Origin of the sequence: Gracilibacillus lacisalsi DSM 19029 (genome assembly GCF_000377765.1) — a bacterium.
GTDB classification, from domain to species: Bacteria; Bacillota; Bacilli; order Bacillales; family Amphibacillaceae; genus Gracilibacillus; species Gracilibacillus lacisalsi.
The window spans coordinates 159,045-216,715 of record NZ_KB898664.1; the positions used below are offsets into that span (position 1 = coordinate 159,045).

At 37.4% G+C, this 57,671-nt stretch carries 58 protein-coding genes, 1 other RNA gene and 2 other annotated features (2 of these 61 cut by a window edge); of the genes, 48 read left to right on the forward strand and 11 right to left on the reverse strand.

The window, feature by feature from the left end:
- From nadC to D569_RS0105805, 5 genes are all read left to right on the forward strand, one after another.
- Nucleotides 1–345, forward strand: the 3' end of a protein-coding gene (gene nadC, locus D569_RS0105780) for a carboxylating nicotinate-nucleotide diphosphorylase (RefSeq protein ID WP_018931456.1). 501 nt of this gene lie to the left of the window's left edge; the window shows 345 of its 846 coding nt (coding positions 502–846); its start codon lies beyond the left edge, outside the window; it ends in the stop codon at nucleotides 343–345.
- On the forward strand, nucleotides 342–1,448 hold the full coding sequence (gene nadA / locus D569_RS0105785; RefSeq protein WP_018931457.1) for a quinolinate synthase NadA: 1,107 nt from the start codon (nucleotides 342–344) through the stop codon (nucleotides 1,446–1,448). Before nadC ends, nadA begins: the two co-directional genes overlap by 4 nt.
- 163 nt (nucleotides 1,449–1,611) lie before the next feature.
- Nucleotides 1,612–2,643 (forward strand): SafA/ExsA family spore coat assembly protein, encoded by a 1,032-nt coding sequence (safA, locus tag D569_RS24995; protein WP_018931458.1) that lies wholly within the window; start codon nucleotides 1,612–1,614, stop codon nucleotides 2,641–2,643.
- A gap of 319 nt (nucleotides 2,644–2,962) precedes the next feature.
- Nucleotides 2,963–3,712 (forward strand): YebC/PmpR family DNA-binding transcriptional regulator, encoded by a 750-nt coding sequence (locus D569_RS0105800; RefSeq protein ID WP_018931460.1) that lies wholly within the window; start codon nucleotides 2,963–2,965, stop codon nucleotides 3,710–3,712.
- A 288-nt stretch (nucleotides 3,713–4,000) separates the two neighbouring features.
- The gene (locus D569_RS0105805; protein ID WP_018931461.1) at nucleotides 4,001–4,543 is read left to right on the forward strand and encodes a BofC C-terminal domain-containing protein; all 543 of its coding nucleotides are present in this window, start codon (nucleotides 4,001–4,003) and stop codon (nucleotides 4,541–4,543) included.
- Between the two features lie 58 nt (nucleotides 4,544–4,601).
- Here D569_RS0105805 and D569_RS0105810 read toward each other — a convergent pair whose 3' ends face one another.
- Nucleotides 4,602–5,762 carry an MFS transporter gene (locus tag D569_RS0105810; protein ID WP_018931462.1) on the reverse strand — a complete coding sequence of 387 codons (1,161 nt, stop codon included), beginning with the start codon at nucleotides 5,760–5,762 and terminating at the stop codon, nucleotides 4,602–4,604.
- A 173-nt stretch (nucleotides 5,763–5,935) separates the two neighbouring features.
- On the opposite strand from D569_RS0105810, the gene ruvA reads away from it, so the two are divergent.
- From ruvA to yajC, 6 genes are read left to right on the forward strand one after another with little or no spacing between them, the layout of a single operon-like run.
- Nucleotides 5,936–6,538 carry a Holliday junction branch migration protein RuvA gene (ruvA, locus tag D569_RS0105815; protein WP_018931463.1) on the forward strand — a complete coding sequence of 201 codons (603 nt, stop codon included), beginning with the start codon at nucleotides 5,936–5,938 and terminating at the stop codon, nucleotides 6,536–6,538.
- Nucleotides 6,539–6,556: 18 nt separating this feature from the next.
- Nucleotides 6,557–7,558, forward strand: a complete 1,002-nt coding sequence (gene ruvB / locus D569_RS0105820; RefSeq protein ID WP_018931464.1) for a Holliday junction branch migration DNA helicase RuvB — start codon at nucleotides 6,557–6,559, stop codon at nucleotides 7,556–7,558.
- Entirely contained in the window at nucleotides 7,555–7,755 is a 201-nt protein-coding gene (locus tag D569_RS0105825) for a DUF2905 domain-containing protein (protein WP_018931465.1), read from the forward strand. The genes ruvB and D569_RS0105825 overlap by 4 nt, the downstream gene beginning before the upstream one ends.
- 13 nt (nucleotides 7,756–7,768) lie before the next feature.
- The gene (gene queA / locus D569_RS0105830) at nucleotides 7,769–8,797 is read left to right on the forward strand and encodes a tRNA preQ1(34) S-adenosylmethionine ribosyltransferase-isomerase QueA (protein WP_018931466.1); all 1,029 of its coding nucleotides are present in this window, start codon (nucleotides 7,769–7,771) and stop codon (nucleotides 8,795–8,797) included.
- 15 nt (nucleotides 8,798–8,812) lie between these two features.
- On the forward strand, nucleotides 8,813–9,952 hold the full coding sequence (gene tgt / locus D569_RS0105835; protein ID WP_018931467.1) for a tRNA guanosine(34) transglycosylase Tgt: 1,140 nt from the start codon (nucleotides 8,813–8,815) through the stop codon (nucleotides 9,950–9,952).
- A 16-nt stretch (nucleotides 9,953–9,968) separates the two neighbouring features.
- Nucleotides 9,969–10,232: a preprotein translocase subunit YajC gene (yajC, locus tag D569_RS0105840; RefSeq protein ID WP_018931468.1), complete on the forward strand. Its 264-nt coding sequence runs from the start codon at nucleotides 9,969–9,971 to the stop codon at nucleotides 10,230–10,232.
- 650 nt (nucleotides 10,233–10,882) lie between these two features.
- On the opposite strand, the gene D569_RS0105845 is transcribed toward yajC, so the two are convergent.
- On the reverse strand, nucleotides 10,883–11,260 hold the full coding sequence (locus D569_RS0105845; RefSeq protein ID WP_018931469.1) for a TIGR04086 family membrane protein: 378 nt from the start codon (nucleotides 11,258–11,260) through the stop codon (nucleotides 10,883–10,885).
- 154 nt (nucleotides 11,261–11,414) lie between these two features.
- Between D569_RS0105845 and D569_RS0105850 the strand changes: the two genes are divergently transcribed.
- A complete protein-coding gene (locus D569_RS0105850) occupies nucleotides 11,415–12,716 on the forward strand; it encodes an ArsB/NhaD family transporter (protein ID WP_018931470.1) in 1,302 nt (433 codons plus the stop codon).
- Between the two features lie 65 nt (nucleotides 12,717–12,781).
- Entirely contained in the window at nucleotides 12,782–13,450 is a 669-nt protein-coding gene (locus tag D569_RS0105855; RefSeq protein WP_026287232.1) for a DUF421 domain-containing protein, read from the forward strand.
- 19 nt (nucleotides 13,451–13,469) lie between these two features.
- On the opposite strand, the gene spoVB is transcribed toward D569_RS0105855, so the two are convergent.
- Entirely contained in the window at nucleotides 13,470–15,008 is a 1,539-nt protein-coding gene (gene spoVB / locus D569_RS0105860) for a stage V sporulation protein B (protein WP_018931472.1), read from the reverse strand.
- A 165-nt stretch (nucleotides 15,009–15,173) separates the two neighbouring features.
- On the opposite strand from spoVB, the gene D569_RS0105865 reads away from it, so the two are divergent.
- The 7 genes from D569_RS0105865 (at nucleotide 15,174) to dtd (ending at nucleotide 24,521) form a co-directional block, all read left to right on the forward strand.
- The gene (locus D569_RS0105865) at nucleotides 15,174–15,470 is read left to right on the forward strand and encodes a post-transcriptional regulator (protein ID WP_018931473.1); all 297 of its coding nucleotides are present in this window, start codon (nucleotides 15,174–15,176) and stop codon (nucleotides 15,468–15,470) included.
- 79 nt (nucleotides 15,471–15,549) lie between these two features.
- Nucleotides 15,550–17,811, forward strand: a complete 2,262-nt coding sequence (gene secDF / locus D569_RS0105870) for a protein translocase subunit SecDF (protein ID WP_018931474.1) — start codon at nucleotides 15,550–15,552, stop codon at nucleotides 17,809–17,811.
- Nucleotides 17,812–18,050: 239 nt separating this feature from the next.
- Nucleotides 18,051–18,380, forward strand: coding sequence for a LapA family protein (locus D569_RS0105875; protein WP_018931475.1), 330 nt, complete (start codon nucleotides 18,051–18,053; stop codon nucleotides 18,378–18,380).
- 56 nt (nucleotides 18,381–18,436) lie between these two features.
- Nucleotides 18,437–20,758 (forward strand): single-stranded-DNA-specific exonuclease RecJ, encoded by a 2,322-nt coding sequence (recJ, locus tag D569_RS0105880; RefSeq protein ID WP_018931476.1) that lies wholly within the window; start codon nucleotides 18,437–18,439, stop codon nucleotides 20,756–20,758.
- Nucleotides 20,748–21,260, forward strand: a complete 513-nt coding sequence (locus tag D569_RS0105885) for an adenine phosphoribosyltransferase (RefSeq protein ID WP_018931477.1) — start codon at nucleotides 20,748–20,750, stop codon at nucleotides 21,258–21,260. The genes recJ and D569_RS0105885 overlap by 11 nt, the downstream gene beginning before the upstream one ends.
- 588 nt (nucleotides 21,261–21,848) lie before the next feature.
- The gene (locus tag D569_RS0105890) at nucleotides 21,849–24,053 is read left to right on the forward strand and encodes a RelA/SpoT family protein (protein WP_018931478.1); all 2,205 of its coding nucleotides are present in this window, start codon (nucleotides 21,849–21,851) and stop codon (nucleotides 24,051–24,053) included.
- 21 nt (nucleotides 24,054–24,074) lie between these two features.
- Nucleotides 24,075–24,521 (forward strand): D-aminoacyl-tRNA deacylase, encoded by a 447-nt coding sequence (dtd, locus tag D569_RS0105895; RefSeq protein WP_018931479.1) that lies wholly within the window; start codon nucleotides 24,075–24,077, stop codon nucleotides 24,519–24,521.
- A 46-nt stretch (nucleotides 24,522–24,567) separates the two neighbouring features.
- Here the strand turns inward: dtd and D569_RS0105900 are convergent, their stop codons facing one another.
- Entirely contained in the window at nucleotides 24,568–25,494 is a 927-nt protein-coding gene (locus D569_RS0105900) for an N-acetylmuramoyl-L-alanine amidase family protein (RefSeq protein WP_018931480.1), read from the reverse strand.
- Nucleotides 25,495–25,576: 82 nt separating this feature from the next.
- Here D569_RS0105900 and D569_RS24305 point away from each other — a divergent pair, with 82 nt between their 5' ends.
- The 4 genes from D569_RS24305 (at nucleotide 25,577) to ssrS (ending at nucleotide 29,382) form a co-directional block, all read left to right on the forward strand.
- A complete protein-coding gene (locus tag D569_RS24305; RefSeq protein ID WP_018931481.1) occupies nucleotides 25,577–25,750 on the forward strand; it encodes a hypothetical protein in 174 nt (57 codons plus the stop codon).
- 46 nt (nucleotides 25,751–25,796) lie between these two features.
- Nucleotides 25,797–26,011, forward strand: a binding site (T-box leader).
- A gap of 59 nt (nucleotides 26,012–26,070) precedes the next feature.
- Entirely contained in the window at nucleotides 26,071–27,333 is a 1,263-nt protein-coding gene (hisS, locus tag D569_RS0105910) for a histidine--tRNA ligase (protein WP_018931482.1), read from the forward strand.
- Between the two features lie 11 nt (nucleotides 27,334–27,344).
- Entirely contained in the window at nucleotides 27,345–29,096 is a 1,752-nt protein-coding gene (aspS, locus tag D569_RS0105915; RefSeq protein WP_018931483.1) for an aspartate--tRNA ligase, read from the forward strand.
- Between the two features lie 88 nt (nucleotides 29,097–29,184).
- A non-coding RNA gene (gene ssrS / locus D569_RS23940) (6S RNA) lies at nucleotides 29,185–29,382 on the forward strand.
- Nucleotides 29,383–29,854: 472 nt separating this feature from the next.
- Here ssrS and D569_RS0105920 read toward each other — a convergent pair.
- Both D569_RS0105920 and D569_RS0105925 read right to left on the reverse strand, forming a co-directional pair.
- Nucleotides 29,855–30,574 carry an RsfA family transcriptional regulator gene (locus D569_RS0105920; protein ID WP_018931485.1) on the reverse strand — a complete coding sequence of 240 codons (720 nt, stop codon included), beginning with the start codon at nucleotides 30,572–30,574 and terminating at the stop codon, nucleotides 29,855–29,857.
- 334 nt (nucleotides 30,575–30,908) lie between these two features.
- Nucleotides 30,909–32,171: a replication-associated recombination protein A gene (locus D569_RS0105925; RefSeq protein WP_018931486.1), complete on the reverse strand. Its 1,263-nt coding sequence runs from the start codon at nucleotides 32,169–32,171 to the stop codon at nucleotides 30,909–30,911.
- Between the two features lie 227 nt (nucleotides 32,172–32,398).
- Between D569_RS0105925 and cymR the strand changes: the two genes are divergently transcribed.
- From cymR to greA, 22 genes are all read left to right on the forward strand, one after another.
- Nucleotides 32,399–32,818 (forward strand): cysteine metabolism transcriptional regulator CymR, encoded by a 420-nt coding sequence (gene cymR, locus D569_RS0105930; RefSeq protein ID WP_018931487.1) that lies wholly within the window; start codon nucleotides 32,399–32,401, stop codon nucleotides 32,816–32,818.
- 18 nt (nucleotides 32,819–32,836) lie between these two features.
- Nucleotides 32,837–33,979 (forward strand): cysteine desulfurase family protein, encoded by a 1,143-nt coding sequence (locus D569_RS0105935; protein WP_018931488.1) that lies wholly within the window; start codon nucleotides 32,837–32,839, stop codon nucleotides 33,977–33,979.
- A 13-nt stretch (nucleotides 33,980–33,992) separates the two neighbouring features.
- Nucleotides 33,993–35,102 (forward strand): tRNA 2-thiouridine(34) synthase MnmA, encoded by a 1,110-nt coding sequence (mnmA, locus tag D569_RS0105940; protein ID WP_018931489.1) that lies wholly within the window; start codon nucleotides 33,993–33,995, stop codon nucleotides 35,100–35,102.
- 301 nt (nucleotides 35,103–35,403) lie between these two features.
- Complete coding sequence (locus D569_RS0105945) at nucleotides 35,404–36,069, forward strand: tetratricopeptide repeat protein (protein WP_018931490.1); 666 nt, start codon at nucleotides 35,404–35,406, stop codon at nucleotides 36,067–36,069.
- Between the two features lie 18 nt (nucleotides 36,070–36,087).
- Nucleotides 36,088–38,457: an SF1B family DNA helicase RecD2 gene (gene recD2 / locus D569_RS22590; RefSeq protein WP_018931491.1), complete on the forward strand. Its 2,370-nt coding sequence runs from the start codon at nucleotides 36,088–36,090 to the stop codon at nucleotides 38,455–38,457.
- A 345-nt stretch (nucleotides 38,458–38,802) separates the two neighbouring features.
- Nucleotides 38,803–39,237: a YwqH-like family protein gene (locus D569_RS0105955; RefSeq protein WP_425401983.1), complete on the forward strand. Its 435-nt coding sequence runs from the start codon at nucleotides 38,803–38,805 to the stop codon at nucleotides 39,235–39,237.
- A complete protein-coding gene (locus tag D569_RS0105960; RefSeq protein WP_018931493.1) occupies nucleotides 39,237–39,530 on the forward strand; it encodes a YwqI/YxiC family protein in 294 nt (97 codons plus the stop codon). The genes D569_RS0105955 and D569_RS0105960 overlap by 1 nt, the downstream gene beginning before the upstream one ends.
- 24 nt (nucleotides 39,531–39,554) lie before the next feature.
- Nucleotides 39,555–41,531 (forward strand): ribonuclease YeeF family protein, encoded by a 1,977-nt coding sequence (locus tag D569_RS0105965; RefSeq protein WP_018931494.1) that lies wholly within the window; start codon nucleotides 39,555–39,557, stop codon nucleotides 41,529–41,531.
- 13 nt (nucleotides 41,532–41,544) lie between these two features.
- Nucleotides 41,545–42,057 carry an Imm6 family immunity protein gene (locus tag D569_RS0105970; RefSeq protein WP_018931495.1) on the forward strand — a complete coding sequence of 171 codons (513 nt, stop codon included), beginning with the start codon at nucleotides 41,545–41,547 and terminating at the stop codon, nucleotides 42,055–42,057.
- 214 nt (nucleotides 42,058–42,271) lie between these two features.
- Nucleotides 42,272–43,030 carry a DNA/RNA non-specific endonuclease gene (locus D569_RS22595; protein WP_018931496.1) on the forward strand — a complete coding sequence of 253 codons (759 nt, stop codon included), beginning with the start codon at nucleotides 42,272–42,274 and terminating at the stop codon, nucleotides 43,028–43,030.
- Nucleotides 43,031–43,033: 3 nt separating this feature from the next.
- Nucleotides 43,034–43,525 carry an immunity protein YezG family protein gene (locus D569_RS0105980; protein WP_018931497.1) on the forward strand — a complete coding sequence of 164 codons (492 nt, stop codon included), beginning with the start codon at nucleotides 43,034–43,036 and terminating at the stop codon, nucleotides 43,523–43,525.
- A 475-nt stretch (nucleotides 43,526–44,000) separates the two neighbouring features.
- Nucleotides 44,001–44,453, forward strand: a complete 453-nt coding sequence (locus tag D569_RS0105985; RefSeq protein WP_018931498.1) for a hypothetical protein — start codon at nucleotides 44,001–44,003, stop codon at nucleotides 44,451–44,453.
- 238 nt (nucleotides 44,454–44,691) lie between these two features.
- Nucleotides 44,692–44,886: a hypothetical protein gene (locus tag D569_RS0105990; protein WP_018931499.1), complete on the forward strand. Its 195-nt coding sequence runs from the start codon at nucleotides 44,692–44,694 to the stop codon at nucleotides 44,884–44,886.
- Complete coding sequence (locus tag D569_RS0105995) at nucleotides 44,886–45,959, forward strand: AI-2E family transporter (RefSeq protein ID WP_018931500.1); 1,074 nt, start codon at nucleotides 44,886–44,888, stop codon at nucleotides 45,957–45,959. The genes D569_RS0105990 and D569_RS0105995 overlap by 1 nt, the downstream gene beginning before the upstream one ends.
- A gap of 39 nt (nucleotides 45,960–45,998) precedes the next feature.
- Nucleotides 45,999–46,206, forward strand: a binding site (T-box leader).
- A gap of 63 nt (nucleotides 46,207–46,269) precedes the next feature.
- Nucleotides 46,270–48,906, forward strand: coding sequence for an alanine--tRNA ligase (gene alaS / locus D569_RS0106000; RefSeq protein WP_018931501.1), 2,637 nt, complete (start codon nucleotides 46,270–46,272; stop codon nucleotides 48,904–48,906).
- Between the two features lie 74 nt (nucleotides 48,907–48,980).
- The gene (locus tag D569_RS0106005) at nucleotides 48,981–49,247 is read left to right on the forward strand and encodes an IreB family regulatory phosphoprotein (protein ID WP_018931502.1); all 267 of its coding nucleotides are present in this window, start codon (nucleotides 48,981–48,983) and stop codon (nucleotides 49,245–49,247) included.
- Entirely contained in the window at nucleotides 49,244–49,663 is a 420-nt protein-coding gene (ruvX, locus tag D569_RS0106010; RefSeq protein WP_018931503.1) for a Holliday junction resolvase RuvX, read from the forward strand. The genes D569_RS0106005 and ruvX overlap by 4 nt, the downstream gene beginning before the upstream one ends.
- A 13-nt stretch (nucleotides 49,664–49,676) precedes the next feature.
- Nucleotides 49,677–49,961 carry a DUF1292 domain-containing protein gene (locus D569_RS0106015; RefSeq protein ID WP_018931504.1) on the forward strand — a complete coding sequence of 95 codons (285 nt, stop codon included), beginning with the start codon at nucleotides 49,677–49,679 and terminating at the stop codon, nucleotides 49,959–49,961.
- A gap of 875 nt (nucleotides 49,962–50,836) precedes the next feature.
- Nucleotides 50,837–52,000, forward strand: coding sequence for an endolytic transglycosylase MltG (gene mltG, locus D569_RS0106020; RefSeq protein ID WP_018931505.1), 1,164 nt, complete (start codon nucleotides 50,837–50,839; stop codon nucleotides 51,998–52,000).
- Nucleotides 52,001–52,059: 59 nt separating this feature from the next.
- Nucleotides 52,060–52,698, forward strand: coding sequence for an O-methyltransferase (locus D569_RS0106025; RefSeq protein WP_018931506.1), 639 nt, complete (start codon nucleotides 52,060–52,062; stop codon nucleotides 52,696–52,698).
- 17 nt (nucleotides 52,699–52,715) lie between these two features.
- Entirely contained in the window at nucleotides 52,716–53,345 is a 630-nt protein-coding gene (gene udk, locus D569_RS0106030; protein ID WP_018931507.1) for a uridine kinase, read from the forward strand.
- A gap of 221 nt (nucleotides 53,346–53,566) precedes the next feature.
- A complete protein-coding gene (gene greA / locus D569_RS0106035; protein ID WP_018931508.1) occupies nucleotides 53,567–54,043 on the forward strand; it encodes a transcription elongation factor GreA in 477 nt (158 codons plus the stop codon).
- 103 nt (nucleotides 54,044–54,146) lie between these two features.
- Here greA and D569_RS0106040 read toward each other — a convergent pair whose 3' ends face one another.
- The gene (locus tag D569_RS0106040; RefSeq protein WP_018931509.1) at nucleotides 54,147–54,374 is read right to left on the reverse strand and encodes a KTSC domain-containing protein; all 228 of its coding nucleotides are present in this window, start codon (nucleotides 54,372–54,374) and stop codon (nucleotides 54,147–54,149) included.
- 168 nt (nucleotides 54,375–54,542) lie between these two features.
- Between D569_RS0106040 and D569_RS22600 the strand changes: the two genes are divergently transcribed.
- Together D569_RS22600 and mtnN are read left to right on the forward strand one after the other, a co-directional pair.
- On the forward strand, nucleotides 54,543–55,265 hold the full coding sequence (locus D569_RS22600; protein WP_018931510.1) for a YrrS family protein: 723 nt from the start codon (nucleotides 54,543–54,545) through the stop codon (nucleotides 55,263–55,265).
- Nucleotides 55,266–55,276: 11 nt separating this feature from the next.
- Nucleotides 55,277–55,975, forward strand: a complete 699-nt coding sequence (gene mtnN / locus D569_RS0106050) for a 5'-methylthioadenosine/S-adenosylhomocysteine nucleosidase (protein WP_018931511.1) — start codon at nucleotides 55,277–55,279, stop codon at nucleotides 55,973–55,975.
- Nucleotides 55,976–55,993: 18 nt separating this feature from the next.
- Here mtnN and sigK read toward each other — a convergent pair whose 3' ends face one another.
- The 4 genes from sigK to D569_RS0106070 form a co-directional block, all read right to left on the reverse strand.
- Nucleotides 55,994–56,692 carry an RNA polymerase sporulation sigma factor SigK gene (gene sigK, locus D569_RS0106055; protein ID WP_018931512.1) on the reverse strand — a complete coding sequence of 233 codons (699 nt, stop codon included), beginning with the start codon at nucleotides 56,690–56,692 and terminating at the stop codon, nucleotides 55,994–55,996.
- A 188-nt stretch (nucleotides 56,693–56,880) separates the two neighbouring features.
- Nucleotides 56,881–57,249: a monovalent cation/H(+) antiporter subunit G gene (gene mnhG, locus D569_RS0106060; protein ID WP_018931513.1), complete on the reverse strand. Its 369-nt coding sequence runs from the start codon at nucleotides 57,247–57,249 to the stop codon at nucleotides 56,881–56,883.
- Entirely contained in the window at nucleotides 57,230–57,520 is a 291-nt protein-coding gene (locus D569_RS0106065; protein ID WP_018931514.1) for a Na(+)/H(+) antiporter subunit F1, read from the reverse strand. The genes mnhG and D569_RS0106065 overlap by 20 nt, the downstream gene beginning before the upstream one ends.
- On the reverse strand, nucleotides 57,517–57,671 hold the 3' end of the coding sequence (locus D569_RS0106070; protein ID WP_018931515.1) for a Na+/H+ antiporter subunit E. The gene runs 322 nt beyond the window's last position; the window shows 155 of its 477 coding nt (coding positions 323–477); its start codon lies beyond the right edge, outside the window; the stop codon is at nucleotides 57,517–57,519. The genes D569_RS0106065 and D569_RS0106070 overlap by 4 nt, the downstream gene beginning before the upstream one ends.

The following is a 57,671-nucleotide window of genomic DNA, read 5'->3' on the forward strand; positions in this document are numbered from 1 at the left end:
CACATTGCGGCAGTGGGTTCGATTACTAAAGCTGTCGAAAAAATAAGAACCTCGACAGGTCACATGATCAAGATCGAAGTAGAAATCGAAAACAAGGAGCAGTTGGAAGAAGCGATTGCAGCAGGCGTAGATGTGATCATGTTTGATAATATGTCGCCAGAACAAATAAGAGAGCTGATTGAACTAGTGCCAAAAGATATCATGACAGAAGCTTCAGGTAATATCACTGTCGATAATATTCACCTATATAAGGATACGAGAGTGGACATGATTTCACTTGGGTTTATTACCCACTCAGCACAAGCTTTAGATATCAGCTTTAACATTACGGGGGGAGTAAAATGAATCTGGCAACACTATTTACCACACATCAACAGTTACCAGAAAAGTATCAACACATGAGTCATGAAGAAATGATAGAAAGAATCACAAAGATAAAAAAAGACATGGGAGAAGACTTATTTATTCCAGGACATCACTATCAGAAGGATGAAGTGATCCAATTTGCTGATGCAAGTGGAGATTCATTGCAACTAGCCCAAGTTTCCGCACAACAAAAGGCGAAATATATTGTTTTTTGTGGTGTTCATTTTATGGCGGAAACAGCTGATATTTTAACAAATGCTGATCAAAAGGTAATACTACCGGATATGCGTGCCGGTTGTTCGATGGCAGATATGGCAGATAATAAGCAGACTGAAGAAGCTTGGAGAGAATTAACGGCCTTGTTCGGTGATACGCTTTTGCCTTTAACCTATGTCAATTCTACAGCTGCGATTAAAGCATTTGTGGGGCAACATGGCGGTGCTACGGTTACCTCATCTAATGCGAAACAAATGGTTCAATGGGCATTTAAGCAAAAACAACGGCTGTTATTCTTGCCTGATCAGCATTTAGGTAGGAATACCGCAGTAGAGTTAGGGGTTCCGTTAGATCAGATGGCAGTATGGGATCCGCTTGCAAGCAAATTGGAATTTGCAGGTGATTCAGTTAAGGATATCCGTGTTATTTTATGGAAAGGTCATTGTTCCGTACATGAAAATTTTACTACGAAAAATATTGAGCAAGTTCGTAAAAATCATCCCGAAATGACGATTATCGTTCATCCGGAATGTAAGTATGAAGTTGTGCAACAAGCAGACCTTGCTGGTTCCACGAAATATATTATTGAAACTATCAAGAAAGCACCTGCTGGAAGTGAATGGGCAATCGGTACAGAAATGAATTTAGTTAACCGTTTAATAAACAGCCATCAAGATAAAAAAATCATTTCCTTAAACCCATTTATGTGTCCCTGTTTAACAATGAATCGTATTGATTTGCCACATTTAACATGGGCCTTAGAAGAAGTAAGGGAAGGAAAGTATACGAATCGAATCAGTGTTCCAAGTGAAATAGCTCAACATGCCAAACTAGCTCTAAACCGAATGCTGAAAGGAAGCCTATAATGTGACAAGCTTGTATTTAAGTTGATCGAAGGATATCTATAAAAAAAGATATCCTTCTTTTTTTATTCAACATTTTAGGCAATTTGCATATGTTGTTAAAGAAGATGGATTAGACCGAGACAAATGCCCTTCCATACTTATCATTCAGAAAGGAGAAATTGCTTTGAAAATTCATATTGTGCAAAAAGATGAAACACTTTGGAAAATTGCGCAAAAATATGGTGTTAATGTAAATGAAGTGATAGCAGCGAACCCGCAAATTTCAAATCCTGATATGATTATGCCAGGAATGAAGATAAAGATTCCAACTGCATCTGACAATAAACAGCAACCAGCACCATCTGATAAGAAACAACAAGTCCAACCTGGTACAACGGACAAAAAAGACAAACAGGAGGTAAAACCAGAGGCTCCAAATCAAATTTTACCTGCGATTGAAGAGGATGAAGACAAAAAATGGGAACCATTGAAAAAAGAAATGCCTTCATTACCAATTCATTTTAATAAGCAACCACCACAACCTGTACAACCAGCACCATCTCAGGCATCACAAGACTTAAAGTGGACACAGCTAACCAATAATTTCGAAACCCATATTCATCCAACGCAAATGCCTGAAGAAGATGACCACGTAGCAGGAGTGGAGGATCATAAGAAACCAAAACACAAACCGATGGCACCACCACATCATCATCCACAACCAATGCCAATGCACGCACCTTGTTATTCAAAAGAAGGTATCCCTTATGGCTATGGACACACGGGACATACAGGGCATATGCCACAATATCCGTTTCCAGAAGGCTTTCAGCCACAAGTAATGGGGGAACAATCGCAACCACAACAAACTGGTCCATCTACCCAGCCGCATCAAGGATGGTATCAAGCACAAATGCCATCAGATAACCAAGGACAGCAAATGCCATGGGGACCATCACAAATGCCCCAAAATCAAATGATGCCAAATCAACAACAACCAATGCAACAAATGCCGATGCAGCAACAACCAAATATGCCAGTACCGATGCCAGGAGAACCAATGATCCCACAACCTGGCGCACCGAATTATCCATTAATGCCAATGCCATATGGAATGCAAGGCCAACAACAAATGCCATATCAGCCATATCCTCAACAAGGAATGCCTTACGGGCAACCGAATAAAAAGGATTGTGGATGTGGAGGAAATCGATAATAATCATAAATGCAAAGGCTGCTGAGAAAGTTTTTTCTCTACAGCCTTTTTTTAATTTCGCAATAAACGAGCATGATTTCGCAATAAACGAAGGCAATTTCGCAATAAAGGTGCACGATTTCGCAATAAACGAAGGCAATTTCGCAATAAAGGAGCTCGGTTTCGCAATAAATGAAGGTGAATTTGCAATAAAAGAGATTGATTTCACAATAAAAAACTCGCATCCGATGAATCTGTTTTGCATCGTTATTTTCAATTTCTGTTAGTTGTGATAAAGTAAGTAATGGAGACTGAGATAGATTATGAGAGGTGAGAAAGCATGGCAGGACATTCTAAGTGGAAAAATATCCAAAGAAGAAAAAATGCACAAGATGCAAAACGTGGTAAAATTTTCATGAAACATGCAAAGGATATTTATATAGCTGCTAAACAAGGTGGCGGCGACCCAGAAATGAATGCAAGCTTACGTCTTGCAGTAGAAAAAGCAAAGTCTGACAACATGCCGAATGAGAACATAGATCGAGCGATTAAAAAAGCAACTGGGGACTTAGACGGAGCTAATTATGAAGAATTAACGTATGAAGGGTATGGTCCTGGTGGAACCGCTGTAATGGTGGAAGTATTAACAGATAATAAAAATCGGACCGCATCTGAAGTACGACATGCGTTTAGTAAAAATGGAGGTAATCTTGGTGAGAATGGTTGTGTAGCCTTCATGTTTAATCGTAAAGGTTACCTGGTAATTGATCAAAGTAAAACAGATGCAGATGAAGATACTGTAATGTTAGAAGCAATCGAAGCTGGTGCAGAAGAAATGGAAACCGTGGAAGGTGCTTATGAAATCTACACTGATCCGGAAGATTTTCAGAATGTAAAATCAACATTAGAAGAAAGTGGTTTTACATTGGAAACAGCAGAAATCACCATGATACCTCAAACACTTTCACAAGTGGATGAAAGTGACGGTAACAAAATGGTCAAGCTGGTTCACATGCTCGAAGATATGGAAGATGTCCAAGAAGTCCACCATAACATGGACGCAGATGAAGCAATAATGGAACAAATATAATAAACAATAGGCTGCCCATAGGAGGCAGTCTTTTTGTTTGTATAAATAAACCTTCATTCTTAAGTTCAAAACTAGTCGAGCAAAGGATCCGTTAGTCATGGTTGACTTGCTACTACAAATGTTTAAGCATTTCGCCTGCTATAAGCACGAATAACAGTCTTCAAATCTTGCTTCGTATTACCGCATACAATGATTTAAACAATCTGTCCTTTTCCTTTATATTGTGGTTATATTTTCTAAAATTGGACACCCTAATAATAACAAAGCTCGATTGGAGGGTCATTCATTATGGGCAAACTATGGTTATTATTAAATGGTGTCGTTGTCTTAATAATTGGGGTCATTAGTTTTCAATCATTCTTTGAGCAAGAAGAAACTGAAGAACTACAGGAAGAAGTAATGGTCATGTCACAAGACCCACTAACAATTGAACTAACCTTAGAGAAACAATATATAGATGGACATATTGAAACAGAGAATGTCCAAGAAACCATCGCTTCTATGCAAGATTTCTGGTCTGAATACCAAGAGTGGCAAGTGATGGAGCAGAGGGATGGTTTTATTCGATTTCGAAAAGAAGTGGATGATATTTCACCATACCTGAAAGCAAATGGATACTTTGGTATTAAGGATGGACAATTGACAATCTTTGAAGGTGTTCCAGTACATGAAGCAGCTGTGCAATCCTTTTATCAAATAGATACCGAAGAATTAGAATCACACTTGTATGAAGAATTACAAGAAGGTATTAAAATTAATTCTAAGAAAGACTATTTAGAAGTGCTAGAAACATTTCGATCTTATCAAGACGTGGAAGCAGTAAATAGTTGAACGATGCTCAATCATCGTTCAACTATTTTTTGATATGCCCCACAACATTAACTATTATTCATCCTTCCACTGATGATTGTTTCAATTTATAGGAAGTAAAAATACCAATCATCGCTAAAAAAGTCATAGCTGCCATTAATTGATACATGGTTTGAGAACCAAAGTTGTCTAGGATAGCTCCCCCAGCAGTTCCTCCAACTGCACCACCTAATCCAAAACACGTCGACATTAATAATGCTTGGCCCGTACTACGCAAATGGTTGGGGACAAAGCTCACGGCAGTTTGTAAGGCAACGAGCCAGAACAAACCAAATGTGAGTCCTTGTGATATTTGGAAAAACACAATCCATTCAGCAGATTGAATAAAAGCATATAATAACCAACGAATTGTAAAAAACATGGCAACAATGCCAAGTAGAAATAAATGGTGAAATTGCAAGACCTTCTGTGTTAAGAAATAAAAGACAGGTACTTCACTAAATGCAGCAAGCGCCCATGCAGCACCGACTAAAAAAGTAGTAGCTCCTAAATCTTCTAAGTGAAGAACAAGCATGGTATCGTTCATTCGGTGCGGAATCATAACGAGAAAGCACAAAAACAAAAAGATTATAAATCCTTTATTCGTTAATACTTCTTTTACACCTTGTAAAGAGACAGGATCTGCCGAATGATTATTATCTTTTAAAAATAATGTTAACGAAATTAAAAGCAGAATCAGAATCCAAAACAAAATATAAATATTACGAATCCCGATAAAGCCTAGGATTGGACCAGAAACTACTGCAGTAAACGCAAATCCGACAGATCCCCAAAGGCGAATTTTACCGTACTGATCTCGTTTTTTCGAACCTAAGCTTTTGATGGCCATACTATCCAGTAATGGGCCTGCAGGTGACATCACAAAGTGAAAGGCGACAAAAGAAATAAAAACAATAATAAATGAAGTGCTGAAAAAAATACTGAAACTAATAGCGATGACTGCAAAATATAAAAATAATAGTAATCCTTTAATCGTCTTATACTTATCACTGATGTAACCAAAAAAAGGTTGTGCTACAATACTTACCATAGGAGCAATCCCTAAAATGGTTCCAATCTCAACAGAAGAAAAACCTCTAAAACTCAAAAACAAAGGTAAAAATGGTAAGATAAGTCCTTTGTGACTGGCGTTAACAAGCGTTAACGCTTTCAGAAATAACATTTGACGTTTGTTTGACATAGTAGTCCATCCTTTTATGATAAAGTCATTCTCTTACTTTATCATACTTAAACAAGCGCTTTCATTTATTTTGCTCCTGCTTACCTTGATAAACGACCTAAGATAAGCTAAGATTAATACGAACGTATGATTGTAAATTATAAATAGAATTGGATCAAAGAGGAGTTCATGATATGATTGCATATATAAACGGGGAAGTAGCGGAAATAACGGAGCAAGCTATTATATTAGATACGAACGGTATTGGATATGAAGTGATATGTCCGAATCCTTATCGTTTTCAAGCACAAGTTGGTCAAAGGCAAAAGGTGTATACGTATCATTATGTAAGAGAAGATGCTCAAATATTATATGGGTTTCAAAATCAGGAAGAAAAGACTTTGTTCGCACAAATACTTAATGTTTCCGGAATCGGACCAAAAGGCGCATTAGCTGTTCTTGCCACAACTTCCGTACAGGACTTTGTTGTTGCGATCGAACAAGAAGATGAAAAGTTTTTAACAAGTTTTCCAGGTGTCGGAAAGAAAACAGCTCGACAGATGATTCTTGATCTGAAAGGTAAGCTACCTTTTGACTATCAAGCTGAAGATATGGCGCAACAACAAAAAGATGGAACACCTGAAAGTAATCAGGCATTAACAGAGGCAATTGAAGCGCTAAAAGCACTAGGCTATTCGGAAAAGGAAATTAATCATATTAAACCGGTATTAACGAAAGAACAGAGTGATACTGCGGATACATATATACGAAAAGGGTTAGCATTATTAATGAAATAAGGAGAAAGGAGCTTCTTAATGGAAGAGCGGATCATTTCAGGTGAAATTCAAGAAGAAGATATAACAGAAGAGCTCAGTCTCCGGCCAAAAGTTTTAAAACAATATATTGGGCAACATAAAGCAAAAGAAAACTTGTCGATCTTTATCGAAGCAGCTAAAATGCGGAATGAAGCCTTAGATCACGTCTTATTATATGGACCTCCCGGGCTAGGAAAAACTACAATGGCGCAGATAATCGCAAATGAAATGGGAGTACAGTTTAAACAGACGTCAGGGCCTGCAATTGAACGGTCAGGGGATTTGGCAGCTATTTTGTCTTCATTGGAAGTTGGCGATGTCCTTTTTATCGATGAAATTCATCGTTTACCTCGAGCGGTAGAAGAAATTCTATATCCGGCAATGGAAGACTTTTGTTTAGATATCGTCATTGGGCAAGGACCAAGTGCACGTTCTGTTCAATTAGATCTACCTCCTTTTACTTTGGTAGGGGCAACAACTCGTGCTGGGTTACTGTCGGCACCATTGCGTGATCGTTTTGGTGTGCTGTCACGATTAGAATTTTATGAAGTGGTGGACCTTTGTGCCATCGTCGAACGAACTGCCGATATTTTTCAGGTGGAAATTGATAAAGCTGCGGCGTTAGAGGTAGCGAGGAGATCCCGTGGTACACCACGTATTGCCAATCGATTATTAAAGAGAGTTCGCGATATTTCACAAGTTAAAGGAGAGGCTAGTATATCAATAGAGACTACACAGAAGGCTCTGCAAATGTTACAAGTCGATCAAGAAGGTCTTGACCATATTGATCATAAGTTGTTATTAGCGATGATGGATGGTTTTAAAGGTGGTCCTGTTGGATTAGATACGATCGCGGCATCCATCGGTGAGGAATCGCAAACAATTGAAGACGTCTATGAACCATACTTATTACAACAAGGCTTTATCCAGCGAACACCAAGAGGAAGATTAGTGACACCAAAAGCATATGCGCATTTTGAGCGGGAGGTGCCTGAAGCTTGACGGATTTTGGCAAAATCTTTATTGTAATAGGGGTTGTCTTTATTATTGTTGGTCTGTTATGGGGAATGATTGGGAAGTTACCAGGAGATATCAGCTTTAAAAAAGGAAACTTTTCTTTCCATTTCCCAATTATGACTTCGATTGTGATCAGTATTATTTTAACGGTGATTTTTGCTATTATCGGACGATTCAAATAGAAGGAGAAGAAAAATGGAAATAGAAGATTTTGATTTTGACTTACCAGAAGAACTAATTGCTCAGACTCCATTAGAGGATCGTGCAAGTTCGCGCTTGATGGTTTTAAATCGAGAAAATCGTTCAATTACCCACCATCATTTTTACGATATCTTGGGTTTTTTAAAACCAGGTGACTGTTTAGTATTAAATAATACAAAAGTATTACCTGCAAGATTGTATGGTGTGAAGGAAGATACAGGTGCAAAAGTAGAAGTCTTATTATTAACCCAATTGGAAGGTAATAATTGGGAAGTGCTCGTCAAGCCAGCAAAAAAGGTGAAAGTAGGTACTACCATTAGTTTTGGTGAAGGGAAACTTACTGCAACGTGTGTTGATACGAAAGAACATGGTGGAAGAGTCTTTCGTTTTCAATATGAAGGTATTTTTTACGAAGTATTGGATGAATTAGGAGAAATGCCACTCCCGCCTTATATTAAGGAACAATTAGATGAGCTTGATCGCTATCAAACCGTTTATGCAAAAGAGAAAGGTTCAGCAGCTGCACCGACTGCAGGGTTGCATTTCACTGAAGAATTATTAGAGCAAATCAAGCAAAAAGGTGTGGAAATTGCTTTTATTACGTTACATGTAGGTTTGGGGACATTTCGTCCAGTAAGTGTAGATAATATCGAAGAACATGAAATGCACGCAGAATTTTATCAAATGACTCAAGAGACTGCTGAGCAATTAAATGCAGTAAAGAGAAGAGGAGATCGAATTATCTCCGTTGGAACAACTTCCACAAGAACGTTAGAAACAATTGCTCGGGATACTGGTGGAAATTTTGAGGAAAGAAATGGTTGGACCGATATTTTCATTTATCCTCCATATCAATTTAAAGCGATTGATGGCTTAATCACGAATTTCCACTTACCGAAGTCAACTTTGATTATGTTAGTAAGCGCGTTAGCTGACCGCGATTTTATTTTAGAAGCTTACAACAAAGCAGTAGCTGAACGTTACCGATTTTTCAGTTTTGGTGACGCCATGCTAATTTTGTAAGGAAAGGAAACCACTATGACAGCTATAAGATATGAACATATTAAAACGTGTAAACAAACAGGTGCTCGACTTGGAAAAGTGCACACGCCACACGGAACATTTGAAACACCCGTTTTTATGCCTGTTGGTACTTTGGCGACAGTGAAAACAATGAGTCCAGAGGAATTAGAGGAGATGGGTGCGAATATTATTTTATCTAACACTTATCACTTATGGTTACGACCAGGAGAAGATATTGTGAAAGAAGCTGGTGGGCTACACCAATTTATGAACTGGGATGGTGCCATTCTCACTGATTCTGGTGGATTTCAAGTCTTCAGTTTAAGCGATTTACGTAAAATTGAAGAGGAAGGGGTTCATTTTAGAAATCATTTAAGTGGTGAGAAATTGTTCTTATCACCGGAGAAAGCGATGCAGATCCAAAATGCATTAGGTTCGGATATTATGATGGCTTTTGATGAATGTCCGCCATATCCGGCAGAACATGACTATATGAAAAAGTCTGTTGAACGAACTAGCCGTTGGGCAGAGCGTTGCCTAGCAGCACATGAGCGAAAAGATGTCCAAGGATTATTCGGTATTGTCCAAGGTGGAGAATATGAGGATCTACGTCGATTAAGTGCTCAAGACTTAACATCCTTAGATTTTCCTGGTTATGCAATCGGCGGTTTATCAGTAGGAGAGCCGAAAGATGTGATGAATCGAGTGCTTGAATTTACAACACCACTATTACCATCAGACAAGCCTCGCTACTTAATGGGGGTAGGATCACCTGATTCGTTAATTGATGGTGCGATTCGTGGTGTAGATATGTTTGACTGTGTGTTACCGACAAGGATTGCTCGTAATGGAACATGTATGACATCTGAGGGGCGATTGGTCGTTAGAAATGCGAAATTTGCTCGAGATTTTTCACCATTAGATCCTAATTGTGAATGTCACGTATGTAAAAATTACACTAGGGCTTACATTCGACACCTAGTCAAAGCAAATGAAACGTTTGGTTTTAGACTTACTACTTATCATAATCTATATTTTCTGTTAAAATTAATGGAGCAAGTCCGTGAAGCGATTAAGCAAGACCGACTTGGTGATTTTAAAGAGGAATTCTTTGAACAATATGGTTTTAACAAGCCAAACGCAAAGAACTTCTAGAAAGGGGGCGAAGTGAGTGGAAATTTTAGCAACTTTTGGACCACTGATTTTAATGGTTGTGATTTTTTATTTCTTATTAATCAGACCGCAACAGAAAAAACAAAAGCAGGTCCGACAAATGCAACAAGAATTGAAAAAAGGTGACAAGATCGTCACGATTGGTGGATTCCATGCAACTGTACACGCACTGGATGAAGATCAGATCGTACTTCTAGCTGGGGATGGAACGAAACTTACATACGATCGTTCGGCAGTAAGAGAAGTAGTAGAACAAAGCTAAAAATAAGGAAAAATACCATGGCCACTAAAACTGTCATGGTATTTTTTATTCTACCAAACTAAAATATTGCACAAAATTTATATACTGTGAAATAACTTGGACATGTATTTGCTCTCTCCGATCTGTTATTTTGAGAAGTGTTGTCATTCGCTACGGCAGAATACTGCGCTTTCCGTGGGCTCGGCTTCAGCTAACTTTGCAAAGGAAACCACTTAGCAAAGTGGATCTTCAGCTTTCGTGAGTCCCACAGGAGTCTCCGTATTCTGCCTACGCTATTTTTGTTCTCTGATTATAAAAAGAAGTGAACTTATGGAACTAAACTTTTTTGTTTTACTACAGTTCTAATCGGCTGTAATTTTGCTGCATATGGTGGTGTAATTGATTGGTTGATTTCGGATTAGTGTTGTGGAGCATTTCTTAACGAAGGCCGCCCACTTTCACTCCTGTGGGAATTGTTTGACCTGAAGATCCACTTTTTCGAGCGGTTTCTGCTCGAAAAAGTTAGCTGAAGGGCAAACCCCACGGAAAGGGAAGTGGGCAGCCGAAGTGGGAGTTATCATCACGATATATTTCAAAATTATCTCTTAGGTGACCCGCACATCTAATTACCACATTACTTCGCAGTTTATATCTACTACGAATGAATCTTTTTAGGCTGATTCTTCATCGGAAGATAGGTTGACACCAATAATTGCCCCTATTATCGCTAACAATAAATATGCACTATGGTTTACTAGTTCGACAACGGAAAAACCCGCCTGTAAGCCAAGGAAACGATAACAAAAGACGACAAACGTAAACAATAGACTTGTAATCGTACCGATAAGAATTCCTTTATGCTTTGCTTTTAATCCTGCGATTAACCCACCTGTAAACAACGCAATAAAACTGATGAATAACGTAGCCATTTCGAGTGTAGATTCACCTAAAGAAGTGAAACGTAGCAATAGTGTAAGAATTACACTGGCAAGTACCATTACTACAAAAATTCCGATCCAGCCATACAAGACGCCAACAACTGTTTTCATCGATCACACCTCCTGATTATTTAAAAGTCCTCTTTAATTATGTATGCATGTCCCTCAAAAATAGAAGAACTGCTTTTTTGAATAGTTCCAAAAATTAAGAATATAGATGGTAATATAACTTGTCTTACGATGAAGATTAGAGAGGGGACATTTCATGTCAGTTACCATCGCAGTTGCTGTTTTTATTATTAGTTATATATTTATAATGTCAGAAAAAATAAATAGAGCGTTAGTCGCACTAGCTGGTGGTGTACTGTTACTATTAACAGGTGTTTATGGCTGGGAAGATGCTGTTACATCCTATATAGATTGGCATACGGTGGCGCTACTTTTTGCAATGATGGTATTAGTAGCGATAACGAAAAAAACAGGTGTATTCACGTATATTGCCATCTGGTTAGCAAAAGTAGTAAAAGGTAAGCCGATTCCTTTGATGGTAGGGATTGGGTTCTTAACAGCAGTAGGTTCGGCTTTACTTGATAATGTGACAACTGTGTTATTATTTGTTCCGGTCATATTAACACTGACAAATTTACTTCAATTACCGTCTTTACCATATTTAATCACCATTATATTAACAGCAAATATAGGTGGAACAGCTACGTTAATCGGTGATCCGCCAAATATTATGATTGGTCAAGCTGTTCCTCACTTAACCTTTATTTCATTTATACAGCATACAGCACCGATTGCGGCTCTTTTGTTTGTCTTAGTTATGACTATTCTTAGCTTTCTGTTCCGTAAGCAATTGAAGAATATAGATGAGAATCGAATACAAGAGCTAATGAATATGAAAGAATCAAGTTATTTAATAAAATCCCCGTTACTATATCAATCAATATCAATATTAACGCTGACTATTATAGGATTTTTATTACATCCAGTTTTTCATATTGATTTAACAATTATCGCCTTATCTGGTGCCATTCTTCTCTTAATAATTAGTGAAAAAGAGGTGGAGGCAGAAACGGTTTTTCAACAAGTTGAATGGGTCACATTATTTTTCTTTATCGGTTTATTTATGCTTGTTGGAGGATTAGAAGAAGTGGGGGTTATTGACGAACTTGCAAGATCAATTATGTGGTTAACGGAAGGAGATATGACCTATACAGCTTTATTACTTTTGTGGGTTTCAGGAATCTTCTCAGGGATCGTGGATAACATTCCATTTGTTGCCGCTATGATTCCAGTCATTAAAGAGTTTGAAACATATGGAATGGCAAATTTAGATCCATTATGGTGGTCATTGGCACTTGGTGCGTGTCTTGGTGGCAATGGTACATTAATTGGTGCGTCTGCCAATGTTGTGGTTGCAGGGCTTGCTGATGCACAGAATAAGCCGATTGCATTTCTCAAATTTATGCTGTACGGGATTCCGGTTGTTATCCTGTCTTTGGTCATTGCAACAATCTATATTTACTTTCGTTATTTGATACCATTTCAGCAACCGTTGTAAGTATATTACGATGAGCATTGGGAAAACTAGCCACATCGCTTGTAAAGGGTGTGGCTAGTTTGTCTATGGAAGAAATTTTTACTATTATCTTTCGTACATTGCTATATTATTTTAGTATTGTGCTGATTTTTCGATTAATGGGAAAGCGTGAGGTAGGTGAATTGAGCCTTTTAGATATTGTAGTCTTTATCATGATAGCCGAAATCGCAGTTTTGACAATAGAAGATTTAGAATTATTTTTTGGTTATGGTTTAATTCCAATGGTTATTTTACTTATCATTCAGCGTTTAACTGCATGGATTTCGTTAAAAAGTCCCCTATTTCGGCAATGGTTTGAAGGGAAACCAGCCATTATTATTACGAAGGGAAAAATTGATGAATATGCGATGAAGAAAAATCGCTTTAATTTTGATGACCTTATGCAACAACTTCGCGAAAACGGAACAGAAAGTATTAAAGATGTATCGTATGCTATTCTGGAGCCGTCCGGTAAGCTCTCGATCATTGAAAAAAAAGACTTTGCTAATGTACGGAATAAGATAAATGGGCTTGTATTACCATTAATCGTAGATGGTAGAATACAAGAGAAAGCCTTAGATCAATTAGGGGAAAGTGAGAGCTGGTTACATCAGCAATTGGAGAAAAGAGGCTTTAACGACGTAAAGCAGGTATCCTTCTGTTCGATTGATGTGAATGATGAATGGTATATTGATGAAAAGAATGAGAAAAAATAACACATCACTGAGCGATGTGTTATTTTTTTCGTAATTGTTGTAATTCATCTTTACTAATAAATTGTAAGCAGAATAGAAAGAAAAGGTAACTAACAATTAATAGAATGAAAATAATGAAAAAGTTAAACATATCAGCTATTTGAAAGGAAAATATTTGGATTAATAATTTACCCATCCAGAAGGTTAAACCAGTTAATACGATCATCTTCCCTATCATTTTAAGCGGTATATAAAAACGTATGGCTCGGAATAAGGTTATCAAATGAAATACCGTACCTATGATGACGCCAACACACATGGCAATAGCAGCACCATAAATCCCAAATTGTGGATTGGTGGCAAGGCTGATTAAAATAATAAATTTGATTACCGTTGACGCAATATTATTCCACATCGCTTGTTTTGCTAGATCTAAAGCTTGTAAAGACGCATTCAGTGGGAACTGAATATACATAAACAAGAAACATGGCGCCATTATTTTTAGAAAAAGGCTAGCGCTATTTGTTCCGTACATATATTGCAATATGGCATCGGCAAAAAGCGTTAATAAAACGGTAGCGATAGCTCCAGATGCGAAGGAAAGCCGAATGGCCTGGTGTATTCTGTAGTGAATCAATTTAGTATGCTGTTTAGCTTCTGCCTCGCTAATGTTAGGTACTAGAGCAACCGCGAGTGAATGTGTGATAAAGGTAGGCAGAAATAAAAGTGGTAAAGCATAGCCAGTAAGTGCTCCATATTGTTTGGTAGCTACAGTTGCTTGAAAACCAGCTAAGGCAAGGCTTTGCGCAACCAATATGGGTTCCAGGAAGTTAGCAATTGAATTGACCAACCGGCTTGCTGTACTAGGGATTGCTATCGAAAACAATTGCTGTAGTGTTTCTTTACCTGTTTTCAAGTATTGATAGATATTTTTGCGTAATTTAATCCGTTTCTTGATCTGGAACATTTTTAGCATGAACAGTAAGGAAACAGCTTCCCCAATAATAACAGCTATCATCGCACCAGATGCTGCTAATTCTACTCCATAGGGAACCAACCAGCTTACCAATAGTAAGACAAACCCAATCCTCACGATTTGTTCTAAGACTTGGGCGTAGCTCTGAGGCTTCATGTTTTGACGGCCTTGGAAATAGCCGCGAATTACCGAACCGACAGCACTAATCGGTATAATAGGGATAATTGCCATCATCGGGTAAAAGACACGTTCATCGGTTAATAGATAACTTGAAATATAAGGGATCAGCAAGAACATTAACACAGAAGATAGAATACTTAACGAAATGGTGATGGATAAGGAAAGAATTAATATTTGCTTGATCTTGGCGTGATCATTTTTAGCGTCTGCTTCTGCCACTCGTTTTGCAATGGCAATAGGTAGTCCGATTTGCGAGATCGTATACATTAAAAAAAGGGTTGGTAATGCCATATTATATAAACCAATACCTTCTTCACCCATTAATCTCGCGACCACAATTCTATTAATAAATCCCAAAAATCTTGTGATCATCCCAGCTATGATTAAAATAATAGTCCCTTGTAAAAAATTTTGTTTGGTCACTTTGCTCGACCTACCTTCTCAAATGGAAAATTTTCATATACAATGAAGTATATGCATGAGGTGAGGACAAGCATGACAATTTCGGATAGATTTTTTTCTGTTAAAGCGTGTAGGAAATGATGAAGGATTATAGTATAGTGCTAATCACGGATGGAGGAAAAATTCATGACAGTCAAAAAGCAAGTTTCGTTATGGAAGCATGAACTGGAAGATGTGATAGCTAGTAAGGTCAATGAATTTCAATTACTGGATTATTCGAAAGCAACATCAGAAGATGTTTGGAACTGTTTACAAGATAAGGTATGGAAAGGTAACCCGGAGAAAACACTACATGAAGTGGTTCAGGATATTTTTCATTTACATCCCAACATATTTATGACATATTTAACACAACAATCATGGAGAGATAATAATTTACAGGAATCACTTGATGCCTTATTAGGAAACGAAAAAAAAGACTAGGATTCCCTTCATTACTTGTCTCATGTTTTACTTTTATAGTAATATAGTAGTGTTGTGAAAACTTAGGGAGGCTTTACATATGGTAAAAAGAAGGAGAATCGTTGCGTTTTTTCTGATTGTCCTAGTACTGGGAGCAACGATTGGGACAACATATACGGATATAGCAAATAAAATGAAATTAGGGCTTGATCTGCAAGGTGGTTTTGAAGTCTTGTATGATGTGAAGCCTTTGGATGAAGAACAAGAAGTAGATAGAAGTGTATTAGAATCAACCGTTGCTACTCTTGAAAGGCGTGTAGATGCGATTGGGATTAGTGAGCCCAGCTTTGATATTGAAGAACCGAATCGCATTCGTGTACAGTTGGCAGGAGTTCAAGATCAAGATGAAGCAAGGGAAATGTTAGCTACTACAGCACAATTATCATTCCGAGATGTGAACGATAAAAAATATTTAGATGGCTCGGATATAAAAGAAGGTAGTGCCAAACAGGATTTTCATCCAGACACTAATCAACCAATTGTAAGTGTCCAATTTAAAGATGCGGATCGCTTCGGTGACACCACAAAAGAAATTATGGAAAATCCAGACCTTTCAGATCAAGTGGTTATCTGGATGGATTATGAGGAAGGAGATACATACGAAGAAGAAATCCAGAAAGAGGATTCAAAGGTAATATCTGCTCCAACCTTTGATGGAGTGTTACGAACTACCGATATTATGATTGAAAGTTCTACTTTTACAATTGAAGAAGCACAACAACTTGCTGATTTATTAAATGCAGGTTCATTACCAGTTGAATTAGAAGAGAAGTATTCAGATTCAGTTGGTGCACAGTTTGGTAAACAAGCATTAGATAAAACTGTTTTTGCCAGTATATTAGGAATTCTTTTAATCTTTATATATATGATTTTCTATTACCGTTTTCCTGGTGTGATTGCCGCGATAACATTAAGTATTTATGTATACCTTGTGTTACTGGTATTCCAATTAATGAATGGCGTCTTAACTTTGCCAGGTATTGCGGCCCTAGTACTAGGGGTTGGTATGGCAGTTGATGCCAATATCATTACGTATGAACGGATTAAGGAAGAGATTAAGGAAGGAAAATCAGTTAAAGCAGCCTTTAAAGCAGGTAATCAACATTCATTGTCAACGATATTTGATGCCAACATTACGACGATGATTGCTGCAGCAGTACTATTTATCTTTGGTACAAGCTCTGTAAAAGGGTTTGCGACACTACTAATGGTCAGTATCGTATTAAGCTTTATCACAGCAGTATTTGGCTCCAGATTATTCCTGGGCTTCTGGGTTAACAGCAACATGTTAAATAAACGCCCTGGATGGTTTGGTGTGAAACGGGATCAAATTCTTGATATTAATAGTGGTGAAGAAGTGGAACCAACTGTCTTCGGGAAAAAATTTGATTTTGTCAAACACCGTAAGAAATTTTTCAGCATCTCTATTGGTTTAGTCGTAATTGGTATTGCTTGTTTGGCATTATTCCGATTAAATCTAGGCATCGATTTTACAGCTGGTTCTCGAGTAGAAGTATTAGCGGACCAAACACTAACTTCTGAAGAAATTGAAGAAGAGTTTGAAACACTTGACTTGGAAGTAAGTGCACCAATAGTTTTATCAGGTGATAATGAAAATATTGCTGTAGCTCGTTTCTCGGATGAGTTATCGCAAGACAAAGTTTCCGAAGTGAGAAGTCATTTTGAAGAAAAATACGGCAATGAACCGACCGTTAACACTGTATCAAATGTTGTTGGGCAAGAATTAGCCAAGAATGCGGTGCTTGCTGTTTTGTATGCTTCGATCGGGATCATCATTTATGTAACCATTCGATTTGAATTCTATTCTGCTTTAACGGCAATACTGGCGTTATTGCACGATGCATTCTTTATTATCGCATTGTTTAGTATTACAAGGTTGGAATTTGATATTACAATCATTGCTGCGATTTTAACCATAGTTGGTTATTCCATCAATGATACGATCGTAACCTTTGACAGGATTAGAGAGAATCTGAAGAAAAAGAAAAAAATCAAATCATTTGCCGAGCTTGCTAAAATTATCAATCATAGTTTAATGCAGACATTAGCAAGAAGTATCAATACTGTCTTAACGGTAATATTTGCTGCTTTAATGCTATTCATTTTCGGTGCTAATGCTATTACCAACTTCTCATTTGCGTTAATTGTAGGTTTAATTGCGGGGACTTACTCATCACTATTCATTGCAGCACAAGTTTGGTTGGTATGGCGTGGTAAATCGATTAAAGAAAAACCGATCGTATATCAAGAGAAAAAGTATAATGACGGCCCACAAGTGTAATATAAAGCTGAGCATCTTATTCGAGATGCTCAGCTTTTTAAGTTTAATTTGTAAGAAGGACGGGTATATATCGATAGAACTAATTAATGAAAAAGATGGAAGTTGTTAGTGGATAGTAAAGCGATCGAGGTTGAATCGATGATATGTTGTTAAAATAACAACATAAATCGACATTGTATATTAATTCCTTTATACTTAACTTATGGTAATAGACAACATGGAGGAGGTAGCATAAGCATATGAAAGGACAAACGTATATTATTTTTGCTGTAGTATTCGCAGTTATTATCGCTATTTTTGCTGTCATTAATGTAGATGCTGTTGAAGTCAATTATCTATTTGGAACTGGTCATGCACCACTTATTCTTGTTATTTTATTTTCTGTTTTAATGGGAGCTATTATTACTGCTGCAGTTGGAGTGTTTCGTGTAATTCGATTGCAAAAAGAATTAAAAATTGCTAGAAAAGAACTAAATGAGTTAAAAGCCCATGAAAATCCTGTCGTAGAAGCGGAACCAGAAGAATTAACGTCAACTGAAATAGCAGAAAACGACGATACAGTAAAATAATTCTGTTTGCTACCCTTGATACACTTTTGTATAATAAGTGAGTCAGGGGTGAATTTATGTTAGAGAGTCAATCAAACTGGATTTTTACATATAACAATAAAGATGAAGCAAATATGGACGGTTTAGCAGATGTAAAAGTTTCTCCTGTAATTAAGCAACTATTGTTACAAAGAGGAATCGATACAACTGAAAAAGCCAAACACTTTTTAAATCCAAGTCTGGAATTACTTCATAGTACGAATGCTTTCTCTCAAATTGATAAAGCTGTGAATCGAGTGAAACAAGCAATCGATGCAGGCGAAAGTATTCTTGTCTATGGTGACTACGATGCCGATGGTGTGACATCAACTACAGTGATGATTGAGGCATTACGTGAAAGTGGCGCAATGTGTGATTATTATATACCGAATCGATTTACAGAAGGCTATGGTCCCAATGAAGAGGCATTTCGTGAAGCACATCGACAAGGATTTCAACTTATTATTACGGTGGACAATGGGATAGCTGGAATAAACGAAGTCGCCGTTGCTAATGAATTAGGTATGGATGTTATTATAACGGATCATCATGAGGTGCAAGAATCATTACCGGAAGCTTATGCCATTATTCACCCTAAATGTTCAGATAGTTATCCTTTTAAGGAATTAGCGGGAGTAGGTGTTGCATTTAAATTTTCGGAACATTTACTTGGATATTTTCCTAAACAGTTTCTCGATCTGGTCGTAATTGGAACGATCGCAGACTTAGTTCCTTTACAAGATGAAAATCGGATCCTCGTGCATTATGGTTTACAAGCACTAACCCGATCAGAACGAAAAGGGATCAAAGCATTGAAAAAACTGTGCCAAATAGAAGGAAATGTTACTGAAGAAGATATCGGGTTCCGAATTGGACCGCGACTTAATGCAGTTGGACGTTTGCAGGATGCCAATTTAGCTGTCGACCTTTTGTTAACGGATGATCCTGAAGAAGCAGAAGAATTGGCTAATTATGTTCAGGAACTAAATACGGAAAGGCAAAAAATTGTTGCCGATATTACAAAAGAAGCGATAGAAATCTTTGAATCATCTGATGCGGAAAAGCGGGTAATTATCGTTGCGAAAGAAGGATGGAATCAAGGCGTACTGGGAATTGTTGCATCCAAACTGGTTCAGAATTACTATCGGCCAGCTATTGTACTTACCAGTGATCCGGAAACAAATCAGGCAAAAGGGTCTGCCCGTAGTATTGAAGGCTTTGACATGTTCCAAAATTGTATGCAACACAGAGATTTATTTACACATTTTGGTGGGCATGCTCAAGCTGCCGGAATGACATTACCAACAGAAAATATTATAGAGTTAGAAGAAAAATTAGATCGATTAGCACAAGAGCAATTGACAGATGCAGATTATAAACCGCAGTTGCTTGTCAGTGGTAAATTATCGATCAGCGATATTGATATGTCGTTATTGGAAACGATCGACCAGCTAGCACCGTTTGGCATGGCAAATCCCAAACCTCTTTTTCATATTAAGGCAACTCCTTCTGAGATAAGTCAAATTGGTGCAACTAAAAATCACCTAAAGATGAAATTTGTCGATGCTGGTGTGCATATGGATAGTATTGGATTTGGTTTTGGTGAGAAGGTACCATTCCTAGCTAAACAGACACCAATCGAAATGGTGGGGGAACTGCAAGTTAACGAATGGAATGGGATCCGCAAACCTCAAATGATGATAAAAGATATTGCTGTGACTAGTTGGCAGCTTTTTGACTATAGAGGAACAAAGAACTGGCAGCAACAATTAGAGGATAATCTGGGAAACCACTACTTTGTGAGCTTTCAAAATCATAACTACGATCAAATACCTGTCTGTGATAAAGATACAGTATTAAGTCTTAATCAAACCATTGATGCGCTATATTTACTTGATCTACCTAAATCACTAGATGACATTCGCGAGCTTGTTCAAAAAGTAGAATTTAAACGATTGATCGTATGTTTCTCCACAAAAGATAGTGATTATTTTCGATCATTGCCAACTAGAGAGGAATTTAAGTGGTTGTATCAGTTAATGTTAAAGCGTAAATATTTTGATTACAAAGTGGATGCTCCGAAACTTGCCCAATATAAAGGATGGAAATTAGAAAAAATTAAATTTATGTTCCAGGTTTTTCATGAACTGGAGTTTGTAACTCGTAAAGAAGGATTGATTGTGCCTGCCGATCATCCGTCTAAAAAAGATTTAGCAGAAGCACAGGTTTATCAAGATCGAAAAAAATGGATGGAACTAGAAGAAATATTAATTTATTCATCGTATACACAATTAAAAACATGGATATCTGAGCAAATGAATGCTGAGATACATGAGGAGGAAATGGTTCATGGATTATAAAAAGTATATTACGGTTGTAGAAGATTGGCCAAAAGAAGGAGTTCGCTTTAAAGATATTACAACATTAATGGACAATGGTCCGGCATATAAAGCAGCAGTTAACGAAATTGTCGAATATGCTAAAAGTAAAGATGTTGATATCATTGTAGGTCCTGAAGCAAGAGGCTTTATTGTCGGTTGTCCAGTATCCTATGCATTAGAAATCGGATTCGCACCAGTTAGAAAAGAAGGAAAGCTTCCTCGTGAAGTAATAAAAGTTGATTATGGTTTAGAATACGGTAAGAATGTCTTAACGATCCATAAAGATGCAATCAAGCCTGGACAACGCGTGTTAATAACAGATGACTTATTAGCAACAGGAGGAACGATCGAAGCGACAATTAATCTAGTCGAGCAGCTTGGTGGTATTGTAGTAGGCTGTGCATTCTTAATCGAACTATCCTACTTAAACGGACGTGACAAACTAGAAGGTTATGATGTATTAACATTGATGGAATACTAAGAGTAACGTGTGGCCAAATGAAGAAAAGTAATATGGTCATTTTATAAGGATCTTACTTGAGCATGAGTTCAGCAACAAATCGGACTCATGCTTTTTTAATAGACAGAGCAAGAAGACAACCCTACGGAAGGATATACCCCTGGAAGTGCGAACCTGTTCCGAGGAAAATGTCTTCCCTTCCGGGGATAATCGTCTATATTCAGGGAAGGGAAGAAGATATCCCCGGAAGCACCTCCTCTGCTCCGAGGATAAACGATTATATCCAGGGAAGGAAGTGGGCAGCCGGAGTGGTAGTTATCATCACTATATGTTTTTAAAATTATGTCTAAAGTTATTACGCTACTTCGAATAAACAGAACTTTCATTACTTCACAGTTTTTATGCATTCCGAATCAGATAATGAGTGTTGAATTGCCACCCAATGATCACTATAGTTAGTGATGCTTAGTATAATAATTAGTACATAATAAATAAATGAAGTAAAATGTCGAGAAATGAAAGGTATAGGAGGAAAATTTGCTTTATTTTTGGTATGATAGATAAAACACGTTTTATAACGTAGTTAGTCTAATAGTAAAAGGTGATTATATGGCAAAAGATAGAATTTTAGCGCCTGAGGATATATTTGAAGAAGCTAAAAGTTATTTAAATGATGAAGATATTCGCTTTATCAAGCGTGCGTATGATTATGCGGAAAAAGCACATGAGGGACAATTTCGTAAGTCAGGAGAGCCATATATCATTCATCCTGTTCAGGTCGCTGGAATCTTACTGGATTTAAAATTAGATCCCGAGACGATAGCTAGTGGTTTTTTACATGATGTCGTCGAAGATACATCAATTACTGTAGAAGACTTGGAAACGGAATTTAATGAAGAAATTGCAATGCTCGTTGATGGGGTAACAAAGCTCGGGAAAATAAAATATATGTCAAAAGAGGCTCAACAGGCTGAGAACCACCGCAAAATGTTCATTGCGATGGCTAAAGACATTCGTGTAATACTAATCAAGCTTGCAGACAGATTACACAACATGCGGACATTGAAACATTTACCCGCAGAAAAACAACGTCGTATCTCGAATGAAACGTTAGAGATTTTTGCACCTTTGGCACACAGGTTAGGTATTTCAGCTATTAAATGGGAATTGGAAGATACGGCACTTCGTTACTTAAACCCTCAACAGTACTATCGAATCGTTCACTTAATGAAACAAAAACGTGAAGAGCGTGAACATTATATTGATGAAGTAATGGAAGAAGTAAAAAAACAATTGCATGATGTTAATATCGAAGCTGATTTTTCTGGCAGACCGAAACACTTATATAGTATTTATCGAAAAATGATGTTACAGAAAAAGCAATTTAATGAAATCTACGATCTGCTAGCAGTACGTATTATTGTATCCAGTATTAAAGACTGCTACGCTGTTTTAGGTATTATTCATACATGCTGGAAGCCAATGCCAGGACGATTTAAAGATTATATTGCCATGCCGAAACCAAATTTATATCAATCCCTGCATACGACGGTAATCGGTCCAAAAGGTGCACCTTTAGAAGTACAAATCCGTACAAAAGAAATGCATGAAATAGCAGAGTACGGGATTGCAGCACACTGGGCATATAAAGAAGGTAAGAAGGTCAATACTACTCAACAGTCCAATGAAGACCGCCTTGCATGGTTCCGTGAAATATTAGAGTGGCAAAATGACGCAAATGATGCTGAAGAATTTATGGAATCATTGAAGGTAGATCTTTTTTCAGACATGGTTTATGTATTTACTCCGAAAGGCGATGTTATTGAATTACCGAGAGGTTCAGTTCCGATTGATTTCGCCTATAAAATTCATACCGAAGTCGGAAATCATACGATTGGTGCCAAAATCAACGGCAAGATGGAACCACTTGATTACCAATTAAAAAATGGTGATATTGTGGAAGTGATGACATCTAAGCATTCTTATGGACCTTCACAAGACTGGCTGAAAATGACGCAAACCTCACAAGCAAAAAATAAAATAAAGCAGTTTTTCAAAAAACAGCGTCGTGATGAAAATGTGAGCAATGGACGCGAGATGGTTGAAGAGGAGCTAAAACAAGCAGGATTTGAGCCAAAAGAAGTATTAACAGAGGAAAATATTGATCTGGCCCTAGAAAAATTCAGTTTTGGTACAGAAGAGGATATGTTTGCAGCAGTTGGTTATCATGGCATTACGGCAGCACAAATCGTTACCAGACTGACAGAAAAAATTCGTGAGCAACAAGAAAAGGATAAAAAGATAGAAGAAACGATTGAGGAAGTCAATGCAAGTGGCCAATCGATAAAGAAAAAATCCAAAAGAGATTCTGGTGTACGGGTAGAAGGCGTCGACAACATGCTGATTCGTTTGTCTAAATGTTGTAATCCGGTACCTGGTGATGATATTGTCGGCTATATTACGAAGGGCAGAGGTGTTTCTGTTCACCGCAAGGACTGTCCGAATGTGCAGGCAAACGAAGCAAAAGACCGTTTAATCTTTGTCGAATGGGAAAATACAGAATCTGAATCAAAGTCCTATCATGTTGACCTAGAAATATCCGGATATGACCGTCGTGGATTATTAAATGATGTCCTACAGGTTATTAATGAATCAAAGACAAATATCATTGCAGTAAACGGCCGTTCTGATCGTAATAAAATCGCGATTATTAATGTGACGATTCTGATTCATAATATTAATCATTTACGTCGGATTGTCGACCGTTTAAAACAAATTCAAGATGTTTATACAGTTGAACGAACGATTCAGTAAAAAGGTAGGTAGAGAAATCGCATGAAAGTAGTATTACAACGAGTAAAGGAAGCTTCCGTTACAGTAGATGATCAAGTAGTTGGCCAAATAGAGAATGGCTATGTCGCATTAGTCGGTGTCACTCATGAAGACACGGAAGAGGATGTAAATTATCTCGTTAACAAAACGATAAACTTACGTATATTTGAAGATGAAAATCAAAAGATGAACTTATCGCTTAAAGATGTAAGCGGAAGTGTGCTCTCGATTTCACAATTCACACTTTATGGAGATGTAAGAAAAGGGAGAAGGCCAAACTTCATGAAGGCAGCCAAACCTGATGTTGCCGAAAATCTATATGAACAATACAATCAAAAATTAAGAGCAGAAGGTATTAACGTTCAAACTGGGCAATTTGGTGCTACTATGAACGTATCGCTGACCAACAATGGACCTGTTACCATGATTCTTGATAGTGGAGTAGAGTGATAAGGATAATACAAAAACGAGTTGGTACTAATCAACTCGTTTTTTACTATCTGAAATATTGTTCTAGACCTATTAAGACGCCTCGGCTCATTGCTTCGAGGAATGCTCGTGATTGAATATTCCTTTCCTCTGTTTCATTTGAAATAAACCCAAGTTCCAATAATAGTGATGGGCGATGATTGACTCGCAATACGTGTAAATCCCGTTGTTCAATCCCTCGATCATTCATGTCCGTTTTATTAATTATTCCACCATGCACATACTCGGCAAGTTGCTGATCACGTTCAGATAAATAATATGTATCAATACCTTGAACCTCTGGTAACTCCGGGGTACTATTAAAATGTATACTGAGATAAACATCGGCTTGCAGCAGATTGGTGTGTGTTGTTCTGCTCGTTAACGGCACATATTGATTGTTACTACGAGTAAGATATACATCCGCACCGTGTTCTTCTAGCTTTTCACGTAATATTTGTGCTGTCTTTAATGTATAATCACTTTCAAAACCACCTGAAGCACCAATAGCACCAACATCCCTTCCACCATGACCAGGATCTAAGACGATTTTTTTGCCTGCTAAGCTATTGTCCATCTGCTCGTAAGTTTCCGCTGAGTTTGTAACGGAATTAGAGCTTGTTCCATCTTGTTCTTCGTTATCAGAGCTTTCTTCGTCCATCATATTTTCATTGTCATTTTGCGATTCAGACTCTTCTGTAATCGAAAAATAATCTTGGTGGATCCATCCTTGATGATCGCCTAAATCGATTTTAGCCCATTCACCAGATTCCTCGAGAACTGGATACTGGTCAGGAGGATTTACTTTTGTAATTACATCGTAATCTGTACCAGGTCCACTTCTTACGTTTAAATTTTCTCCTTCAATTTGCGCTTCCTTTGCATAAATAAGTAAAGATATTGAAAAAATAAAAATAAAACTAATGATTGTCAGGAAAAAGATTTTTCTTTTCACAATTGGTAACGCTCCTTCGACATATGATCACTATTATCTTACCGGAATCATAACAAAAAGTAAAAAAGGATGAGAACAACGGATGCATACGCATTACAAACATAACAGAAAAGCAGCAACAAATCAGCAATACACTAAAAATGCTTATCATTTTCATGAATTCCAGCCGAGGAACTATCAAACAGAAATTGCAGCACAATTTGATATTCCTCTTCACTCTACCCAAAAAATAGCGAAAAACCGAAGACAAACTTGACAAAAACAATCACGAACGATTATGATATAATAAATTCTAAAGATAACTATAGCTAATGATGGAAAGAGTAGCGAAGAAACAGTAGGAAAGAGAGAGAATTCCCGAGGCTGAAAGAATTCTTGCTGACTGGCTTACGCGAAAGACATTCCGGAGGCTTTGTACCGAATAGAGTAGGTATGAACGTAACAGGCGTTAACTGTTTGAGTGGAAGTAATTATACTTCAACTAGGGTGGCAACACGGGTAATCTCTCGTCCCTTTTTTAGGGGTGGGAGTTTTTTTATGTCCATTAATCTAGAGAATGTGTGAGGGGGAGATCTAATGAAAGCACCTAGAGGTACGCAAGATCTATTACCTGGTGTGACGGAAAAATGGCAATATGTCGAAGAAAAACTGAAGGAATTAAGCAATAACTATCATTACCAAGAAATTCGCACACCCATCTTTGAACATACTGAATTATTTCAGCGTGGTGTCGGTGATACGACAGATATTGTCCAAAAAGAAATGTATACTTTTTTAGACAAAGGAGATCGAAGTATTACCTTAAGACCAGAAGGAACAGCATCTGTCGTTCGCTCATTTGTTGAGCATAAGTTGTTTGGTTCTCCTAATCAACCGACTAAACTATTTTATATAGGACCAATGTTTCGCTATGAAAGACCGCAACAAGGCAGAATGCGACAATTTGTACAATATGGGGTAGAGGCATTAGGCAGTGCTGATCCCGCGATCGATGCGGAAGTTATTTCATTGGCAATGAATGCTTATCAAACATTAGGCTTGCAGTCATTAAAGCTTGTGATTAATAGTCTAGGTGATCAGGAAAGCCGAGAAAATCACCGTCAAGCTTTAATCAATCACTTTACACCAGTGAAAGAAGAATTGTGTGATGACTGTCAGACACGTTTAGAACAAAATCCTTTACGTGTATTAGATTGCAAGAAAGACCGCGAACATCCCAAAATGCAAGATGCACCATCTATTTTAGAATACTTAAATGACGAATCAGAAGCTTATTTTGAAAAGGTAAAAGCATACTTAGATGCAATGAATATACCATACGAGGTGGATCCAAATTTAGTACGTGGTCTTGATTACTATAACCACACCGCATTTGAGATTATGAGTGATGCAGAAGGGTTTGGAGCTATTACCACATTATCTGGCGGAGGCCGGTACAATGGATTGGTTCAAGATCTTGGTGGACCTGAAACACCTGGAATTGGTTTTGCTTTAAGTATTGAACGTCTACTGATGGCATTAGAGGCAGAAGGTGTTGAGTTGCCAATTGACAGTAAGCTTGATTGTTATGTTGTGTCATTAGGGGATGCTGCCAATCTAAAAGCAGCAGCCATCGTTAATGAATTACGTCAAGCAGGTATTCAAGTAGATAAGGATTATCAAGCGAAGAAATTTAAAGCACAATTTAAAGCAGCTGATCGCCTTCAAGCAAAATATGTACTAGTTCTGGGCGATGATGAATTAGCTAATAATCAAATCGCCGTAAAAAATATGGAGACTGGTGACCAAGAAACAGTTGCTTTAGATCAATTAACAGAACACATGCAAGGGATTTTATAAGGGGGAGAATCATGCGAACTTTAGCAGGAACTTTACGAAAAGATCACGTGAATCAAGAAGTTACACTCAAAGGCTGGGTGCAAAAACGTCGTGACCTTGGCGAAATTATTTTTATTGATTTGCGCGACCGATCTGGCGTTGTCCAAATCGTTTTTAATGCTGAAAACAGTAAAGAAACACATGAGGTTGGAGACAGTATCCGTAGTGAATATGTCATTGAAGTAAAAGGCAAAGTGGTAGAAAGAGATGCTGAAACAGTTAATCCTAAAATTGATACCGGTGATATTGAAGTTATCGTAAGTGAAATAAAGGTGTTAAATGAAGCAAAAACACCTCCATTTACGTTAACAGATGACATCGATGTATCAGAAGATATTCGATTAAAATATCGTTATCTCGATCTACGTCGTGAAGTCATGCAGGAAACATTTAAGTTACGTCACCAAGCAACACAATCCATACGCGAATTTTTAAACAGCGAAGACTTTTTAGAAATGGAAACACCTATGCTGACAAAAAGTACACCAGAAGGTGCACGTGACTATTTAGTGCCTAGTCGTGTTCACGAAGGTTACTTTTACGCATTGCCACAATCACCACAGTTGTTTAAACAATTATTAATGGTTGCAGGTTTCGAAAAGTATTATCAATTTGCTCGTTGTTTCCGTGATGAAGATTTACGTGCTGATCGCCAACCGGAATTCACTCAAATTGATATCGAAACATCTTTCATGTCAATGGACGATATTTTAGAAATGACAGAAAATATGATGAAAAAAGTAATGAAAGATGTGAAAGGTTTAGATATTGAAACGCCATTCCATCGCATGCCATATGATGAAGCAATGGAGCGTTTCGGTTCAGATAAACCAGATGTACGTTTTGATATGGAATTAGTGAACCTTTCTGAAGTAGTGAAGGAATCTGGCTTTAAAGTATTCCGCCAAGCAGTAGAAAATGGTGGGAAAGTAAGTGCTCTTAACTTAAAAGGAAAAGCAGAACATTACTCTCGTAAAGATTTGGACAATATGACAGACTTCGCAAAAATTTATGGTGCAAAAGGGTTAGCTTGGCTGAAAGTAGAAGAAGAAGCTTTAGTAGGACCTATTGCAAAATTTTTCTCGGAAGAAGAACAAGCACAATTCCGCAGTTTGCTTGATGCTAATCCAGGTGACATTTTGTTCTTTGTAGCTGATAAAAAACAAGTCGTATATGACACATTAGGTGCATTACGCTTGAAGTTGGCTAAAGAACATGATTTAATTGATGAAAGCAAATTTGAATTTCTCTGGGTCACAGATTGGCCACTATTAGAATATGATGAAGAGGAAGGGCGCTACCATGCAGCCCACCATCCATTCACAATGCCGTTTGAGTCTGATTTTGCCAAATTGGATACTGACCCTGGATCAGTTCGTGCACAAGCGTATGACCTAGTATTGAATGGATATGAGCTAGGTGGAGGTTCACTTCGTATTTATCAACGTGACATGCAAAATCAAATGTTTGAAAAACTTGGATTCACGAAAGAAGAAGCAGAATCTCAGTTTGGTTTCTTACTTGATGCATTGGAATATGGTGCACCACCACATGGAGGTATTGCTTTCGGATTTGATCGTTTCATTATGTTGCTTGCAGGTCGCACGAATTTACGTGATACCATTTTATTCCCGAAAACAGCATCAGCATCAGATCCAATGACAGAGGCACCAAGTCCTGTTGATAGTAAACAACTAAATGAATTACATTTAAAATTAAAATAATTGTAAAGAAATGGTTAAGGTATTGTAAAGTAATACCCTTGAATTCCAAAATTCGATATGCTATTATGTAGTTAACAACAAGATAACAAAAATCCTGATGTGTTCGTCGGATTATTGACGTTTTGACCGAACACCAATTACATCGGGAGCCCGGCGTTCTTATATGGTGTGCATGCCGCTTTACTTATATGAAAAATAGCGGAAGCATGAAGTATAGGACAGGGCACCCACCTGCTAGGAGCGGGATCAAAACTTCATCACTTACGACGGCACAATTGGGATTGTCGATTTAAAATTAACAGACACATCATTTACATGGTGTGTCTTTTCTATATGTAGAATCCAACCGGATATGAAAGTTTTATGGTGATTTAGAAGTGCAGATATTCTGATTAGTTTTTAAGAAAAGAGTCGATTATACATAACAGATAAAATTGTAGTACAACCAATGTTTCTCACGGACAAAAGAAAGCTAAAAAAGAAAAAAGTGTCCACGAGAACAGCTCTCACGGACAAAAGAAAGCCAAAAAGGGAAAAAGTGTCCACGAGAACGGATCTCGCAGACAAAAGTAAGCCAAAAAGAGAAAAAGTGTCCACGAGAACAGATCTCGCGGACAAAAGAATGCCCTAAAGGGAAAAAGTGTCCACGAGAACAGCTCTCACGGACAAAAGAAAGCCAAAAAGAGAAAAAGTGTCTACGAGAATATTTCGAGTACAAAAATAAAAGACAGCTTCTGAAGGTAGCTGCCTTTGCTTCATTATTTTGCTACTTGTTCTAAGTTACCGTTTTTATCCATGCGGAATTTCGGAATCGGACGTGATTCCTCTTCTTCAAACACTACCATCTTTCTAGCTCGCTCGACAATTTGCATAAAGGCTTGGTAGTCTTCCTTCATCGTTTGTAATTCCTTCTCTAATTCTTTTACTCTTTTTTGTTCATTTTCCAATTGGTTTTGTAGTTGCTCATTTTCTTGCGCTAGTTTTTGGTTATTGGCCTTTGAAGATTGTGCTAGTTTTTGCTCTTTCTTCAAATATTGTAAGTATCGAATGACTTGATCTAGATCTATACTATATTCTTCCTGATAAGACTCAGCAACTGGAGTAGTTTCTGTTTGAGTTTGTTCGCGATTGGAATTCCAATTCAACATCGAATATACTTCTTCTTCAATTGTTCTATTTGTCTCATTTTCTTGTTGACTAGTTTGTACACTAGGAGGTGTATAAACATTATTTTGTTTGGCAAGTGCTCTTTTCCTGTCTTTTCGTTGTTTTTTCGCAATTTGTACAGCTTGTTCATAGTTTTGTCGCACTTCGGCATTCCATCTGAATCCGCAAGCTGCTGAAGTGCGGTTTAATTTATCGCCTACTTCATCAAAAGCCCTTAATTGCGTACTCCCTTCCCGGATATGTCGTAATACTGTTTCTGCTAATAATAGGTCATCTTCATGTGACCATGCATCTTGACGTACTTTCGCCATGGATGTTCACTCCTTGTTTGATTCTGATATATTTTCTAATAGATAGTTAAGCAAACAGAGATGTCTAGCTCCAAGCACCAAAAACTAGTGCCCTTCCTTCATTTTCGTACGATAAGTCATCATCAGTTCCTTCGTCACTGTGATTCCTTTGTCTCCTACGTATGTATGATCGATTAAAAGCGCCACTTTGCGTGGCAACTTCGATCCATCCGTGTTGAACGGGCACAGGTCATACGTTTTTGATCGGGTGCTTTTTGCTTTTCTAATAGATTGATAATCGTACGAATAGATTAACTTATTCGCTATTGTGACCAGAAAAGGAGTGAATTAAACACTATTTTTTCATTTTTTGATATATTTGTTGTAAATTTTTTTCAAACTTACCGGTATCCTTAGGCTGATAGTATTGTTTATGCTTGATTTTGTCGGGTAAATATTGTTGCTTAACCCAGCCGCCTTCATAGGCGTGCGGGTATTTATAATCAACTCCACGACCAAGGGCTGATGCTCCTTTATAATGCGCATCTTTTAAGTGAGCGGGTATTTCACCGGTATCACCACTACGAATATCAGCAAGTGCTGCGTCCAGTGCTGAATAAGCACTATTCGATTTCGGAGACAAACATAGCTCGACAATAGCCACAGATAAAGGGATACGGGCTTCCGGAAAGCCTACGCGTTCAGCGGTCTCGACTGCAGCTAAGGCTCTTGGACCAGCTTGTGGATTTGCAAGTCCAATATCTTCATATGCACAAACCAGCATTCTCCGAGCAATACTTTCTAAGTCACCCGCTTCGATCAGTCGTCCTAAATAATGTAATGCAGCGTCAACATCACTGCCGCGGATTGACTTTTGAAAAGCAGATAATACGTCGTAATGGGCATCTCCTCCTTTGTCATGGGAGAAACTCTTTTTTTGCATACAAGCTTCAGCATTCGCTAAATCAATCACGATCTGGTCATCGGTTTGAGGGGTAGAGTAGGCTGCTAGTTCTAGGCCGTTTAAGGCAGCTCGCAAGTCACCATTACAGGCATTAGCAAAATGTTCTTTCGCTTCTTGCTCCACTACAAGTGGCAACTTTCCTAAACCATTTTCTTCATCTGCAATCGCACGATCTAATGCTTCCATAATATCTGAAGGTTCGAGCCGAAAGAGTTCAAAAATATGGGAACGACTACGGATCGCAGGATTGATCGAGTGATAAGGATTTGACGTCGTACAACCGATTAATGTAATTAAATTCGATTCTACATGTGGCAAAAGAAAGTCTTGTTTTGCCTTATCAAGTCGGTGCACCTCATCTAATATGACGACAAGCTGTCCCGACATTTTTGCTTCCTCTACAGCAATCTGCATATCTTTTTTCTTATCAATCGCTGCATTCAATAGTTTATAGCGAATACCTAAACTATTTGCAATACCGATTGCCATAGAGGTTTTCCCTGTGCCTGGAGGTCCATAGAATACCATTGAATGGAGTCGGTTTGCATCAACCATTCTCCTGATCATTTGGCCTTCTCCTACTAAATGTTGTTGTCCGATTACTTCATCTATATTTTTTGGTCTCATTCGAAATGCAAGTGGTTGATTTGCCATGGTAACATCCTTTCTATTACTTCTAGAGCAAGCAACTTGACATTTTTTAGCTGCTTTCTTAATATAGGCAAGTATGTAATGATGAGAAATACTTAGCTAAGTACGTTCGTTGTTTCTTTTTACCTGCTATGAATTGTTCTGCAATTAGTATATCATTCATGCTATAATAACAACTAATGACGAACATTGTATATAGATAATTTGAAGGGGAAAAATGAGGTGTAATCATGAAGATATCTACGAAAGGGAGATATGGACTTACGATTATGATCGAGCTGGCCAAAAATAATGGCAACGGCCCGATGTCGTTAAAAAGTATCGCCAAAGAAAATAATTTATCAGAACACTATTTAGAGCAACTAGTTGCCCCATTGAGAAATGCTAGCTTAGTAAAAAGTATTCGTGGCGCATATGGTGGTTATGTATTGGCAAAAGAACCGAATGAGATAACAGCTGGAGATATCATCCGAATTCTAGAAGGACCAATCACTCCGGTTGAGGGAATTGAAGAGGAAGAGCCAGCCAAACAGGAACTTTGGATCAGAATTCGTGATGCAGTGAAAGATGTACTGGATACAACCACATTAGAGGACTTGTCCACTTATGGGGAAAAAGGTGTACAGGATCCTTACATGTTCTACATTTAAAGAAAAGAGTTGAAAGTAATGAAAGCTATCTATTTAGATCATGCCGCGACAACTCCGGTACACCCGAAAGTTGCCGAGGCAATGACAGAAAGCTTACAAGAGAATTTTGGCAATCCATCTAGTATTCATTCATTTGGACGGAAAGCTAGACAGGTTTTAGATAAAGCACGATCGGTTGCAGCCCAATCTATAAAAGCTACCGAAAAGGATATTGTTTTTACAAGTGGTGGAACTGAAGCAGATAATATCGCTATAACTGGAGTTGCGCTAGCCAATCAAGATAAAGGGAAACATATTATCACAACAAAAATCGAGCACCATGCAACATTACACACGGCTGAAAATCTTGAAAAACAAGGGTTTGATGTAACGTATTTAGATGTAAATGAACACGGTGTAATTAATCTTGAACAATTGAAAAATGCTTTGCGTGACGATACCATACTTGTGACCGTCATGATGGTAAACAATGAAACAGGTGTGATCCAGCCGATTGCAGAAATTGGTGAATTGCTAGCGGATCATCAAGCCTACTTTCATACAGATGCTGTTCAGGCTTATGGTATGTTACCGATAGATGTTGGGGAACTTAAAGTTGATTTATTAACCGTTTCTTCTCATAAAATAAACGGTCCGAAAGGTTTAGGGTTTTTATATGTTCATCCAGATGTAACGTTACAAGCCTTACAGCATGGTGGAGAACAAGAGCGTAAACGTCGTCCAGGTACGGAAAATGTTGCAGCGATTGCCGGATTTACAGAAGCAATTCAGCTTGCCCAGACAGAAAGAGAACAAAGATATCAACAATATCAAAACTATCGCGATCTCTTTTTGCAAATACTCCGTGACCGAAATGTCAATTTTTCACTTAACGGTGAAAATAGTGAACGCGTACCAAACATTATTAACGTAAGCTTCCCGGGAACCAATGTAGAAGCGCTATTAACTAATTTTGATTTGAGTGGTGTAGCAGCGTCGAGTGGAAGTGCTTGTACAGCAGGATCAGTCGAACCTTCTCATGTGTTAAGCGCGATGTATACGGAAAATAGTAGCTGTACGACTAATTCGATTCGCTTTAGCTTCGGATTAGCGAATACTCAGGAAAATATAGCAGAGGCAGCAGAGAAAGTGGCGAAAATCGTCCAAAGACTCACAAACTAAGGTGGTGACAACAATGAAAAAAAATGAAGATACACGTGTAATTGTCGGTATGAGTGGTGGTGTCGATTCATCCGTGACAGCCCTTCTGTTAAAAGAACAAGGCTATGATGTTGTTGGTATCTTTATGAAAAACTGGGATGATACCGATGAATTTGGCGTATGTACGGCAACGGAAGATTTCGATGATGTTGTTCGTGTATGTAATCAACTTGATATCCCATACTATGCCGTCAACTTTGAAAAACAATACTGGGATAAAGTATTTACTTACTTTTTAGATGAATACAAAGCAGGTAGAACTCCGAATCCTGATGTAATGTGTAATAAAGAAATTAAATTCAAAGCATTTTTAGACCATGCCCTTTCACTTGGTGCTGATTATGTCGCAACAGGACATTATGCCCAAGTAAGACATACAGGTGATCGTGCAGAAATGTTACGTGGTGTGGATGATAATAAAGATCAAACATACTTCTTAAATCAATTGTCTGAAGATGTGTTAAAAAGAGTGATGTTCCCACTTGGAAATTTACCAAAAACGGAAGTACGTCGTATCGCCAAAGAAAACGGACTCGCTACAGCGAACAAAAGAGACAGTACTGGAATCTGTTTTATTGGAGAACGAAACTTCAAAGAATTTCTTAGTGAATATTTACCAGCCCAACCAGGTAAAATCATGACATTGGACGGGGAAGTAAAAGGTGAGCATGACGGTCTGATGTACTACACGATTGGGCAACGTCAAGGACTTGGTATCGGTGGTCCAGGTGGTCCATGGTTTGTCGTTGGTAAAAACTTAGAAGACAATGTACTCTATGTTGGAGCAGATTACCATAATGATGCATTATATTCCGACGCACTAATTGCAACGGATATTAATTGGATTAATGAAGCACCAACTGAAGCTTTCCATTGTACGGCAAAATTCCGTTACCGCCAGAAAGATAATGGCGTAACCGTTTATCCAAATGAAGATGGCACTGCTAAAGTCATATTCGATAATCCGGAACGTGCGATTACACCAGGACAAGCAGTCGTCTTTTACCAAGATGAAATCTGCTTGGGTGGGGGAACAATAGATGAGATTATTAAAGACGATAAATATTTAGATTATGTAGGATGATTGAAAGGGGCAGCATATTAATGTGCTGTCCCTTTCGCTTAAAAAAGGTGAAAAGATAAAACAAAAGTGTCCATCATAAGCTCGATGAAGGACAAAAGAGGAACAAATCAACAAGAAGTGTCCATCATAAGCTTGATGAAGGACAAAAGAAGAGCAAATCACAAAAAAGTGTCTCTTATCAATCTGATAAAAGACAAATGCGATATTCAGATACAGAATTGGTCATTCATACGATCAATCAGCAGACAGTGCTTGCACGCTAATTCACTATTAAGCTAAAATAACAACAGGAGGTTTTAACATGACTGAAATGGACCAAGGGATTCAGTATATGAAAGAAGGCAAGCTAGAAGAAGCAGCACAATACTTTACAGATGCGATTGAAAAAAATCCACAAGATCCCGTTCATTATATCAACTTTGGTAATCTACTTTTACATATGAAAGATTATGAGCGAGCTGAACGATTTTATCAAAAGGCAACAGAGCTTGATGAGAAAGCAGCAACAGCTTATTATGGATTGGGAAATGTTCAGTTTGAACAGGAGAAATACGACTCGGCAAAAGAATATTTTCAGAAAGCAATTAGTCTTGGCTTGGAAGAAGCGGATCCTTACTTTATGTTAGGAATGACATTTTTATACGATGAGCAGTTTAAATTATCACTTCCATATCTACAACGAGCAAGCGAACTAAGCCCTGATGATGTGGATGTGCAATTTCAATATGGACTGGCACTAGCACAAACAGAGCAACTGGACTTTGCCAAATCAACTTTTGAAAGAGTATTGGAGTTACAAAAAGAACATAGTGATGCTCATTATAATTTAGGGGTTATCGCCTTATATGATGAAGATGTTGTACAGGCATTGGCGCATTTTCATCAAGCACTCGAAATTCAACCTGATCACTTATTAGCAGGAAATGGTAAACAGCAAATTGAAAAAATGCTCGAAGAAAACCAGTAAGAAATGGAGGTCTTTGTAATGGAGAATAGCCAACCGGCCGAACAAAAAAATTTCATAAAAGGTGAAATGATTCATACTATATTCGAAAATAAACAAGAGCATTTTTCCATTGCAAAGATCAAGATTCTCGAAACCAATCAACAGTTTGATGAAACAGAAGTCGTCGTGAAAGGATATTTCCGGCGCCTAGATCCTGGTGAAACCTATGAATTTTATGGACGGGTTGTTGATCATAAACGATTTGGTCGTCAATTCCAAGTGGAAAGCTATCAACGTTTTCTTCCTGAATCGAAGGAAGGCGTGATAGCCTATTTATCAAGTGATCTATTTCCGGGTATCGGAAAAAAAACAGCAGAACGGATTGTCGATACATTAGGAGAATCAGCTCTATCTCAGATTCTGAACGATCAAGCTGTTCTGGCTCAGGTAAAAGGATTAGCGAAAGACAAACAGGAAAAAATTTATCAGATCCTGCAAGAAAATCAAGGGTTTGAACATATTGTCATTGCATTGTCGAAATATGGTTTCGGCCTGAAAATGGCACAGAAAATGTATACAGCTTTTAAAGAAAATACTTTAGAAACATTGCAAACTAATCCGTATGCTTTCGTATTTGAAGTGGAAGGCTTTGGTTTCATACGAGCCGATCAAATGGCTAAAGAGAATAACATTCCAATTGATCATCCTACTAGATTACAAGCAGCGTGTGTTTATATTCTGCAAAACAGTATTCAGGATGGTCATGTTTATTTACCGATTGATCAGTTATTATATGAAATGGATCAATTATTAGATGGAGAAGCAAACCAGATCGATGTTGACAAAATGACTGCTCAAATTGTTGAGCTAAATACAGAAAAACAAATCATTGTAACGGATAAAAAAGTCTATTTACCGTCCCTATACTACTCAGAAACAGGATTTTGCGCTCAAATAAAACGAATTGCTGACAAAAAAATAGACCGAGCATTTACAGATGCAGAATTGTTAAAAATTGTTGGTTCTATTGAGGAAGAAGAAGTTTTAAGTTATGGAAAAGAGCAATATCAGGCACTAGAAACCGCATTATCAGAGAAAATATTCATCTTAACTGGTGGGCCAGGGACCGGTAAGACCACGGTTATCAAAGGAATTATTAATGCTTATGCAGAAATCCACGATCTTTCATTGGATCGAGATGATTATAAAGAAGACGAAGAATATCCATTTGTATTAACTGCACCAACTGGTCGTGCAGCCAAAAGAATGAAAGAGTCCACAGGCATTGACAGTGTGACGATTCACCGTCTATTAGGCTGGGATGGCAATGAGACTTTCGATAAAGATGAAAATAATAAGCTGGAAGGAAAAATTCTCGTTATTGACGAATTTTCGATGGTTGATATATGGCTTGCTTATCAATTGTTTCGTGCGATTCCAGATGATATGCAAGTAGTAATTGTAGGAGATGAAGACCAATTGCCATCCGTCGGTCCAGGACAGGTGCTTGCAGATCTGTTAAAAAGCGAGGTCGTCTCATCCGTTTCACTCAAGGAAGTGTACCGGCAAAAGGAAGGCTCCAAAATCATTCAGCTTGCTCATGAAATCAAAAACAATCATATACAGCCAGATAGCTTAACCAAAGCAAATGATTTTAACTTTTTAACTTGCCCGGATTATCAGGTTGTTGATATTGTAACGCAAGTAGTGAAAAAAGCTCATGACAAAGGAGTGGACTTACGGCAAATTCAGGTGTTAGCTCCCATGTACCGTTCAAAAGCAGGTATTCACCGGTTAAATACAGAGCTCCAAGCAGTGATCAACCCGCCACAACAAGGTAGAAGGGAAATGCGTTTTGGTGATACTGTTTTTCGCAAAGGGGACAAGGTCATCCAACTTGTCAATCAACCAGAAGATGGTGTGTTTAATGGTGATATAGGGGAAGTTGTCGCCATTTTTGAAAAAGATGAGAATGTTGACCAAGAGGAACAAGTTGTTGTAAGTTTTGATGACAAAGAAGTTGCTTATGCTAAAGCAGATTTGATGAACCTGATGCATGCTTACTGTACGTCAATTCATAAGTCACAAGGTAGTGAATTTCAAATTGTCATTTTGCCAATTATCCCGGGATACAATCGGATGCTGCGCAAAAACTTGATCTATACAGCGATTACCCGTGCTAAACAATCGCTTGTCATGTGTGGTGATAAATCAGCATTTTTACGAGGGGTGCAAACTGAAGATACTAATCAACGTTATACATCACTTATTACTTATTTACATGAATTATTCCAAGTACACGAAAATAAAGCAGAAAATGCAGGAGAGCAGAAGTTAACTGCAGATGAACAACTGCTTGCTGTAGAAGTAGGTCAAGAAGATTTTTCACCTTATGACTTTATGGAGTAATCATGACTTCCTGAAGTTTTGTTGGAAGTCTTCCTCTTAAGCAGAGATCGGTATTACCGTCTCTGCTTTTTTTTGTTAAAAAACTGATTCGAAAGTAATGGAAAATAAAAAGATGATAATTAAATAGGAATATATATCTGTTTTTCCAAAAAATACATATATTCTCTGGATTATTCTGCTATTTTTTATTTATAATGATTTATTAGATGAATAGTTTATTATGTGTTAATAGTGCGTAAAACTTCCACTTCAAAGTTCAAGTGAATCGAAGGAATAAAGCGTGGCTAACCCCCTAATGATCAGTCGGCCACTGATCATAGTCTTACTCTATCATATGTTACGGAGGTGTACAGATTGTCAGATTCTGATTTTTTAAGTAATGCATTTTATATTATTTCTAATCGTTCAGCGGATATAGAACAAAAGATAGAAAGGTTAAAAGAAGCGAAACGTGACATAGAAGCTGAACAGGATCAAGCATTCATCGAAATTAAACAAATTGAAAAACCTTCTTTAGATCTTTCATGGGAGGGTGCAGAAGCCAATAAGTTTGACGAGGATCGCCGTGAAGCTTATCAAGTGATGAAAACGAAGATTAGTAATTATGATCACTACATCTACCGGATAGATTGGGAAATAAGTCAACTAAAACTTCAACAAAATACACTGGATATTGCCAGTTCGATTGCTTATCAGGCGGATCGATTATTGGATCAAGGTGAAGAAGCTGTGGAAGCATTCGGACGAAAAATTAACGAATTAAAAGGATGGTTGTTCTAATGAACATAAGATTAAGTAGTACTGCTGGTGGTGGAACGGAAATCAAGCTCCATTTTCATTCTGTTATGGCGCAACTTGAAAATGCGAGAAATTGCTTATCCCAATTAGAATTACCGAAGCCTACTGACACTTATGGTAAAAATGAACTGAAATTCACGAATGAATGGTTGGAACGGGAAGAAATGATTCATGAATTTTTATTACAATATATTGAAACGGTAGAAAAAAACCTGGCAGACACAAGAGAAAGTGTGAAAAAACTAAAAGAACAAGACGAAGCAATTGGAAGGTAGAAAGATGGAAAGGGAGAGGAAGCGATGAGCTCAACTGAAACGTTGGAAACTAAATCGCTAGTCGAGACAGTAGAAGCTAGGGCACAGGAATATAAGGCTTTAAGTGAACAACTAGAAACATTAAGAACTGCTTTTCAGCAAATTGTTGATTTAAATGATTTTACTGGGAAGAGTGCTAATGCAATTAAAGGATTTTATCGTGCGCAAATCGATGTCATTGAAGCTTGGCTTGATTTCATTGATATGCAAATAGCTTTTTTTCAAGGAATAGAAGGAATGGCAGATGATTTCGAATTAGGTGGAAAAACATTGGTGGAAGTCCCCTTTTTGGAAAGAGAACTTGCCAATAGTACTTCAAAGGCATTCAATCTGGTCGATGCCCAGCAATCCAATTTGCAATCGATCTTTTCACGCATCAATGACCTCGTTTCATTAGACGTTTTTTCCAAGAGTGACTTTGAAGAACGGATGGAAGATGCTGAGGACAAACGGAAACAAACCAAACAGAAAGTAAGGGAATTTGATCAGCTCTTATTGGATCATTATCATCAGTCATCTCTCCATGAACAAGTGATTGTCGGTTTAATACAAGAAATGCTTCATGCTTCATCTCAGGGTGGAGAAATTTCTCCCGTTCATTTTAATGAAATCATCTATCAGCAAAGTGAAGTCCATCAAGCAAGGCAAGATGCACAGGAGCTTACCTCATCCTATATGCAGTACCAGGAGGAACTACAGGAAAATCGTGAATTACAAGCTAAAATAGAGGAAATGGAAAATCGCCCATGGTACGAAAAAGCGTGGGATACAGTCTGTACGTTTACAGGTGAAATAACCGGTTATTACGATGCCAAGCGTGCATCGACAGGAGTAGATCCGGTTACTGGTGAAAAATTAACGACTGCCGAACGTGTGACGGCAGGATCATTGGCAGCAGCCGGATTTATCCCTGTAGTAGGTTGGGCAGGAAGAGCACTGAAAGGTGGAAAAACAGCTTACACGATGTCGAAAGGTGTAAAAGCCACGGATCATGTATTGGATGCCTACCAAAATACGAAGGCATTTGATATACTAAAGAAGACAGAGTATGGTATATATGGACTGGCATCCTATAATGGATTCAGTGAATATATTACCGGCAAAGATATGTTCGGCAACGAATTAAGTGAAGAAAAACGAAATCAAAGCCTAACCCAAAGCCTATTCATGTTAGGTGCTGGTGGAGCAAGTGTAGCCGTAGATCGCATGCAGGCAAAAAACAGCCTCTCCACGATCTTCCCGACACCAAAACCACCCGCAACAGTACCGAAAACTCCAAAACCATGGTCAGTAAATTATGCAATGAAGTGGTTGAAGGAACAAATACCGGAAGTTCGGATTGTACAGGATTCGATGGGTGGTTCTTATCCGGTGTTTATGAAGAGGAGTGGTGGTGAGAAAACTAGTAGCGAGTTAGGTAATTATAGTGAGAGAACGTTTAAAGAAAGAAAAATTGATGTTGGTAAATCTGATATAGATAACCTAAGGAAAAAATGGAATGTCCCTGAAACTGAAACAGTTGCAGTTGGTAAGACTGATGTAAGAGGATTAGAGGATTTGAAGTTTGAAGCTGGATCACCAAAAGTACGAAAAGAAGCTGGATTACCTGACTTAGATGAAGCAATGCCTAACAGGAACATTAAAGCTCCTGGAAATAACCCATTGTTCACTAGACACGCAGAAGAAGGAATACTCAATGAATTCGATTCGGCAGTGATAAAATCAGGAATAGATCCTGAAGACGTAGTAGGAACACTTAAACTTCATCAATCGAATCCTTCAGGTGTTTGCAGAAAGTGTTATCAAGGACTAGCAAACGAAAAAGTTCCTCCAGGTGTATTAAAGCAATTAAGTATAAAATATCCTAATTTAATCTTAGAAGTAACATCAGAAGTTGATGAAAGTATTAAAGTAACTGGTAGACTTAATCTAAAAATAAAAAATGGAAACTATATTGATTAATTGGAGGTATATTATGACACATACTAACTTTCACAATTTTACAGAAAATGGTCAAATTATATTTTTCCTAGGATTATCAGAAAAAGTTTTAATGGTATTTTCTCGAAAGGAAGATCAAGTTGTTGCTCAGAAAGCTATAAATAAATGTTGGGAGTGGATAAAACATAAAGAAAACATAGGCGATATTCTTTATGATTTATTGGATAATGAGGAAAATGGTATTACTATAATTCAAGAGATGTCAGATAATGAATTTGATGTTACAGCATGGAATTGTATTATTGATGCAGTTGCTTTTACTAGTAGAAAAGCATTTGAAAGAGAAAATGTAAAATATTTCCCAGAACCTATTGCTTTAGTTGATGACACATTAGTAGACCATTTTATTGAGTGTTTTAAAAAATGCGTGGAGAATTCAGAAAGTTATATTCAGACAATAAATTCTTTATTGGATGATTACAGTAAGGGAAATATTGAGAGTGATTTACAAACAGAAGTTTTAAGGGAATTACAAATTAAAATTTAACTAACATAAGGTTTTAACTTGAGACGAAATTATAGAGGTAGAAGAGTAATTGACACTAAACTGAATATAGAATCACTTAAGTAAAAAAAGGTGGGCTTACAGATGATGTTGGCTCACCTTTTAACTTAAAGACAAACTATAAATATGATCTAGTTTATTCCAATGATGTAGAATTATTGCCTGATGATATCTTCGATAGCTGGTCGTAGATCACATGCAGGCAAAAAACAGCCTCTCCACGATCTTCCCAACACCAAAACCACCCGCAACAGTACCGAAAACTCCAAAACCATGGTCGGTAAATCATGCAATGAAGTGGTTGAAGGAACAAATACCGGAAGTTCGGATCGTACAGGATTCGATGGGTGGTACCCATATGATGTTTGCGAAAAGACGTGGTGGAGGAGTTGAGGATGTAAGAGGGCTTCGAAATAAATCTAATACTACAGTCAAAAGTAATATCGTTAACGAAGTGAAGGAAGTTGACTTTGGAAAGCATATTATTAAAGGAAAAGATGGAAAGAAACAGCTCATTCCAAATACTAAGTATGTAACTGATGACAACTATAAGTATACTACCGATGAATTTGGGCGTATTATGAAAGTAGAGGCTCCTGAACTGGTATTAAAAAAGGGTGGCAGAAATAAATATGCTCAGGCAAATGTGGGCGGAAATGATAGATTACCAGATGATGATGGTGGTCATTTAATAGGCGCACAGTTTAATGGTCCTCCTGATATTGATAATCTTGTACCACAAAACAGTCAAATTAACAGGAGGGGTGGAGTTTGGTATGATATGGAGACAGAGTGGGCCAATGCATTAAAAGAGGTACCGCCTAAGAAAGATTCTGTTAATATTATCCCAATTTATACCAATAATACAATGCGACCAGATTCTTTTAAGGTTAAATATAAAATTGAAGGAAAGCGCCAAGTAAGGATAGAGATATTAAATAAATCGGGAGGTTAGAATATGAGTTTTGAGTTAGAATTAAATAAGTTATTTGAACAAATAGCTCAACATGTAAATGATATAATTCCGGTGGAATGGAGCGAGTTTTATTTCAATGGTGAAGTGAAGAATAAAGAAGGTGGAGTGTTCTTCTTTTTTACCCTAGCTAATAATAAGGATGAACCTGTTTATTCACATGATATCCCAGATTTATTTCAAAAAGATGAGAGTGTGTACGATGAAGAACTTCATAAGCTGTTTGAACTGACTGTTCAACTGCAACAAATATTCATTGATAATGATCAAGAGCCTTGGTTTTCTGTTACCATAATAGTTAATGATTCAGGTAAGTTAAATGTACATTTTGATTATACTAATTGGCATGATAGCGAATTTGGTCCGGCGGATAGAATTGATTATTTTGAGTATAAATATTTAAGTAGTGATAAAGGTGATCTAGATTTAATTAAGAGAATGGAAGAATTTGAAAAAAATAATACTACTGTTGAATAAAGTACTTGATAGCATTTTCACCAGTTCGATATGATTAAAAAATTGATATTATGTACTTTCACAAAAAAATTATAAAAAGTCTACTTAGAATTTTGATGGTAAACTTATATTTGTTTATTCAAATAATGAAGAACCAATAACGGGTTCGAGAAGTAAAAGAAAATAATTTATTAAATAAACCTTGATTAGCTAAATGCCATTCAAGGTTTAATTTTTGAACAACGGACGTTATCTTCTTATAATTAAGCATCCATTGCTAACACAGCGAATATATTACCGGGAGAAACAAGATAGATGGGAAGCTAAATACTTGAAGGAAGTTCATTTAATCTGTGGTTTACTTTGTAAATGAGGTCTGATGCTTTAAATTCTAAAGGGTAGATAAATAATAGGGAAATTAAACAAACCAAAAGCAAAAGTATTAGCAGTCAAAATCTCGTTTTTTGTTATTATAGTTGAATTAGGAGGTTTTATATTGGCAAAAGAATTTGAAGATTATTTGTCTGAACTACAAACTGACATGGTAGCAATTAGTCTAGAGTATGTAGAAGATAGAGCTGATGATATTTTTATTTATTGTTCATATGAACCAGAGGCTTATTACCTTGATGTTTTTTTTAGACTTCAAGGGAAGCTTGTTTTGAAACATCAGCTAAATGATGTACCTGGTGATTTTACTTATGACACTTCAACTGAGAGACAACTAGCTTTACTACGTATTGGTGTTCAAAATTTAGAGGAAATTCATAAAAAATGCAAAGAATACGGAAGAGACATGCCAACTGAAATAAAATTACATTATAATGTGAAACAAAACTCCTTAAAGGCAAACTATAAATATGATCTAGTTTATTCCAATGATGATGAATTATTGCCTGATGATATTTTCGATAACTGGTTTGAGGAAGTAAAAGAAAATAATGAATAAACTATACCTTGATGGGGCTAAATGCCTTTCAAGGTTATTTTTTAATGATGATCGACACAGCGTGATGATTATACAACATACATCGGATCGGTTTTCATTTTTTCACCGCCTGAAAACCTCCATTGATCAAAGCCTCTCTTCATATACAGAAACTATACTTCGAAAAACAATACCGTAGTATATGTATAATTCCCTCCAAAAAGGAAAGGATGAAAAATAAAAATGGAAAAGTGAGGGAATGTTAGTGATTTGTCCGAATTGTCGCAGCAAGAATATCGGAATTATCGGTCCTGAGCAATATTATTGCTGGGATTGCTTCATTGAATTATCTGTCCAAAATGATATGCTGCATTTGCATGAAGTAGAAATGGATGGATCGTTAAGCTCATTAGATGATTTATTTTCTGATGAGGAAAGACGTGTAGAAAGGTAATGAAGTCCAATCAAGCCAAAATTCGTCTCGTTCTGCAACTGATTATTCTTTGCTTAGCAGTTCTGTTTCTCTATTTAATGTACATCCTGTTTCCGTTCTATAAGCACGTGCTTATTGTCATTTTACAGGTGTTGGCACCATTTTTAATCGCAGGATTAATCGCATATCTATTACATCCAGTTGTCGAAAAACTTCATCATTTTCGTATTCCAAGGCCATTGGCTATTATATTCATATATATCCTTTTTTTCGCACTTACTGGGTATGGTATTTATATATCCTTTCCAATGTGGATGAAGCAACTACAGGAAATGCAACAGAATATCCCGCAATATGTAGATGCTTATCGCACATTTATCTATGATATTTATGATCAAACATCATTTCTGCCAGAGGGATTTCATGATCATTTAGACCAACTCTTTGAAAATATTGAAACAACATTAGGGGAACAGTTTACCAACCTATTGAAAAATATCCCTTTGTTGTTTGATATTTTTGTCATGGTAGCAGTGATCCCCATTTTAGCTTTTTACTTTCTAAAGGATTATCAGAAATTGCAGAGAAGCATACTAAGAATGATCCCGCAAAAATATCAAGCTTTCACGAAAAAATTAGCACATGAAATGGAAGAAAGCCTTGGTCAGTATATTCGCGGTCAAATATTAGTCTGTTTTCTCGTAGGCTTAGTGAGTTACTTTCTGTTAAGATGGGTTGGGATGAATTATGCAGTTGTGTTGGCAACGATTATTGGTTTCACCAATTTCATTCCTTATTTTGGACCGATCATAGGAGCTATCCCTGCTGTGTTAATTGCCTTTACCATGTCAACGAAAATGGTGTTATATGTACTGTTGGTCGTGATAGCAGTCCAAATAACAGAAGGTAATCTACTTTCACCATTTATCGTAGGAAAAAGCATTCACATACATCCTGTGTATTTAATTTTGGCATTATTTATTGCAGCAAAGACCGCAGGAGTGGTTGGGATGATTTTTGCAGTTCCATTCCTAGCTGTTGCTAGAGTAGCAGTGCCTTTGATGGTTAGACAAGTGAAAGCAATTGACAGATAGCCTAAAGTTATCTATAATATGCTAGCGAAGTTAAATAAATCAAAAACGATGAAAAACCTGAGTACTGGATTATCGTTTCAAAGAGAGGAATTTCCGTGGCTGAAAGAAATTCTAAATGCTCTGATTCAGGAAGCTAGTTTGAAGTGCAGCGAAATACTGCCGGTTCCATCACCGTTACTGATGTTAAGGTGACAGTCACGTTGACTGTAATTAGGGTGGTACCGCGGATATAACTCTCGTCCCTGCTGATTAAGGCAGAGATGGGAGTTTTTTTATTGGAAATTAAGCAAATAAACGGAGGCGATTAATCATGAAGCATTTAACATCTGCTCAAGTGCGACAAATGTTTTTAGACTTTTTTAAAGAAAAAGGTCATGGTATTGAACCTAGTGCATCATTAGTACCAAAAGATGATCCGACATTATTGTGGATCAACAGTGGTGTGGCAACTTTAAAAAAATATTTTGATGGTCGAGTAGTACCAGAAAATCCTCGTATTGCCAATGCACAAAAATCAATTCGTACGAATGACATTACCAACGTAGGTTATACAGCAAGACACCATACTTTCTTTGAAATGTTAGGTAACTTCTCGATTGGTGACTATTTCAAGGAAGAAGCAATCGATTTTGCCTGGGAATTTTTAACCGGTGACAAATGGATTGGCTTTGATCCGGAGAAACTATCGGTTACCGTACACCCGGAAGATGAAGAAGCATATGTGCTATGGCGTGATAAAATCGGCTTACCCGAAGAACGCATTATTCGACTAGAAGAAAACTTCTGGGATATTGGGGAAGGTCCTAGTGGGCCAAATACCGAAATTTTCTATGACCGTGGCGAAGGATATGGTAATGATCCAAATGATCCGGAACTGTATCCAGGTGGTGAAAATGAACGTTATTTAGAGATCTGGAACCTAGTGTTTTCACAGTTTAATCATAATCCGGATGACACATATACCCCATTACCGAAGAAAAATATTGATACCGGGATGGGACTTGAGCGTCTAGTTAGTGTGATTCAAGATACGAAAACAAATTTCGAAACAGACTTATTTTTACCGATTATAAAAGAAACAGAAAAGTTCGCTAATACTACTTATCAAGCAAAAGAAGAAACAGATGTGGCATTTAAAGTGATTGCTGACCATATTCGTACTGTAACATTTGCGGTGAGTGATGGCGCATTACCTTCAAATGAAGGTCGTGGCTATGTATTGCGTCGTCTCCTGCGTCGTGCTGTGCGCTATGCTAAACAAATCGGAATAGAGAAGCCGTTTATGTATCAGCTTGTTCCGACGGTAGGAGCAATTATGGAAGCTTTCTATCCAGAAGTGAAGAATAAAACAGACTTTATTCAAAATGTGATTAAAACAGAGGAAGAACGTTTCCATGAAACATTACAGGAAGGCTTACAAATCTTAAACACGATCATTGAACAAGAGAAGGCGAAAGGAAATAAAGTATTCCCGGGTGAGGAAGTCTTCCGCCTTTATGACACGTATGGATTTCCAAAAGAGTTAACAGAAGAGTATGCAGGTGAAGCAGGATTTACGCTTGACGTGGCAGGATTTGAACAAGAAATGGCCAAGCAACGTGACAGAGCACGTAATGCTCGTCAAAAAGTCGATTCCATGCAAATTCAGGATGGCGTATTAAATGAAATCAACGCAGAAAGCTCTTTTGTAGGTTATGAATACTTACAAGCAGAAACAACGGTACTAGAAATGGTTGCTGATAAAGATCGAGTAGAATCTGTAACAGCAGGAAGTGAAGCATACGTTATCTTAGCTGAAACACCTTTTTATGCTGAAAGTGGTGGTCAGATTGCTGATAAAGGTACGATCTCCTTTGACGGTGGACATGCAGAAGTACAAGATGTACAGAAAGCTCCTAACGGACAAAACCTTCATCGTATATTGATTCAGGAAGGTACGCTAACAAAAGGACAGGCTGTAAAAGCACAGGTTGACAAAACCTCCCGTCAGTACATCATTAAAAATCACACGGCAACCCACCTCTTGCATCAAGCATTAAAAGATGTATTAGGCGAACACGTTAATCAAGCCGGTTCATTAGTAGCGAGTGAGCGTCTTCGTTTTGACTTCTCTCATTTTGGTGCGGTAACAGAGCAAGAAATTACCGAGATTGAACAGAGAGTCAACGAGAAAATTTGGGCTTCTATTCCGGTATCCATTAGTAATAAAGGAATTCAAGAAGCTAAAGAAATGGGTGCTATGGCCTTATTTGGCGAAAAATACGGCGATATTGTACGTGTAGTCCAAATCGGTGATTATAGTATTGAGTTATGCGGTGGTTGTCACGTTCAGAACTCTGCCGAAATTGGTTTATTTAAGATTGTTTCGGAAGCAGGAATTGGCGCAGGTACCCGAAGAATCGAAGCAGTAACAGCTAAAAGTGCTTATCAATATGTGAATGGTAAACATCAATTGTTACAAACTGCTGCCAATCAACTGAAAACAAAAGAAGACCAAGTACCTGAACGTATTGAACATCTATTTAATGACATGAAAGAACAAAATCGTCAAATTGAATCATTACGAGCCAAGCTTTCCCAATTAGAGGCTTCATCGATCCTTGATGATGTTCAAGAAGTAAATGGAGTAAACGTGTTAGCGAAAAAAATGGATGTTTCTGATATGAATCAATTGCGTCAAATGGTAGATGAAATGAAACAAAAATTAGAATCAGGTATTATTTTGCTTGCTGCGGTCAATAATGACAAGGTACAGTTAGCATCAGGAGTTACCAAGGATTTAGTAGCGAAAGGGTATCACGCTGGAAATTTAATTAAAGAGACTGCTAAGATTTGTGGTGGAGGCGGTGGAGGCCGTCCAGATATGGCACAAGCTGGTGGTAAAGATGCGACTAAATTATCAGAAGCTCTTGCTTATGTAGAAAAATATGCGCAAGAGGTACAATAATTTTGGTAATTTTTATTAATAGAAGGTATAATAGATAGATACAAATCGTTGTAATATTATTTGGGGGTGCTTCCATGGATGGAATGGACAAGACAATGAAATTTGATTTTTCTGAAGAGCCCATTGAGCAGAATGTGGAAGAAGTGTTGTTGTTAGTGCATAATGCGCTCGAGGAAAAAGGATATCATCCAATCAATCAAATTGTTGGATATTTATTATCAGGTGACCCGGCTTATATTCCACGACATAAGGATGCACGAAATTTAATAAGGAGAATTGAGCGCGATGAAATCATTGAAGAATTAGTCAAGTATTACATTAGCGCCAATAACAAGAAATGACAAAAGTATTAGGACTAGATGTAGGATCAAAAACGATCGGTGTGGCGATCAGTGATGCATTAGGGTGGACTGCCCAAGGTTTAACAACGATTCATTGGCAGGAACCAGATTATAAATCGGTACAAGATACGTTTAAACAATTGATCGATGAACATACTATAGAAAAAGTCGTCATTGGCTTACCTAAAAATATGGATGGTTCAATCGGCTTTAGAGGTGAAGCATCGCAAGATTTTGCGAAGTTCATAAAAGATACCTTTTCAAAAGAGGTTATTCTTTGGGATGAACGACTCACAACAATGGCTGCAGAGAAGGTTTTATTAGAAGCGGATATGAGTCGTTCGAAACGCAAGAAAGTTATTGATAAGATGGCAGCCGTCATGATTTTGCAAGGTTACTTGGATAGTCAACCATGAAGGAGGATTACAAATGGCACTAGAAGAAAAAGAACGTATCATCATTCCTGATGAAAATGGCGAAGAACATTTATTTGAAGTTCTGTTTACATTTGATGTCGATCAGACACAAGAATCTTATGTAGCAGTAGTACCAGCTGAACAGAAAGAAGACGAAGAAGTAGAAGTATTCGCATTCCGTTACGAAGAGAAAGAAAACGACGATGATCTTGCCCTGTATCACATTGAATCTGACGATGAATGGGACATGGTCGAAGAAGTATTAAACACAGTAGCAGAAAACGATCTAACAGAATAAAAAGAACAAAACTGACTGGGTTTGCCGGTCAGTTTTTTTTATTGTTGTCTAGCTCTTTTGCGAATTGACTTCTTCTTAACCCTTGTTTACTATTAAGTAATCTCATTGACTATGGCCTCCTTGGTGGGTGGTAGATTGAGTTAAACTTGGTTAAGTACTTCAATCGTAGCATAGTCATTGGGACTTTTAGTGTTTGAATATATTATTTCATACACCAGGAATTTATAAATCTTGGGGAAGTGGATAACATGTAGGCAATTTGTCTAGACGCGCTCACGTGATTTCTTTATCTCCGTTAATTCTGAAGTCACTATGTTTTTAAGCGGGCGCTCTACGCATTGAATTCAACTGGTTACAATGGAATGCTATTTCGCAATAAACGAGAGCATTTTCGCATTAAACAAATGCAATAATGATAAAAAGGTGAATTTTTTAAAAGAGGTAAGCTAATATATTTAGCATTCATCGAACTATGATAAACTAACTTCTTACGCGGAAAACTGTTGATTTGCATGGATAGATTTCCTTGTTAATTAACCTTTACACGGAAATCTTACAGTTTAATTTGGCTGTTTTCCTCGTGAAACGGGCTTTTCTCAGTTGATTCTAAAGTTTAACGGGTGCACTAAGCCTTTTCTCGTTTGGAAAGAAAGAATAAAATTGGTGCATCAACCGGATAACCTCGACTCCGGCTGTCCACTTTTCTTTCTGTGGGTTTTGCCCCTTCAGCTAGCTTTTTTCGAGTCAAAACCATTCGACAAAGTGGATCTTCAGGTCAGATCCAATGTAGTGATATTTATTACTCCCTTTTTTCCCTAATGTTTCCCTTTTGCAAAATTTGTAGTATAATATATCGGGTGAAAGGGGAGACCTATATGAGTAATGATAAAAGTAAAGAAAAAGAAGAGAAAAACAACAAGTCTAAAAAGAAACTTACATATAAAGAAATTTCTCAAGAACGGGCGAAAGAAGCTAGTGTTGCACGAAAAATTATCTTAATTGTATTTATCGTGTTAACAGCGATTATCATAATTGGTGGCTTTAGCGGTTATAAGTACGTAAAAAAAGGTTTATCACCAGTTGATCCGGACAGTGATGAAACGGTCAATGTTACGATACCATTAGGATCATCAAGCTCAGATATTGCTAATATATTGGAAGATGAAGGCATTATCACCAATAGTTTGATCTATCGTTTTTACGTTAAATTTAATAATGCTGCTGATTTTCAAGCAGGGGATTACAGTTTGTCACCTTCTATGACGTTAGCAGAAGTGACAGAAGCCCTAGGAACAGGATCGCTTCAGCAAGAAGCACAATTACGTGTTACAGTACCGGAAGGTAGAAATATTGAAGAAATTGCATCCATCTATCAGGAACATGCAGGTATCGACAGTGAAGAATTTTTAGAAAAAATGACAGATCAGTCGTATATCGAAGGTTTGATCGAACAATATCCAAATGTATTAACCGAAGAGATCTTAGCAGAAGATATTGTTTATCCATTAGAAGGATATTTATTCCCGGCGACATATGAATTTTATACGGATGAACCTACTATCGATGATATCATTACCCAAATGCTCAATAAAACCAATGACGTTGTTGTTGCATACTATGACCAGATAGATGCATCAGATCTCTCCATCCATGAAGTGATTACTTTCTCATCTTTAGTAGAGGAAGAAGCACCATCAGAAGAAGATCGAAGAGAGATTGCGGGTGTGTTTAATAATCGATTGAACGAAGGTATGAAATTACAAACAGACCCAACAGTTATCTATGCCCATGGGGAGCATATTTCAAGATTAACGTATGATCATTATGAAATAGATTCACCATATAATACGTATCAAGTACAAGGATTACCAGTTGGTCCAATTGCTAACTTCGGGGAAAGCTCTTTATCTGCAGTGCTTGATCCTGAAGAAAATAACTACTTATACTTCTTAGCAGATTCAGATGGAAACGTACATTATTCCACTACGTATGAAGAACATCAAAACCTGGAAGATAAGTATATTCATAACGAGGAATAGCAAAAGCAGGGGGTAACTGCCCCTGCTTTTTACCTTGTTTTAGAAGGGAATGACAAAAAATGAATCATACAGATGTAATCAAATATCTGGATACAATAACGCCAAACCAAACTGGTTGGGGTTACCAATTAGAGGAAGAAGCGGAGCAAAATCATGTACCGATAATGGATAAACAAGGAATTGCTTTCATCCAACAATTAATTCGTCTCCATCAGCCAACCAAAATACTTGAAATTGGCACTGCAATCGGGTACTCTGCTTTAAGAATGTTAGAAGCAAAATCTGATGCCCAAATAGTCTCGATCGAAAGAAACCAGGAAATGTATGATCGGGCGGTAAAAAATATCCATGCGCAGAATCAAGAGGAACATATTGATGTTATTTTTGGGGATGCTTTAGAGGTAGATGAAAAAGTTGCAGCAAAAGGACCATTTCAAATGATTTTTATCGATGCAGCAAAAGGGCAATATCGCCACTTTTTCGAAAAATATGAACAAACACTTGCTGATAAAGGCATGATTGTGACTGATAACGTCCTTTTTAAAGGATGGGTTGTAACTCCTGAAGAAGCGCCGAAAAGGTTACAAAAGCTTGCAAATAAAATAGATCAGTATAATCAATGGTTATTGCAGCATCCGGCTTATCATACTACTATTTTGCCGGTTGGAGATGGTGTGGCAATCAGTGTGAAAAAGTAAAAGTAGAGGTGCACAACATGAGTAAGAAAAAACCAGTTATAATCGGAGTTGCAGGTGGGTCGGGATCAGGGAAAACCTCTGTAACAAAAGCTATTCAAAATCGTTTTACAGATCAATCCGTGCTTGTGATTGAGCAAGATTATTATTATAAGGATCAGTCAGATATTCCAATGGAAGAACGACTGCAAACAAACTATGATCATCCGTTAGCTTTTGATAATGATCTCTTAATTGAACATATTAAGAAGTTATTAGAGCATCAGCCAGTAGAAAAGCCGGTATATGATTACACGATCCATACTAGATCTGACGATGTGATTCCAATTGAACCAAAAGATGTTATTATTATTGAGGGGATATTAATTCTCGATGACCCTAAGTTGATGGAATTAATGGATATAAAGGTTTTTGTTGATACAGATGCAGATTTACGTATTATTCGTCGCTTATTACGGGATATTAATGAACGAGGAAGATCGATTGACTCTGTGATTAATCAATATATCCAAACCGTACGTCCTGCACATTTACAATTTATTGAACCCACTAAACGATATGCAGATGTCATTATTCCTGAAGGTGGACAAAACGTGGTTGCAATTGATTTATTAGCAACAAAAATCGAAAAGATATTAGAGCTTGAATAAAAACCCAACGTTCCAATCAGGCGCTCTGCGCTTTTCTTAAATACTATAAATAAAACTATTGAAAAAAATGAAAAAATTTGAGATAGTAGTGGTTAGTAAATAAAGCATTTACATAATGTTAAATGCTGTAAAAGAGTGTTCTTTTTTAAGCAGATATCATACAATGTAAAGGGTATTTGCATAAACTGATTCAAAGCAGTAGATTGAAGGAGTGTAGGATCATGCCAGAAGAAAAAGAGTTTTACATGACAGAAGATGGTTTGAAAAAATTAGAAGAAGAATTGGAATATTTAAAAACAGAACGAAGACAAGAAGTTGTAGAACGCATCAAAATTGCCAGAGATTTCGGTGATTTATCCGAGAACTCAGAGTATGATGCAGCTAAGGATGAACAAGCTTTCGTTGAATCTCGAATTGTACAAGTAGAAAATATGATTCGAAATGCAGTTATTATTAAGGATGAAGATGCAAACCCTGATGTTGTATCATTGGGTAGAACCATCACATTTCAGGAATTGCCTGATGGTGAAGAAGAGAGCTACACTATCGTTGGTAGTGCAGAAGCAGATCCTTTCGAAGGAAAGATTTCCAATGATTCTCCTATCGCCAAAAGTTTATTAGGTCACTCCATTGGAGAAGAAGTGGTGGTACCGACCCCAGCTGGTGATATGAACGTAAAAATAATTAGTGTACAGTAAGTTAGTAATAAAAATGGATGTCTGTTAAAAATAGACATCCATTTTTCATTAATGAATAATATAGTGGTATGAAGCTAGTTTATCGCTCCTAGGTTAACACGCATTAAATGTTAGAAGAAATTAATAACGGTTTAAGTTCTTTTTCAATGAAATATTCTTTGTTCTTAGCGAGTATAAATTGAAAGACAAGCTCTTCCGTAACAGAACAGAATTGCAGCGTGGTGTCATCGAGAAAATGAATAAATAAGACCTGGTTCTCTTTATCATAGCTAATTGATTCAAAGGTAGTTAGTTGCCATAAATTGCGATCAAACGTAGTCGTTCTCAACATAGCACACGCTCCTTACTTTTTCTTTCATTTATTATATTCCATATCTATGGACAAACTCCTGCAAGTATGACAAAAAAAGAAAAAAATCGATCGATTTTCCTAAAAATAGGGCTTGTCATGGTGAAAGAAAATAATCTTTAGTATAATTACGATTGGGAGGGTGGAAAAATGGCGGATGAATTTGGAAGAATTACAAGAAAAGATAGGTTTGAGAAAAAAAGAACCAACACAAAAGCTATTACATGGTTAAGTATTGTTGGTGGAGTCTTAGTTATTGTGATCATTTCACTTATTGTTTTTGGTGGAGGTGATCAAGACGCACCAGTAGCCAATGATGATGAAGAAAATAATGATACAGAAGAGATCCAAGGTGAGGATCCAGATGAACATACATTAGCAGAAGACCAGGATGAATTGGAAGTGGAAGAGGAAGAATTGGAAGTAGAAGAGAATGAAACAGAAGAAGAGGAGAAGGAACAAAATAATGAAAGTGTTCAGCTTAATGAAGTAGAATCAGATGATGAAAATGTTAGTTATGCATATGAAGGAAATTGGGAGCCAATTGGTACGGAACAAGAAGAGCCTCATACGACAACATTTGAGAAAGAAACGGTTGACTGGCAGGAAATGATGAAAGCTGTGGAAGTAGCTACAAGTATTCCGACAGATGAACAGGTTACCTGGTGGTTTGGCCGAGCTGGGGATCAGAGGGTAGAAGCAACTGTTTCACCTAGATCAAATCAGTCTGAAACGTACCGTGTGACAATGCAATGGGTGGAAGAACAAGGATGGCAACCACTCTTAGTGGAAGAACTAATTGAAAATAAACACAACGGCAATTCGAATGATAATGAAGATGGAACAGAGGAAGAAGGAACAAGTACAGAGTAGGAGGATGAAACATGATAGGTATCATTGGCGCAATGGATGAAGAAGTAGAACTACTTAAGGAAAAAATGGAGATAACAGGAACAGAAAGAATTGCCAATAGTGATTTCTTTGTCGGTAAATTAGAAGGCAAAGACGTAGTATTATTAAAATCAGGTATTGGCAAAGTGAATGCTGCGATTGCTACGACTATTTTATTTGAAAGATATCAGCCTGACTATGTGATTAACACTGGATCAGCAGGTGGGTTTCATCATGACCTAGAAGTAGGGGATATTGTCATATCGACGGAGGTAGTACATCATGATGTAGATGTAACTGCATTTGATTATGAGTATGGCCAAGTTCCGGGCTTACCTGCATTATTTCAAGCAAATCCAATATTAATCGAAAAAGCTATGCTCGCCGCCAAACAATTAGATGGAATAGAAGCAATGAAAGGCTTAATCAGTACGGGAGATGCATTTATGCAAGACGAAAAGAAAGTTCAATTCGTTCGTGAAAAATTCCCAGAAATGATTGCAGCAGAAATGGAAGCAGCAGCGATTGCACAGGTATGCTACCAGTACTCCAGACCATTTGTTATTATTCGAGCACTATCAGATATAGCTGGGAAAAATTCTTCGGTATCATTTGATTCCTTCCTTGAAAAAGCAGCGACAAATGCAGCGAAAATAATTATTGATGTTGTTAGAAATACGAATAAGAAATAGCTGTCGAAACTTCGACAGCTATTTCAGTTCATTGCGGTAATACTCATGAAACACTTTCATCAAAGCTCTTTTTTCAATACGAGACACATAACTGCGCGAGATATTTAATTTTTTGGCAATTTCTCTTTGTGTTAATTCATCTGTCTTTCCTAATCCAAAACGGTCAATTATCACTTCTTTTTCCCGTTTATCTAACACCCGTAAGTATTTTTGAATCTTTTTTAACTCCATATGCAATTGAATCGCTTCGGTAATATCTTCGTTCTCCGCTTCTAAAATATCAATCAGACTGATTTCATTTCCTTCTTTGTCTTGACCAATCGGGTCTTGTAATGATACATCTTTTTTTGTCTTTTTCATTGCTCTTAAATGCATGAGAATTTCGTTTTCGATACATCTTGCGGCATATGTGGCTAATTTAGTCCCTTTGCCACTGGAATAGCTCTCTATGCCTTTAATAAGGCCAATGGTGCCAATCGAAATTAAGTCTTCAGCATCTTCTCCGGTATTTTCAAATTTCTTGACAATATGTGCTACTAATCTTAAGTTGTGTTCAATTAGTTTGTTGCGAGCATTTTCATCGCCTTCCTGCATTTTTTTAATCATCTCTGCTTCTTCATCTGCAGGTAGTGGTTGTGGAAAGGTATTGTTTTTTACATAGGCAACGAAAAATAAAGCTTCTTTAATAATCGCCAAAATCCCGAACAATATTGACAATATGACACCTCCTAGACAGACAGTAGGTATTCGCCCATATTTCATCTTATGCCGAACGTTTGTCCATTGTGTCATATGGTCAAGTTATAATTTTAGTTGATTTTTATAACGGAGTGAGTTTTTTGTCCATCATAAAACCTATATAAAAAGCCTTGTGATCCTCAACGGATTACAAGGCTAAAAATATATTATTCATCTTTAAAAGAATCTGCATAGGCGTCTCTTGTATTGCCATCATGTGACCAAGGCTTCACACCAGTTGTATGTGCTGCACGTCCGATCATATGAGCAGATACAGGAGCTGTAAGCAAAATAAAAATAATTCCTAGTATTAACTTCCCACTTACAATCCCGTGCTCGACATATAGAAAGATAAACGCACCGATCATAATACCGGAAATCCCTAATGTTGCCGCCTTAGTGGAGGCGTGCAGACGGGTGTATACATCCGGGAAGCGAATGACACCAATAGAAGCCGATAACACGAAAAATGTTCCGATCACAAGAAATAAGATAATAATGATTTGCATGATGAATTCAATCGTCGTCCCTGTCAATGATAACACCCTTTTCTAAATATTTTGCTAACGCAATCGTTCCGATGAATAATAAGACGCCAATTAATAAGATAACATCATTTAAACGTGTAGTGCCAAGTAAAATCGCAACGAGACCAGCCATTCCCATCAAGTTAATCCCAATTGCATCCAATGCGACAGCTCTGTCTGGGTTAGTAGGTCCCTTGACCACGCGATATAAAAGTAAGGAAATCGATATGGTGATGACAATCATACAAACAATTGTAATCATATTGATGATATCATTCATCTTGTCACCTCCATAATCGCTTTTTCAAATGTTGTTTTTATAGCTTCAATTGCTGTTTCGTTATCATCTATATCCATTGCATGAATATAGATGGTATCATTATTCTTAGAAACAGCTACTGAAAGTGTTCCTGGAGTGAGCGAGATTAATG

Coding starts and splice junctions, on each gene's coding strand:
- nadA (WP_018931457.1), top strand. CDS start 342: ATGAATCTGGCAACACTATTTACCACACATCAACAGTTACCAGAAAAG.
- D569_RS0105800 (WP_018931460.1), top strand. CDS start 2,963: ATGGCAGGACATTCTAAGTGGAAAAATATCCAAAGAAGAAAAAATGCA.
- D569_RS0105805 (WP_018931461.1), top strand. CDS start 4,001: ATGGGCAAACTATGGTTATTATTAAATGGTGTCGTTGTCTTAATAATT.
- D569_RS0105810 (WP_018931462.1), bottom strand. CDS start 5,762: ATGTCAAACAAACGTCAAATGTTATTTCTGAAAGCGTTAACGCTTGTT.
- ruvA (WP_018931463.1), top strand. CDS start 5,936: ATGATTGCATATATAAACGGGGAAGTAGCGGAAATAACGGAGCAAGCT.
- ruvB (WP_018931464.1), top strand. CDS start 6,557: ATGGAAGAGCGGATCATTTCAGGTGAAATTCAAGAAGAAGATATAACA.
- queA (WP_018931466.1), top strand. CDS start 7,769: ATGGAAATAGAAGATTTTGATTTTGACTTACCAGAAGAACTAATTGCT.
- tgt (WP_018931467.1), top strand. CDS start 8,813: ATGACAGCTATAAGATATGAACATATTAAAACGTGTAAACAAACAGGT.
- D569_RS0105845 (WP_018931469.1), bottom strand. CDS start 11,260: ATGAAAACAGTTGTTGGCGTCTTGTATGGCTGGATCGGAATTTTTGTA.
- D569_RS0105850 (WP_018931470.1), top strand. CDS start 11,415: ATGTCAGTTACCATCGCAGTTGCTGTTTTTATTATTAGTTATATATTT.
- D569_RS0105855 (WP_026287232.1), top strand. CDS start 12,782: ATGGAAGAAATTTTTACTATTATCTTTCGTACATTGCTATATTATTTT.
- D569_RS0105865 (WP_018931473.1), top strand. CDS start 15,174: ATGACAGTCAAAAAGCAAGTTTCGTTATGGAAGCATGAACTGGAAGAT.
- secDF (WP_018931474.1), top strand. CDS start 15,550: ATGGTAAAAAGAAGGAGAATCGTTGCGTTTTTTCTGATTGTCCTAGTA.
- D569_RS0105875 (WP_018931475.1), top strand. CDS start 18,051: ATGAAAGGACAAACGTATATTATTTTTGCTGTAGTATTCGCAGTTATT.
- recJ (WP_018931476.1), top strand. CDS start 18,437: ATGTTAGAGAGTCAATCAAACTGGATTTTTACATATAACAATAAAGAT.
- D569_RS0105885 (WP_018931477.1), top strand. CDS start 20,748: ATGGATTATAAAAAGTATATTACGGTTGTAGAAGATTGGCCAAAAGAA.
- D569_RS0105890 (WP_018931478.1), top strand. CDS start 21,849: ATGGCAAAAGATAGAATTTTAGCGCCTGAGGATATATTTGAAGAAGCT.
- dtd (WP_018931479.1), top strand. CDS start 24,075: ATGAAAGTAGTATTACAACGAGTAAAGGAAGCTTCCGTTACAGTAGAT.
- D569_RS24305 (WP_018931481.1), top strand. CDS start 25,577: ATGCATACGCATTACAAACATAACAGAAAAGCAGCAACAAATCAGCAA.
- hisS (WP_018931482.1), top strand. CDS start 26,071: ATGAAAGCACCTAGAGGTACGCAAGATCTATTACCTGGTGTGACGGAA.
- aspS (WP_018931483.1), top strand. CDS start 27,345: ATGCGAACTTTAGCAGGAACTTTACGAAAAGATCACGTGAATCAAGAA.
- D569_RS0105920 (WP_018931485.1), bottom strand. CDS start 30,574: ATGGCGAAAGTACGTCAAGATGCATGGTCACATGAAGATGACCTATTA.
- D569_RS0105925 (WP_018931486.1), bottom strand. CDS start 32,171: ATGGCAAATCAACCACTTGCATTTCGAATGAGACCAAAAAATATAGAT.
- cymR (WP_018931487.1), top strand. CDS start 32,399: ATGAAGATATCTACGAAAGGGAGATATGGACTTACGATTATGATCGAG.
- D569_RS0105935 (WP_018931488.1), top strand. CDS start 32,837: ATGAAAGCTATCTATTTAGATCATGCCGCGACAACTCCGGTACACCCG.
- mnmA (WP_018931489.1), top strand. CDS start 33,993: ATGAAAAAAAATGAAGATACACGTGTAATTGTCGGTATGAGTGGTGGT.
- D569_RS0105945 (WP_018931490.1), top strand. CDS start 35,404: ATGACTGAAATGGACCAAGGGATTCAGTATATGAAAGAAGGCAAGCTA.
- recD2 (WP_018931491.1), top strand. CDS start 36,088: ATGGAGAATAGCCAACCGGCCGAACAAAAAAATTTCATAAAAGGTGAA.
- D569_RS0105960 (WP_018931493.1), top strand. CDS start 39,237: ATGAACATAAGATTAAGTAGTACTGCTGGTGGTGGAACGGAAATCAAG.
- D569_RS0105965 (WP_018931494.1), top strand. CDS start 39,555: ATGAGCTCAACTGAAACGTTGGAAACTAAATCGCTAGTCGAGACAGTA.
- D569_RS0105970 (WP_018931495.1), top strand. CDS start 41,545: ATGACACATACTAACTTTCACAATTTTACAGAAAATGGTCAAATTATA.
- D569_RS22595 (WP_018931496.1), top strand. CDS start 42,272: ATGCAGGCAAAAAACAGCCTCTCCACGATCTTCCCAACACCAAAACCA.
- D569_RS0105980 (WP_018931497.1), top strand. CDS start 43,034: ATGAGTTTTGAGTTAGAATTAAATAAGTTATTTGAACAAATAGCTCAA.
- D569_RS0105990 (WP_018931499.1), top strand. CDS start 44,692: ATGTTAGTGATTTGTCCGAATTGTCGCAGCAAGAATATCGGAATTATC.
- D569_RS0105995 (WP_018931500.1), top strand. CDS start 44,886: ATGAAGTCCAATCAAGCCAAAATTCGTCTCGTTCTGCAACTGATTATT.
- alaS (WP_018931501.1), top strand. CDS start 46,270: ATGAAGCATTTAACATCTGCTCAAGTGCGACAAATGTTTTTAGACTTT.
- D569_RS0106005 (WP_018931502.1), top strand. CDS start 48,981: ATGGATGGAATGGACAAGACAATGAAATTTGATTTTTCTGAAGAGCCC.
- ruvX (WP_018931503.1), top strand. CDS start 49,244: ATGACAAAAGTATTAGGACTAGATGTAGGATCAAAAACGATCGGTGTG.
- D569_RS0106015 (WP_018931504.1), top strand. CDS start 49,677: ATGGCACTAGAAGAAAAAGAACGTATCATCATTCCTGATGAAAATGGC.
- mltG (WP_018931505.1), top strand. CDS start 50,837: ATGAGTAATGATAAAAGTAAAGAAAAAGAAGAGAAAAACAACAAGTCT.
- D569_RS0106025 (WP_018931506.1), top strand. CDS start 52,060: ATGAATCATACAGATGTAATCAAATATCTGGATACAATAACGCCAAAC.
- udk (WP_018931507.1), top strand. CDS start 52,716: ATGAGTAAGAAAAAACCAGTTATAATCGGAGTTGCAGGTGGGTCGGGA.
- greA (WP_018931508.1), top strand. CDS start 53,567: ATGCCAGAAGAAAAAGAGTTTTACATGACAGAAGATGGTTTGAAAAAA.
- D569_RS0106040 (WP_018931509.1), bottom strand. CDS start 54,374: ATGTTGAGAACGACTACGTTTGATCGCAATTTATGGCAACTAACTACC.
- D569_RS22600 (WP_018931510.1), top strand. CDS start 54,543: ATGGCGGATGAATTTGGAAGAATTACAAGAAAAGATAGGTTTGAGAAA.
- mtnN (WP_018931511.1), top strand. CDS start 55,277: ATGATAGGTATCATTGGCGCAATGGATGAAGAAGTAGAACTACTTAAG.
- D569_RS0106065 (WP_018931514.1), bottom strand. CDS start 57,520: ATGAATGATATCATCAATATGATTACAATTGTTTGTATGATTGTCATC.